This window comes from Bradyrhizobium sp. WSM471 (genome assembly GCF_000244915.1).
Classification (GTDB): Bacteria; Pseudomonadota; Alphaproteobacteria; order Rhizobiales; family Xanthobacteraceae; genus Bradyrhizobium.
Genome location: NZ_CM001442.1, coordinates 4741404 through 4797640, shown reverse-complemented (window position 1 = coordinate 4797640; position 56237 = coordinate 4741404). Strand labels below are relative to the sequence as shown.

At 64.3% G+C, this 56237-nt stretch carries 51 protein-coding genes and 3 tRNA genes (2 of these 54 cut by a window edge); 39 read left to right on the top strand and 15 right to left on the bottom strand.

Annotation, left to right across the window (positions count from 1 at the left end):
* A protein-coding gene (locus BRA471DRAFT_RS21385) for a gamma-glutamyl-gamma-aminobutyrate hydrolase family protein (protein WP_007611011.1) crosses the window boundary here: on the top strand, positions 1-563 show its 3' portion. It extends 211 nt beyond the left edge of the window; the window shows 563 of its 774 coding nt (coding positions 212-774); the start codon falls outside the window, past its left edge; it ends in the stop codon at positions 561-563.
* Positions 564-820: 257 nt separating this feature from the next.
* Here the strand turns inward: BRA471DRAFT_RS21385 and glnA are convergent, their stop codons facing one another.
* Both glnA and BRA471DRAFT_RS21375 read right to left on the bottom strand, forming a co-directional pair.
* Positions 821-2230: a type I glutamate--ammonia ligase gene (gene glnA / locus BRA471DRAFT_RS21380; RefSeq protein WP_007603494.1), complete on the bottom strand. Its 1410-nt coding sequence runs from the start codon at positions 2228-2230 to the stop codon at positions 821-823.
* 149 nt (positions 2231-2379) lie between these two features.
* The gene (locus BRA471DRAFT_RS21375; RefSeq protein ID WP_007603495.1) at positions 2380-2718 is read right to left on the bottom strand and encodes a P-II family nitrogen regulator; all 339 of its coding nucleotides are present in this window, start codon (positions 2716-2718) and stop codon (positions 2380-2382) included.
* Between the two features lie 383 nt (positions 2719-3101).
* On the opposite strand from BRA471DRAFT_RS21375, the gene BRA471DRAFT_RS21370 reads away from it, so the two are divergent.
* A complete protein-coding gene (locus tag BRA471DRAFT_RS21370; protein WP_007611010.1) occupies positions 3102-4601 on the top strand; it encodes a bifunctional ADP-dependent NAD(P)H-hydrate dehydratase/NAD(P)H-hydrate epimerase in 1500 nt (499 codons plus the stop codon).
* Entirely contained in the window at positions 4601-5077 is a 477-nt protein-coding gene (locus BRA471DRAFT_RS21365; protein WP_007611009.1) for a GNAT family N-acetyltransferase, read from the top strand. The genes BRA471DRAFT_RS21370 and BRA471DRAFT_RS21365 overlap by 1 nt, the downstream gene beginning before the upstream one ends.
* A gap of 10 nt (positions 5078-5087) precedes the next feature.
* Here BRA471DRAFT_RS21365 and BRA471DRAFT_RS21360 read toward each other — a convergent pair whose 3' ends face one another.
* Positions 5088-6416 carry a multicopper oxidase family protein gene (locus tag BRA471DRAFT_RS21360; RefSeq protein WP_007611007.1) on the bottom strand — a complete coding sequence of 443 codons (1329 nt, stop codon included), beginning with the start codon at positions 6414-6416 and terminating at the stop codon, positions 5088-5090.
* A 152-nt stretch (positions 6417-6568) separates the two neighbouring features.
* On the opposite strand from BRA471DRAFT_RS21360, the gene BRA471DRAFT_RS21355 reads away from it, so the two are divergent.
* The 8 genes from BRA471DRAFT_RS21355 (at position 6569) to BRA471DRAFT_RS21320 (ending at position 15205) form a co-directional block, all read left to right on the top strand.
* Positions 6569-6653 (top strand) — tRNA-Leu (locus BRA471DRAFT_RS21355).
* Between the two features lie 173 nt (positions 6654-6826).
* On the top strand, positions 6827-8188 hold the full coding sequence (gene tig, locus BRA471DRAFT_RS21350; RefSeq protein WP_007611006.1) for a trigger factor: 1362 nt from the start codon (positions 6827-6829) through the stop codon (positions 8186-8188).
* Positions 8189-8506: 318 nt separating this feature from the next.
* Positions 8507-9142, top strand: a complete 636-nt coding sequence (locus tag BRA471DRAFT_RS21345) for an ATP-dependent Clp protease proteolytic subunit (RefSeq protein ID WP_007611005.1) — start codon at positions 8507-8509, stop codon at positions 9140-9142.
* Between the two features lie 439 nt (positions 9143-9581).
* Positions 9582-10853 carry an ATP-dependent Clp protease ATP-binding subunit ClpX gene (gene clpX / locus BRA471DRAFT_RS21340; protein ID WP_007603503.1) on the top strand — a complete coding sequence of 424 codons (1272 nt, stop codon included), beginning with the start codon at positions 9582-9584 and terminating at the stop codon, positions 10851-10853.
* A 321-nt stretch (positions 10854-11174) separates the two neighbouring features.
* A complete protein-coding gene (lon, locus tag BRA471DRAFT_RS21335) occupies positions 11175-13598 on the top strand; it encodes an endopeptidase La (protein WP_007611004.1) in 2424 nt (807 codons plus the stop codon).
* Positions 13599-13671: 73 nt separating this feature from the next.
* Positions 13672-14076 (top strand): GFA family protein, encoded by a 405-nt coding sequence (locus tag BRA471DRAFT_RS21330; protein WP_007611003.1) that lies wholly within the window; start codon positions 13672-13674, stop codon positions 14074-14076.
* A 63-nt stretch (positions 14077-14139) separates the two neighbouring features.
* Positions 14140-14216, top strand: a tRNA-Val gene (locus tag BRA471DRAFT_RS21325).
* A 128-nt stretch (positions 14217-14344) separates the two neighbouring features.
* Positions 14345-15205, top strand: a complete 861-nt coding sequence (locus BRA471DRAFT_RS21320; protein ID WP_007611002.1) for a class I SAM-dependent methyltransferase — start codon at positions 14345-14347, stop codon at positions 15203-15205.
* A gap of 122 nt (positions 15206-15327) precedes the next feature.
* Here the strand turns inward: BRA471DRAFT_RS21320 and BRA471DRAFT_RS21315 are convergent, their stop codons facing one another.
* The 6 genes from BRA471DRAFT_RS21315 to BRA471DRAFT_RS21290 form a co-directional block, all read right to left on the bottom strand.
* Positions 15328-16287, bottom strand: coding sequence for a cation diffusion facilitator family transporter (locus BRA471DRAFT_RS21315; protein WP_007611001.1), 960 nt, complete (start codon positions 16285-16287; stop codon positions 15328-15330).
* Positions 16288-16289: 2 nt separating this feature from the next.
* Positions 16290-19508 (bottom strand): efflux RND transporter permease subunit, encoded by a 3219-nt coding sequence (locus BRA471DRAFT_RS21310; protein ID WP_007611000.1) that lies wholly within the window; start codon positions 19506-19508, stop codon positions 16290-16292.
* Positions 19501-20478: a divalent metal ion exporter adaptor subunit IhpB gene (ihpB, locus tag BRA471DRAFT_RS21305; RefSeq protein ID WP_007610999.1), complete on the bottom strand. Its 978-nt coding sequence runs from the start codon at positions 20476-20478 to the stop codon at positions 19501-19503. Before ihpB ends, BRA471DRAFT_RS21310 begins: the two co-directional genes overlap by 8 nt.
* Positions 20475-21749: a divalent metal ion exporter subunit IhpA gene (gene ihpA, locus BRA471DRAFT_RS21300; RefSeq protein ID WP_007610998.1), complete on the bottom strand. Its 1275-nt coding sequence runs from the start codon at positions 21747-21749 to the stop codon at positions 20475-20477. The genes ihpB and ihpA overlap by 4 nt, the downstream gene beginning before the upstream one ends.
* Positions 21750-21805: 56 nt before the next feature.
* Positions 21806-22168 (bottom strand): hypothetical protein, encoded by a 363-nt coding sequence (locus tag BRA471DRAFT_RS21295; protein ID WP_007610997.1) that lies wholly within the window; start codon positions 22166-22168, stop codon positions 21806-21808.
* A 120-nt stretch (positions 22169-22288) separates the two neighbouring features.
* On the bottom strand, positions 22289-22513 hold the full coding sequence (locus BRA471DRAFT_RS21290; protein ID WP_035974164.1) for a hypothetical protein: 225 nt from the start codon (positions 22511-22513) through the stop codon (positions 22289-22291).
* Positions 22514-22864: 351 nt separating this feature from the next.
* Here BRA471DRAFT_RS21290 and BRA471DRAFT_RS21285 point away from each other — a divergent pair, with 351 nt between their 5' ends.
* The gene (locus BRA471DRAFT_RS21285; protein WP_007610995.1) at positions 22865-23758 is read left to right on the top strand and encodes a hypothetical protein; all 894 of its coding nucleotides are present in this window, start codon (positions 22865-22867) and stop codon (positions 23756-23758) included.
* Positions 23759-23811: 53 nt separating this feature from the next.
* On the opposite strand, the gene pepT is transcribed toward BRA471DRAFT_RS21285, so the two are convergent.
* From pepT to BRA471DRAFT_RS21265, 4 genes are all read right to left on the bottom strand, one after another.
* Positions 23812-25062, bottom strand: a complete 1251-nt coding sequence (gene pepT / locus BRA471DRAFT_RS21280; protein WP_007610994.1) for a peptidase T — start codon at positions 25060-25062, stop codon at positions 23812-23814.
* Between the two features lie 102 nt (positions 25063-25164).
* A complete protein-coding gene (locus BRA471DRAFT_RS21275; RefSeq protein ID WP_007610993.1) occupies positions 25165-25479 on the bottom strand; it encodes an HU family DNA-binding protein in 315 nt (104 codons plus the stop codon).
* 194 nt (positions 25480-25673) lie between these two features.
* Positions 25674-25750: transfer RNA gene (locus BRA471DRAFT_RS21270), tRNA-Asp, on the bottom strand.
* A 161-nt stretch (positions 25751-25911) separates the two neighbouring features.
* Entirely contained in the window at positions 25912-26115 is a 204-nt protein-coding gene (locus tag BRA471DRAFT_RS21265) for a hypothetical protein (RefSeq protein ID WP_007603528.1), read from the bottom strand.
* Positions 26116-26372: 257 nt separating this feature from the next.
* Between BRA471DRAFT_RS21265 and BRA471DRAFT_RS21260 the strand changes: the two genes are divergently transcribed.
* The gene (locus tag BRA471DRAFT_RS21260) at positions 26373-27284 is read left to right on the top strand and encodes an alpha/beta fold hydrolase (RefSeq protein ID WP_083843253.1); all 912 of its coding nucleotides are present in this window, start codon (positions 26373-26375) and stop codon (positions 27282-27284) included.
* On the opposite strand, the gene BRA471DRAFT_RS21255 is transcribed toward BRA471DRAFT_RS21260, so the two are convergent.
* Both BRA471DRAFT_RS21255 and BRA471DRAFT_RS21250 read right to left on the bottom strand, forming a co-directional pair.
* On the bottom strand, positions 27281-28573 hold the full coding sequence (locus BRA471DRAFT_RS21255; RefSeq protein ID WP_007610991.1) for an MFS transporter: 1293 nt from the start codon (positions 28571-28573) through the stop codon (positions 27281-27283). The two genes, BRA471DRAFT_RS21260 and BRA471DRAFT_RS21255, sit on opposite strands and share 4 nt — an antisense overlap.
* Positions 28574-28634: 61 nt before the next feature.
* On the bottom strand, positions 28635-29825 hold the full coding sequence (locus BRA471DRAFT_RS21250) for an aromatic ring-hydroxylating dioxygenase subunit alpha (RefSeq protein WP_007610990.1): 1191 nt from the start codon (positions 29823-29825) through the stop codon (positions 28635-28637).
* 180 nt (positions 29826-30005) lie between these two features.
* Here BRA471DRAFT_RS21250 and BRA471DRAFT_RS21245 point away from each other — a divergent pair, with 180 nt between their 5' ends.
* The 26 genes from BRA471DRAFT_RS21245 to BRA471DRAFT_RS21120 form a co-directional block, all read left to right on the top strand.
* Positions 30006-30521 carry a MarR family winged helix-turn-helix transcriptional regulator gene (locus BRA471DRAFT_RS21245; RefSeq protein ID WP_007610989.1) on the top strand — a complete coding sequence of 172 codons (516 nt, stop codon included), beginning with the start codon at positions 30006-30008 and terminating at the stop codon, positions 30519-30521.
* Positions 30522-30711: 190 nt separating this feature from the next.
* On the top strand, positions 30712-32964 hold the full coding sequence (locus BRA471DRAFT_RS21240; RefSeq protein ID WP_035974159.1) for a TonB-dependent siderophore receptor: 2253 nt from the start codon (positions 30712-30714) through the stop codon (positions 32962-32964).
* A gap of 570 nt (positions 32965-33534) precedes the next feature.
* Entirely contained in the window at positions 33535-33900 is a 366-nt protein-coding gene (locus tag BRA471DRAFT_RS21235) for an NADH-quinone oxidoreductase subunit A (protein WP_007603535.1), read from the top strand.
* Positions 33891-34478, top strand: coding sequence for an NADH-quinone oxidoreductase subunit B family protein (locus tag BRA471DRAFT_RS21230; RefSeq protein ID WP_007610987.1), 588 nt, complete (start codon positions 33891-33893; stop codon positions 34476-34478). The genes BRA471DRAFT_RS21235 and BRA471DRAFT_RS21230 overlap by 10 nt, the downstream gene beginning before the upstream one ends.
* Before the next feature lie 11 nt (positions 34479-34489).
* Positions 34490-35104 carry an NADH-quinone oxidoreductase subunit C gene (locus tag BRA471DRAFT_RS21225; RefSeq protein ID WP_007610986.1) on the top strand — a complete coding sequence of 205 codons (615 nt, stop codon included), beginning with the start codon at positions 34490-34492 and terminating at the stop codon, positions 35102-35104.
* Positions 35105-35106: 2 nt separating this feature from the next.
* Positions 35107-36303: an NADH-quinone oxidoreductase subunit D gene (locus BRA471DRAFT_RS21220; RefSeq protein WP_007603549.1), complete on the top strand. Its 1197-nt coding sequence runs from the start codon at positions 35107-35109 to the stop codon at positions 36301-36303.
* Positions 36303-37265 carry an FkbM family methyltransferase gene (locus BRA471DRAFT_RS21215; protein ID WP_007610984.1) on the top strand — a complete coding sequence of 321 codons (963 nt, stop codon included), beginning with the start codon at positions 36303-36305 and terminating at the stop codon, positions 37263-37265. Before BRA471DRAFT_RS21220 ends, BRA471DRAFT_RS21215 begins: the two co-directional genes overlap by 1 nt.
* 12 nt (positions 37266-37277) lie before the next feature.
* Positions 37278-37889 carry an NADH-quinone oxidoreductase subunit NuoE gene (gene nuoE / locus BRA471DRAFT_RS21210; RefSeq protein ID WP_007610983.1) on the top strand — a complete coding sequence of 204 codons (612 nt, stop codon included), beginning with the start codon at positions 37278-37280 and terminating at the stop codon, positions 37887-37889.
* On the top strand, positions 37889-38095 hold the full coding sequence (locus BRA471DRAFT_RS21205; RefSeq protein ID WP_007610982.1) for a hypothetical protein: 207 nt from the start codon (positions 37889-37891) through the stop codon (positions 38093-38095). The genes nuoE and BRA471DRAFT_RS21205 overlap by 1 nt, the downstream gene beginning before the upstream one ends.
* 15 nt (positions 38096-38110) lie before the next feature.
* Positions 38111-39436 carry an NADH-quinone oxidoreductase subunit NuoF gene (gene nuoF / locus BRA471DRAFT_RS21200; protein WP_007610981.1) on the top strand — a complete coding sequence of 442 codons (1326 nt, stop codon included), beginning with the start codon at positions 38111-38113 and terminating at the stop codon, positions 39434-39436.
* 5 nt (positions 39437-39441) lie between these two features.
* Positions 39442-41517, top strand: coding sequence for an NADH-quinone oxidoreductase subunit NuoG (nuoG, locus tag BRA471DRAFT_RS21195; protein WP_007610980.1), 2076 nt, complete (start codon positions 39442-39444; stop codon positions 41515-41517).
* Between the two features lie 4 nt (positions 41518-41521).
* Positions 41522-42589: an NADH-quinone oxidoreductase subunit NuoH gene (nuoH, locus tag BRA471DRAFT_RS21190; protein WP_007610979.1), complete on the top strand. Its 1068-nt coding sequence runs from the start codon at positions 41522-41524 to the stop codon at positions 42587-42589.
* 14 nt (positions 42590-42603) lie between these two features.
* Positions 42604-43092 carry an NADH-quinone oxidoreductase subunit NuoI gene (gene nuoI, locus BRA471DRAFT_RS21185; protein ID WP_026232873.1) on the top strand — a complete coding sequence of 163 codons (489 nt, stop codon included), beginning with the start codon at positions 42604-42606 and terminating at the stop codon, positions 43090-43092.
* Between the two features lie 137 nt (positions 43093-43229).
* On the top strand, positions 43230-43868 hold the full coding sequence (locus BRA471DRAFT_RS21180; protein WP_007610978.1) for an NADH-quinone oxidoreductase subunit J: 639 nt from the start codon (positions 43230-43232) through the stop codon (positions 43866-43868).
* Positions 43865-44173 (top strand): NADH-quinone oxidoreductase subunit NuoK, encoded by a 309-nt coding sequence (nuoK, locus tag BRA471DRAFT_RS21175; protein ID WP_007603558.1) that lies wholly within the window; start codon positions 43865-43867, stop codon positions 44171-44173. The genes BRA471DRAFT_RS21180 and nuoK overlap by 4 nt, the downstream gene beginning before the upstream one ends.
* Positions 44174-44234: 61 nt before the next feature.
* Positions 44235-46334: an NADH-quinone oxidoreductase subunit L gene (gene nuoL / locus BRA471DRAFT_RS21170; RefSeq protein ID WP_007610977.1), complete on the top strand. Its 2100-nt coding sequence runs from the start codon at positions 44235-44237 to the stop codon at positions 46332-46334.
* Entirely contained in the window at positions 46335-47843 is a 1509-nt protein-coding gene (locus tag BRA471DRAFT_RS21165; RefSeq protein WP_007610976.1) for an NADH-quinone oxidoreductase subunit M, read from the top strand.
* 22 nt (positions 47844-47865) lie between these two features.
* Positions 47866-49302, top strand: coding sequence for an NADH-quinone oxidoreductase subunit NuoN (nuoN, locus tag BRA471DRAFT_RS21160; protein ID WP_007610975.1), 1437 nt, complete (start codon positions 47866-47868; stop codon positions 49300-49302).
* 1 nt (position 49303) lies between these two features.
* Complete coding sequence (locus tag BRA471DRAFT_RS21155) at positions 49304-50110, top strand: biotin--[acetyl-CoA-carboxylase] ligase (RefSeq protein WP_007610973.1); 807 nt, start codon at positions 49304-49306, stop codon at positions 50108-50110.
* Positions 50110-51780: a ribonuclease J gene (locus tag BRA471DRAFT_RS21150; RefSeq protein ID WP_007610967.1), complete on the top strand. Its 1671-nt coding sequence runs from the start codon at positions 50110-50112 to the stop codon at positions 51778-51780. The genes BRA471DRAFT_RS21155 and BRA471DRAFT_RS21150 overlap by 1 nt, the downstream gene beginning before the upstream one ends.
* A 13-nt stretch (positions 51781-51793) precedes the next feature.
* Complete coding sequence (gene mce, locus BRA471DRAFT_RS21145; protein WP_007610965.1) at positions 51794-52198, top strand: methylmalonyl-CoA epimerase; 405 nt, start codon at positions 51794-51796, stop codon at positions 52196-52198.
* 9 nt (positions 52199-52207) lie between these two features.
* Positions 52208-52483 (top strand): DUF1467 family protein, encoded by a 276-nt coding sequence (locus BRA471DRAFT_RS21140; RefSeq protein WP_007610964.1) that lies wholly within the window; start codon positions 52208-52210, stop codon positions 52481-52483.
* Positions 52484-52512: 29 nt separating this feature from the next.
* Positions 52513-52860 (top strand): hypothetical protein, encoded by a 348-nt coding sequence (locus BRA471DRAFT_RS21135; protein WP_007603574.1) that lies wholly within the window; start codon positions 52513-52515, stop codon positions 52858-52860.
* 90 nt (positions 52861-52950) lie between these two features.
* Entirely contained in the window at positions 52951-54231 is a 1281-nt protein-coding gene (gene mtnK / locus BRA471DRAFT_RS21130) for an S-methyl-5-thioribose kinase (RefSeq protein WP_007610962.1), read from the top strand.
* Positions 54232-54363: 132 nt separating this feature from the next.
* On the top strand, positions 54364-55953 hold the full coding sequence (locus BRA471DRAFT_RS21125; RefSeq protein WP_088931103.1) for an ABC transporter substrate-binding protein: 1590 nt from the start codon (positions 54364-54366) through the stop codon (positions 55951-55953).
* A gap of 60 nt (positions 55954-56013) precedes the next feature.
* Positions 56014-56237: the start of an ABC transporter permease gene (locus BRA471DRAFT_RS21120; protein WP_007610960.1), read on the top strand. It continues 700 nt past the right edge of the window; 224 of the gene's 924 nt are visible here — the first part of the coding sequence; its start codon is at positions 56014-56016; the stop codon falls past the right edge of the window.

Here is a 56237-nt window from a genome sequence, read left to right as displayed (position 1 = left end):
TGCACCCGACCCGCTTCAACGTCGATCCGTGTGAGGCGCACGAGCCCTACGACATCCACCGCGACGAGGTGGCGCTGGCGCTCTCGGTCGCCTGTGTTGCCCGCGGTGTCCCGCTGTTCGGCATCTGCCGGGGCCTCCAGGAGATGAACGTCGCCTTCGGTGGCTCGCTGCATCCCGAGATCCGCGAAATCCCGGGCCGCATGAACCATCGCATGCCGAGGCTCGAGAACGGCGAGATCCATCCCGATCCGACAGTGGTGTTCGCCGATCGTCACGACGTCGATCTGACGCCGGGCGGCGCGTTCGCAGAATTGCTCGGCTGTAACAAGATCAGGGTCAATTCGCTGCACGGCCAGGGCATCCTCGATCCCGGCAAGCGCGTGCTGATCGAGGGCATTGCCGAGGACGGCACCATCGAGGCGATCCGCATCGCGGACGCCAAGGCCTTTGCGCTCGGGGTGCAATGGCACGCCGAATACGACCCGCAGCACAATCCGATCAACCGAAAACTGTTCGAGGCGTTCGGTCAGGCCATGGTGGCGAAGCAGCGCGCGGCGGCGTAGCTGCAGGGCGCGCCGAGGCCTATAACCATCGTCATCGTGAGCGCAGCGAAGCAAATCCAGTCGCTGTCGCGTGACGGCGTGAAGGCGGCCGCGATCTCTCGGGCGCATAAACCAGATATCAAGAATTGGTGCGCGCCGGTTTTCTCGATTCCGTTTCGTTCCTTGAGAACGAAGTGGAGTCAGACGCAGAACGAAACGCGAGGACCACAAAAAAAGGCGCCCCGAGGGGCGCCTTTCGTGCGTCGTGGTCGGGCCGCTTAGCCCGAATAGTACATTTCGAACTCGACCGGATGCGGGGTCATTTCGAAGCGGGCGACTTCGGTCATCTTCAGCTCGATGTAGGCGTCGATGAAGTCGTCGTCGAACACGCCGCCGTTCTTCAGGAAGCCGCGGTCCTTGTCGAGATTTTCGAGCGCCTCGCGCAAGCTGCCGCACACGGTCGGGATCTGCTTCAGCTCTTCCTTCGGCAGATCGTAGAGGTCCTTGTCCATCGCCGGACCCGGATCGATCTTGTTCTTGATGCCGTCGAGGCCGGCCATCAGCATCGCGGCGAAGCCGAGATAGGGATTGGCGAGCGGATCGGGGAAGCGCACCTCGACACGCTTGGCCTTCGGCGAAGCAGTGTAGGGGATGCGGCAGGAGGCCGAGCGGTTGCGCGCGGAATAGGCGAGCAGCACAGGGGCCTCGTAGCCCGGGACCAGACGCTTGTAGGAGTTGGTCGACGGGTTGGTGAAGGCGTTGATCGCCTTGGCGTGCTTGATGATGCCGCCGATGTAATGGAGGCAGGTCTCCGACAGGTCGGCGTATTTGTTGCCGGCGAACACCGGCTTGCCGTCTTTCCAGATCGATTGGTGCACGTGCATGCCCGAGCCGTTGTCGCCGAAAACCGGCTTCGGCATGAAGGTGGCGGTCTTGCCGTAGATGTGCGCGACCTGGTGGATGCAGTATTTGTAGATCTGCATGTGGTCGGCCATCAAGGTCAGCGTGTCGAACTTCATGCCGAGCTCGTGCTGGGCGGAAGCGACTTCGTGATGGTGCTTCTCGACCTTCACGCCCATCTTGGCCATGGCGCCGAGCATCTCCGAGCGCATGTCCTGAACGGAATCCTGCGGCGGCACCGGAAAGTAGCCGCCCTTGGTGCGGACACGATGGCCGAGATTGCCGCCTTCGTATTCGGTGTCGGAGTTGGTCGGCAGCTCCGAGGAGTCGAGGCGGAAGCCGGTGCTGTAGGGGTTGGCAGAGAAGCGCACGTCGTCGAACACGAAGAACTCGGCTTCGGGGCCGACGAACACGGTGTCGCCGACGCCCATCGACTTCACCATCGCCTCGGCCTTCTTGGCGATGCCGCGGGGATCGCGGTTGTAGGGCTCGCCGGTGGTCGGCTCGAGCACGTCGCAGGTGATGACCATGGTGGTCTCGGCGAAGAACGGATCGATCGTCGCGGTCACCGGATCGGGCATCAGGCACATGTCGGACTCGTTGATCGCCTTCCAGCCGGCGATCGAGGAGCCGTCGAACATCGTGCCTTCGGCGAAAATGTCTTCATCGATCATGCTGATGTCGAAGGTGACGTGCTGCCACTTGCCGCGCGGATCGGTGAAGCGCAGGTCGACGTATTTGACGTCGTTGTCCTTGATCGATTTCAGGACGTCTTTGGCGGTCTTCATGCATACCCCTTTTGGCTCTGCGGGTCGGTTTCCAAGCTTCAAGCGACCGTGTTCACGCTTCTTGAGGCGCGCGAGGCACAAACAAAATGAGGCCGCCGAAGCAGCCTATTTCTTGTCAGAATGTCGCAAAATGCGGGATAGCACCCGGCTTAGATAGCGTCCAGCCCGGATTCGCCGGTTCGGATGCGGATCGCCTCTTCGATGTTGGAGACGAAAATCTTGCCGTCGCCGATGCGCCCGGTTTGCGCGGCGCGGCGGATTGCGTCGATGGCGCGCTCGACCAGATCGTCGCCGATCACGATCTCGATCTTCACTTTGGGCAGGAAGTCGACGATGTATTCTGCGCCGCGGTACAATTCGGCGTGACCCTTCTGCCGGCCGAAGCCCTTGGCTTCGGTGACGGTGATGCCCTGAAGGCCGACTTCCTGAAGCGCTTCCTTCACCTCGTCGAGCTTGAATGGCTTGATGATGGCTTCGATTTTCTTCACTGCGCGCCTCCCGGCCTTTCGAACAAATAGCAACGTCTTCGTCAGGATGCGCTTTTCTTAACGCACGATCTTGTCTCTTCGCTATGCCGGGATCCCTGACCAGTCCGGCAACAACGGCCGGCCACACCCTGATAAATGCCAGTGAGCACGACGAACCGAAGCGACTTCCGCGAAAGCAGGGTCTATGCCAAGTTGCAAATGCCCTGATTATTGGAGCGTTATCAGCCTTTTAACGTGCAGCTCTGATAGGTGGCGCCGACCCGCACAAAATACCGCAGACTACGAAATAGGCAAACGGTTCAATATCTGTGCAGATCGTCGTTCCGTCGGATGGCCCGGCGCAGAACGTGCCTCTTGAAAAGGCTTTTGGACAGGGAAGTGGCATGGAAGTTCTGACCAACGCCGAAATGCAGCGCGCCGATCAGCTCAGCATTGCGGCAGGCACCCCCGGCTTCAAGCTGATGCTCGGTGCCGGCCAGGCCATCGCCGAGGCCGCCCACGCGCTGGTGGAGGAGGGGCCGATCCTGATCGTGGCCGGCCCGGGCAACAACGGCGGGGACGGTTTTGTCGCAGCCGCCGAGCTCGCCGCGCAAGGCCGCGAGGTCTCGGTGATCCTGATGTGCGAGCGGGACCAGCTCCAGGGCGATGCGGCCTCGGCCGCGCGGGGCTGGAAGCACCCGGTGCTCCCGTTCAACCCGCAGGCGATCGGACGACCGGCGCTGATCATCGATGCGCTGTTCGGCGCGGGCCTCAGCCGTCCGGTCGAGGGCGAGGCGCGTGAGATGATCGAGGCGATCAACGCCAACGGTGCGCCGGTGCTCGCGGTCGACCTGCCGAGCGGCATCAACGGCACCAGCGCGGCCATGCTGGGCGTGGCGGTCAACGCCACCGAGACCGTCACCTTCTTCCGCAAGAAGCCGGCGCATCTGCTGCTTCCGGGGCGCATGCATTGCGGCCACGTGCGTGTTGCCGACATCGGTATCGAGGCACAGGTGCTGGACGAGATCGCGCCGCAGATATTCGAGAACGATCCGGACTTCTGGGGCGCCGCCTTTCCGGTGCCGCGCATCGACGGCCATAAATACGCGCGCGGTCATGTGCTGGCGGTCTCGGGCGATGCGGCGGCGACCGGTGCGGCGCGGCTCGCCGCGCGCGGGGCGCTGCGCGCCGGCGCGGGCCTGGTGACTCTGGCCACACCGCGTGATGCGCTGGCAATCAATGCGGCTGCGCTCACCGCGGTGATGGTTCGCCCCGTCGATACCGCCATCGAGTTCGGCGAGCTGCTCGGCGACAAGCGTTACAACACCTGCATCATCGGCCCCGGCGCGGGTGTCGGCGAGCGCACCTGCGATCTCGTCCACACGGCGCTTAACGCCCAGCGGCGCCTGGTGCTCGATGCGGATGCGCTGACGAGCTTTGCCGCCAATCCCGAACGCCTGTTCGAATCGATCAAGACGTCGCAGGACAAGGCGGTGGTGCTGACACCGCACGAGGGCGAGTTCCCGCGGCTGTTCTCCGACCTCAGCAATAAACATCCGGGGCGCTCGAAGATCGAGCGCGTGCGCGCCGCCGCCGAGCGCTGCGGCGCCGTCGTGCTGCTCAAGGGCCCGGACACCACGATTGCCGCGCCCGACGGCCGCGCCACCATCGCCGCCAACGCACCGCCCTGGCTCGCCACCGCGGGTGCCGGCGACGTGCTCGCCGGCATCATCGCAGGCCTCCTTGCGCAAGGCGTCCCGGCGTTCGAAGCCGCCAGCATCGCCGTGTGGATGCATGGCGAAGCGGCGAGCGAGGCGGGGCCGGGCCTGATCGCGGAGGATCTCACCGAGACGCTGCCCGCCGTGCACCGGCGGATCTATGGTGCGCTCGGGGTGGAATACTAGTGCTTAGGCAGCTCGCGCTCACCGAGATGGGCGCGGCGGCGCAGGTTCACCGGGCTGCATTCGACCATGCGATGCCCTGGCTCGCTGGGCTGCATACGCCGGACGAAGACCGCTGGTTCTACCGCGTGCATGTCTTCGCGACGTGCCGCGTGTGGGGCCGCTTCGATGCCGATGTACTGAGCGGGATCATCGCTTTCCGTGACGGCTGGATCGAGCAGTTTTACGTGCTTCCTGCGGTTCAAGGGCGCGGCGTCGGCACCGAACTGCTCGATGTCGCCAAAGGCGCCTGCGAACGTTTGGAGCTCTGGACCTTCCAGCGCAACGCGTTGGCGCGGCACTTCTATGAAGCGCGCGGGTTCACGCTGATCGAGCAGACCGGAGCGCGAAACAGCACCAACGGTAATCCGACTCTGAAAACGACGATCGCGGTGATGAAGGCGCTCGGAATCGAACTCACGGCCAAGCCGCACGTCTGATCGGCGCACCTCACTCCACCCCGTACCAGCGCACCAGCCGCGGCGCGGCCCAATCGGTGACGACGGATTCGATCAGCCATCTGCCAAGGCCCCTGGCCTCGAACGCGATGCGCTGGGTCTGGCCGGGTTCGATCGCGAGCGTGTCGAGCCAATAGGGCTTCCAGCCGTCGTCGAGCTTGTCGAGCAGGCGGAAATGGTGGCCGTGGAGATGGAAGACGGTGGCGACGGGGGCGAGGTTCTTGAGGGCCAACACGATGGTGCGGCCGGCCTTGGTGCGAAAGGCGGGGGCGGAGGACGTCGAGAAATTTGCGGGCCGTACCCAGCCGGCGTCGGCTGCCCCGAGCGCGACATCGAACCGCAGGGCGCCCCTCAGATCGAGCCGGTCGGGCAGGTCATTCGGAGGAAGCGGCTGCGGCGGCAACAGTGGCGCGCGCCGCTCAAGCTTGCCGGAGACCGTCAGGCGGCCGACCTGGCGCGCCTCCTTGCCGTCGTGCAGCAGGAATGGGGCCGATGTGGCCGCATCCACGAAGGCGTCGGCGCGTGCGCCGGGAGCCAGCACTAGCGCGCCGTTGCGAGCCGGGAACGGCTCGGCCGGCTGTCCGTCCAGGGCCATCACCTGGACCTCGTGACTTTCCAATTTGATCGCCAGAACAGAACGTTGCGAGCCGTTGATAAAGCGCAGCCGCAGCCGCTCATTCGCCGAAGCTGAGAGCTCGAATGAAGTCGTTCCGTTGATTGTGTAGAGCGGGGACGTGTCCTTCGGGTCCCGGCCCGGGGCAAGCGCGGTCCCATCCGGCCGCAGCCGCCATTCCTCGATCAAAAGGACCACGTCGCGATCGGCGGCGACCGAGTTGATCTCGGTGGCGATGATCGGAAGTGGGCGCGCGGGCTGCTTCAGGCCGTCCTCGAACAGCCGGAAGTCGGCCAGCAGGGTTCCCGCGTTTGGCACTGAAACGATTGATGTTTCCGTTGCGTCCGGGGCCGTCGGAGCGCGACCCCGAAGCGGGTCGGCCGCGGCCGGGCCATTGAGGCCGTACCAGACTGGTGCAAGCGGGACAGGCAGGCCGTTGCGGAAGACCACCTCGCAGCGATCGCCACGTTTGAGACGGACATCCCCGAGGTGGCTTACGGCGGCGAGCTCCCAGATGGGTGTAGCCGGCCGCCCGGGCCTCAGAGCCAGCGTTGCCGGCCTTGCCTGAAGGGCGAGCTGGGCGGTCATGGCCGGGACTGCGCCGCCCGCCATCAGCCCGGCCGCAGAGGCTCCAAGTCCGGCGCCAAGTCCGGCTCCAAGTCCGGCCAAAACCTCGCGCCTCGTCGGGTCGAATATCCGCGTTTTCATCGCCGATCCGGACCACGCCGTGCTGGATAAGTCCAGCCGTCGTGCCTAGTTGAAGCCTGCCTCTATCGGTCCATTTTTTTGCTGCGAACAGGCGGGCACATGCTATAAGCCCGCCGCCCGCGGCATCGCGGCCGGTCTTGATGCAAATTTACGCGGGCGTGGCGGAACTGGTAGACGCGCTGGATTTAGGTTCCAGTGACGAAAGTTGTGGGGGTTCGAGTCCCTCCGCCCGCACCAAGCGCTTTCAGCGTTTGCACGGATTACGCGATCTGCTCCCGCGCGGATGTTTGTCCGCCGGAAGCCGGTCCGATGAACCACCGGCGTTGAGGCGTTCGCCTCGCGCCGGATCGATTAATGACAGCGTCCCGACGCATGCGCGCCGGGACCGAACGAGAAGAAGATTGGACACCATGCAGGTCACAGAAACCCTCTCGGAAGGTTTGAAGCGCGAGTTCAAGATCAGCGTTCCCGCGTCCGATCTCGACGCCAAGGCCGGTGCCAAACTCGTCGACCTCAAGGACAAGGTTCGCATCAACGGCTTCCGTCCCGGCAAGGTGCCGGTCACGCACCTCAAGAAGGTCTATGGCCGCTCGGTGATGGCCGAGACCATCGACCAGACGATCCGCGACACCAACACGCAGCTGTTCTCCGAGCGCGGCTTCCGCCTTGCGACCGAACCGAAGATCACCATGCCGACCGAGCAGGCCGAGGTCGAGGAGCTGCTCAACGGCAAGACCGATCTGACCTACACGGTTGCGATCGAGGTGGTGCCGTCAATCGCGCTCGCCGACTTCAAGACCTTCGAGGTCGAGAAGCCCGTCGCCGAAGTCACCGACGCGGACGTCGACGAGGCGATCAAGCGCATCGCCGATTCGAACCGCGGCTATGCCGCGAAGGACGAGGGCGCCAAGGCCGAGTCGGGCGATCGCGTCACCGTCGCCTTCAAGGGCACCATCAACGGCGAACCCTTCGAGGGCGGCACCGGCGAGGGCATCCAGGTGGTGATCGGATCCAACACCTTCATCCCCGGCTTCGAAGAGCAACTCACCGGCATCGCCGCCAACGAGACCCGCACGCTGAAGGTGGCGTTCCCCAAGAACTACATGAACGACAAGCTCGCCGGCCAGCCGGCCGAGTTCGAGACCACCGCGACGCTGATCGAGGCGCCGCAGGATCTCGCGATCGACGACGAGTTCGCCAAGACGCTCGGCCTCGAATCGCTGGACAAGCTGAAGGAAGCGGCGCGCGAGCGGCTGGTCGCCGAGTTCGCGACCGCGACGCGCCAGCGCGTCAAGCGCGCGCTGCTAGACCGCCTCGACGAGGCCCATCGCTTCGAGGCTCCGCCCTCCCTGGTCGACGAGGAGTTCAATCTGATGTGGAACTCGGTGAAGGCCGAGATGGACTCCGCCGGCAAGACCTTCGCCGACGAGGACACCACTGAAGACGCCGCCAAGGAAGAGTACCGCAAGATCGCCGACCGCCGCGTGCGGCTCGGCCTCGTGCTCTCCGAGATCGGCGAGAAGAACAAGATCTCCGTGACCGACGACGAGGTCGGCCGCGCCGTGATCGAGCGGGCGCGCTCGATGCCGGGCCGCGAGAAGGAGGTCTGGGACTATTACCGCAGCAACGCCCAAGCGTTGGCCCAGCTTCGTGCACCGATCTATGAGGACAAGGTCGTCGACTTCATCCTCGAGCTCGCCAAGGTGACCGAGAAGAAGGTCTCGCGCGACGATCTCTACAAGGACGACGAGGCGGAAAAGACCGCCGCCTGAGGGCTCCAGAAGACCCTTTAGGAGAGCCTTTGGGATAGGCTTGCATTAAGGATGATCAGCGAAGAGGTCGAGCTAGCCAGTTGGCCGGCTGGGCCTCTTTGTACGAATCAGCTTCAACTCCCTCACGGATTAAGCCTTAATTCGCTCCGCACTTGTCAGGCGCGAATTGGGCTATATCTGTCGCTACGCCTTATGCTTCTACCAAGTTCTTCTACTAAGTTCCTGCATCACGGGACGTCCATCGGCCTTCCGGCAGATCCAGCCCCGACTGGCAGCCGGGCCTGGCGATGTCCGCCTCTTCAAAACCCTAGGTGACTCATGCGCGATCCGGTTGAAACCTACATGAACCTCGTGCCCATGGTGGTCGAGCAGACCAACCGTGGCGAGCGCGCCTACGACATTTTCTCGCGCCTTCTGAAAGAGCGCATCATCTTCCTGACCGGGCCGGTCGAGGACGGCATGTCGACGCTGATCGTCGCGCAGCTGTTGTTCCTCGAGGCGGAAAATCCGAAGAAGGAAATCTCGATGTACATCAACTCGCCGGGCGGCGTGGTGACGTCGGGTCTCGCGATCTACGACACCATGCAATTCATTCGCCCGCCGGTCTCGACGCTGTGCACGGGCCAGGCCGCCTCGATGGGCTCGCTGCTGCTCTGCGCCGGCGAGAAGGACATGCGCTTCTCGCTGCCGAACGCGCGCATCATGGTGCATCAGCCGTCCGGCGGCTTCCAGGGCCAGGCCACCGACATCATGCTGCACGCCCAGGAAATCCTGAACCTGAAGAAGCGGCTCAACGAGATCTACGTGAAGCACACCGGCCAGACCTACAAGGCGATCGAGGACGCGCTGGAACGCGACAAGTTCCTCACCGCGAGCGACGCCAAGGAGTTCGGCCTGGTCGATAGGGTCATCGACAAGCGCGCCGAGGAAACCGCGTCGCCGAAGACCCCGTAGCACTACTGCCGGCGATGCCTCTGGGATCGCCGGCACCATCAGGGAGCGTTCACGTTAAGGACACGTGCGCGCGTCGCAAAACGCAGTTTTGCGCCCTGCGACAGGCAGAAAGTTCCGCTTTCGTGCTTGTTTTTCGTGGTAATCCAGCAACGCCGGGGTGATTTCGATCACTTCGCCCGTGCCAAGACCGGAAATCACGGTATTGTCACGGGTAGCCGGCGCCCCCCGATTAGCGAATTCTTGATAGTCGGGTGACAGCATGGTTCGCTACGACTGATCGGCTATGATCGCGGAGAATCGAGTGACCGTGATTCGCACGGCATGCAACGCGTAGGGTCTTTTTTGGTACGGAATTTGCTCTATTTGAAAGACTGCGCCGGCTGTCGTGCCGGAATAGGGCGATCGAGCGGACGGGATCGAACCGCGGACGGAGACATGAATGAGTAAGGTCGGCACGAGCGACTCCAAGAACACGCTGTATTGCTCGTTCTGCGGCAAGAGCCAGCACGAAGTTCGCAAACTGATCGCGGGTCCCACGGTCTTCATTTGCGACGAGTGCGTCGAGCTCTGCATGGACATCATTCGCGAGGAGAACAAATCCTCGCTGGTGAAGTCGCGCGACGGGATTCCGACGCCGAAGGAAATCTGCAAGGTGCTGGACGATTACGTGATCGGCCAGAACCATGCGAAGAAGGTCCTCTCGGTCGCGGTGCACAATCACTACAAGCGCCTTAACCACCAGACCAAGCACAACGACGTCGAGCTTGCGAAGTCGAACATCCTGCTGATCGGTCCGACCGGCTCGGGCAAGACGCTGCTCGCGCAGACGCTCGCCCGCATCCTGGACGTGCCGTTCACGATGGCGGATGCGACGACGCTGACCGAAGCCGGCTATGTCGGCGAGGACGTCGAGAACATCATCCTGAAGCTGCTCCAGGCCGCCGACTACAATGTTGAACGTGCCCAGCGCGGCATCGTCTATATCGACGAAATCGACAAGATCAGCCGCAAGTCCGACAATCCCTCGATCACGCGCGACGTGTCGGGTGAGGGCGTGCAGCAGGCGCTGCTCAAGATCATGGAGGGCACGGTGGCTTCGGTCCCGCCGCAAGGCGGCCGCAAGCATCCGCAGCAGGAATTCCTGCAGGTGGACACCACCAACATCCTGTTCATCTGCGGTGGTGCGTTCTCGGGCCTCGAAAAGATCATCTCGGCACGCGGACGTTCGACCTCGATCGGTTTCGCCGCTCAGGTGCTCGCTCCGGAAGACCGCCGCACCGGCGAAATCTTCCGTCATGTCGAGCCGGAGGATCTCTTGAAGTACGGCCTGATTCCGGAATTCGTCGGCCGTCTGCCCGTCGTGGCGACGCTGGAGGATCTGGACGAGGCTTCGCTCAAGAAGATCCTGGTCGAGCCGAAGAACGCGCTGGTGAAGCAGTACCAGCGGCTGTTCGAGATGGAGAACATTGAGCTGACCTTCGCCGACGAGGCGCTTGGCGCGGTGGCCCGCAGGGCGATCGAGCGCAAGACCGGAGCGCGCGGACTGCGCTCGATCCTCGAGGCGATCCTGCTCGAGACCATGTTCGACCTGCCGGGCCTCGAAGGTGTGGAAGAAGTCGTGATTTCCCGCGAAGTCGTGGAAGGAACGGCGCGTCCGCTCTACATCTACGCCGATCGGTCCGATCGCGCCGTCGAGAACGCCAGCGCCTGATTTCGGCGCTGGAACGCTCCAATCGTCTCCTCAAGCAAGGGCTGCGGAAAGTATCTCCGCAGCCGGTGTTGCGTCGCTTATTTGCGTGCGTAAGCGCCTGATGGCGCGCGTCTTCAATGACTTGACACCCCCCGGGTCGATAGCCACCTAATGTCGGCGGCGAGCAAAAATTCTCTTCAAGATTCGCCTCAGTTCCGATCCGGCAAGCCGGTCCAACCTCAAAAGGACCGACCGGTTTTGTGGATCACCTCGGCACCTTGTGGCGGTTGCGCATGAGCATGGCGGGCTGCGTGCAAGGGGGCAAAGCAAAAGGAAAAGGCCATGACCAATCCAAAACCCAGGCCAACCATCGTCCATGGCGAAACGCACGCCTATCCCGTGCTGCCCCTGCGCGACATCGTCGTCTTCCCGCATATGATCGTTCCGCTCTTCGTCGGCCGCGAGAAGTCGATCCGCGCGCTCGAGGAGGTGATGAAGAACGACGCGCTGATCATGCTTGCGACCCAGAAGAACGCGTCCGACGATGATCCGGCACCCGATTCCATTTACGAGACCGGTACGCTTGCCAGCGTGCTCCAGCTCTTGAAGCTTCCCGACGGCACCGTGAAGGTGCTGGTCGAAGGGCTCGAGCGGGCCCGCGTGCAGAAGTACACCGATCGCGCCGACTATTACGAAGCGACCGCGGTTGCGCTCGCCGACACCGATGCGAAGTCGGTCGAGGCCGAGGCCATGGCGCGCTCGGTCGTGTCCGACTTCGAGAGCTACGTGAAGCTCAACAAGAAGATCTCGGCCGAAGTCGTCGGCGTCGTGCAGGCGATCACCGATTTCGCCAAGCTCGCCGACACCGTCGCCTCGCATCTCGCCGTCAAGATCGCGGATCGCCAGGGCATCCTGGAGACGCTGTCGGTCACGCAGCGCCTGGAGAAGGTGCTGGGCCTGATGGAGAGCGAGATCTCGGTGCTCCAGGTCGAGAAGCGCATCCGCTCGCGCGTCAAGCGCCAGATGGAGAAGACCCAGCGCGAGTACTATCTCAACGAGCAGATGAAGGCGATCCAGAAGGAGCTCGGCGACGACGACGGTCGCGACGAGCTCGCCGATCTCGAAGAGAAGATCTCCAAGACCAAGCTCTCCAAGGAAGCGCGCGAGAAGGCGCAGCATGAATTGAAGAAGCTGCGCCAGATGTCGCCGATGTCCGCGGAAGCGACCGTCGTGCGCAACTATCTGGATTGGCTGCTGTCGATTCCGTGGAACAAGAAGTCCAAGGTGAAGAAGGATCTGGAAGCCGCGCAGGCGGTTCTGGACGCCGATCACTACGGGCTGGAAAAGGTCAAGGACCGCATCGTCGAGTATCTGGCCGTGCAGTCGCGCGCCAACAAGCTCACGGGCCCGATCCTGTGCCTCGTCGGCCCCCCCGGTGTCGGCAAGACCTCGCTCGGCAAGTCGATCGCGAAGGCGACGGGGCGCGAATTCGTGCGCGTCTCGCTCGGTGGCGTGCGTGACGAGGCCGAGATCCGCGGTCATCGCCGCACCTATATCGGCTCGATGCCCGGCAAGATCATCCAGTCAATGCGGAAGGCGAAGTCGTCCAATCCGCTGTTCCTGCTGGACGAGATCGACAAGATGGGCGCCGATTTCCGCGGCGATCCGTCCTCGGCGCTGCTCGAGGTCCTCGACCCCGAGCAGAACGCGACCTTCAACGACCACTATCTCGAAGTCGACTACGATCTCTCCAACGTGATGTTCATCACGACCGCGAATACGCTCAATATTCCCGGGCCGCTGATGGACCGCATGGAGATCATCCGGATCGCGGGCTACACCGAGAACGAGAAGGTCGAGATCGCGCGCAAGCACCTGATCCCGAACGCGGTGTCCAAGCACGGCCTGGATTCCAAGGAGTTCTCGATCGACGACGACGCGCTGCTGCTTCTGATCCGCCGCTACACCCGCGAAGCGGGCGTGCGCAATTTGGAGCGTGAGCTCTCCACACTCGCCCGCAAGGCGGTGAAGGAGCTGATGATCTCCAAGAAGAAGTCGGTCAAGGTCACCGAGAAGACTCTGGAAGAGCTGCTCGGCGTGCCGAAGTACCGCTACGGCGAGATCGAGAGTGAGCCGCAGGTCGGTATCGTCACCGGCCTTGCCTGGACCGATGTCGGCGGCGAGCTGCTGACGATCGAAGGCGTCATGATGCCCGGCAAGGGCAAGATGACGGTCACGGGCAATCTGCGTGACGTGATGAAGGAATCGATCTCGGCGGCGGCGTCCTACGTCCGCTCGCGCGCGATCGTCTACGGCATCGAGCCGCCGCTGTTCGACCGCCGCGACATCCACGTGCACGTGCCGGAAGGCGCGACGCCGAAGGACGGTCCGTCGGCGGGCGTGGCGATGGCCACCGCGATCATCTCGGTCATGACCGGCATCCCGGTCCGCCACGATGTCGCGATGACCGGCGAGATCACTCTGCGCGGCCGTGTGCTGCCGATCGGCGGCCTGAAGGAGAAGCTGCTGGCTGCTGCCCGCGGCGGTATCAAGACGGTGCTGATCCCCGAGGACAACGCCAAGGATCTCACGGAGATTTCCGATGCGATCAAGGGCGGCATGGAGATCATCCCGGTCTCGCGCCTCGACGACGTCGTCGCCAAGGCGCTGGTCAAGAAGCCGGTGCCGATCGTCTGGGAAGAGGACACCAAGGTGACGGTGAAGCCGGACGGCGACGAAGCCGCCGGCGGCCTGACCGCTCACTGAGATCGCAGCTCGAAAAGATGATAAAACGGCGCCTTCGGGCGCCGTTTTTGTTGTGGGGCAGCGGATGACGACAATGCACATCGACGGGCAATGCCATTGCGGCGCGATCACCTTTGAAGCGGAGATCGATCCCGAGACGGTGTCGGTCTGCCATTGCCGGGACTGCCAGACCCTAACGGGATCGCCGTTCCGGGTGACGGCGATCTGCACCAAGACCGACGTCAAGCTGACCGCCGGCACGCCCAGGATCTACGGCAAGCGCGGCGACAACGGTCGGATGCGCTTCCAGCATTTTTGCGGCGACTGCGGTTCCCCGTTGTTCACGAGCGGCGAGGGCGACCAGGAGGACGATTGGGGCATTCGCTGGGGCAGCATCCGCCAGCGCGACAAATTGCGGCCCGTCAGACAGATATGGTGCCAGTCGGCGGCGGTGTGGATCGACGCGGTGCCACTGCTGCCGGGCCGGCCGGGGGATTGAGGCCCAGGAATTGGCGTTCCGCGCTTGCCCGTTCGGGGCAGGTGGGGATAAAGAAGCGGCGAGGGGCGGTTAGCTCAGCTGGTTAGAGCATCTCGTTTACACCGAGAGGGTCGGGAGTTCGAATCTCTCACCGCCCACCAGCCTTTGCTCGCTTCGCGAGCTTCGGCTCGGCGAGCCAGCCTCACACGTTATTAGGGCGAAGCGAACGAAGGCTGCCGCGCCGAAGCCGATAGGCGCAGGCGGGCGATACCGAGCCACAGAGGCCCTGATGCAACAGCCAAGCGGACACGAACAAAACGCCGATCAGATCGCTTACTGGAACGGCCCCAGCGGGCAGCGCTGGGCCGATCGCCATGCGGCGCAGGAAAGTCTGCTTGGACCCATTGCCGACGTGCTGATCGACCGCGCCAGGCTGACGCCGGGAGAGCGCGTCCTCGACGTCGGCTGCGGCTCCGGCGCGACGACGTTCGCGTTCGCGAAGGCTGTCGCGCCTGATGGTTTCGCGCTCGGGCTTGACGTCTCCGAGCCGATGCTGTCGCAGGCGCGTGCGTTTGCGCCAAAAGGCCTGCCGCTCGATTTCGTGCTGGCGGATGCGACGGTCCATCCGTTCGAGCCGACGAGCTTTGACCTGCTGGCCTCGCGGTTCGGCGTGATGTTCTTCGCCGATCCCATCGCGTCCTTCACCAATCTCCGCCGCGCGCTGAAGCCGACGGGCCGACTGGCGTTTGCCTGCTGGCGCGAGCCGAAGGAAAATCCCTGGATGATGGCGCCGTTGATGGCGGTCTACAAACATGTGCCCAAGATGCCGCCGGTCGGGCCGGAGGAGCCAGGCCCGTTCGCCTTCGCCTCCGAAGAGCGCGTGACACGCATCCTGAAAGGCGCGGGCTTTGTCGATGTCGCGATGGAGCCGCACAATCTCGCGATGGATGTTGCGATCGGCGGCGGGCTCGATGCCGCGGTCGAGGGCTCGCTCCAGATCGGCCCGGCCAGCCGCGCGCTGCAGGGCCATCCTCCGGAAACATATGCCGCGGCAAAAGCCTCGATCCGCGAGATGCTGGCGCCGTTCCTGAAGGGTCAGAGCGTGGCGCTTCAGGGCGCGATCTGGATCGTGACGGCGAAGGCGGCGTAGGCACGCCTCTCTCCACCGTCATTGCGAGGAGCTCTTGCGACGAAGCAATCCAGACCGTGTCCGCGGAGGCAGTCTGGATTGCTTCGCTGCGCTCGCAATGACGAGTGTTGGACTGGCGAATCCTACACCACATCATCCGGCGCCAGCGCGCAGCCGTTGTCCGGATGGGTCTCGACCTGAAGGGTGGTGTGGCCGATGCGGTGGGAGCGCTTCAGCATCTGCGCCGTCTCTATCAGGAATGCATCGCCGGCGCCGGTGGGCATGACGAGGTGGCAGGTCAGCGCCGTCTCGGTGGTCGAGATCGGCCAGACGTGGAGATCGTGGATCGCGGACACACCGGGACGTGCCAGCAGGAACACCCTGATCGCAGCAATGTCGGTGCCCCTGGGCGCAGCCGCCATCGACATGTCGATGGAGCCGCGCAGCAGGCTGGTGGTGCTCCAGAGAATGGTGGCGCAGATGACGAGGCTGGTGACGGGATCGAGCCAGAGCCAGCCGGTCCAGATGATCAGCGCCGCCGAAACCACGACGCCGAGCGAGACCGCGGCGTCGGCCGCCATGTGCAGATAGGCCCCTTCGATGTTGATGTCGTCCTTGCGTCCGCGCGCGAACAGCATGGCGGTAAAACCGTTGACGAGGATGCCGATGCCGGCGACCACCATCACGGTGATGCCGGCGACCGGCTCCGGCTCGCGCAGGCGCAAAAACGCTTCCCAGCCGATCGCGCCGGTTGCGACCAGCAGGAACACCGCGTTCGCCAGCGCTGCCAGAATCGTGGAGGCACGCAGGCCATAGGTGAAGCGGCCGCTGGGCGCGCGCCGCGCGGCGATCGATGCGCACCAGGCCACGACCAGGCCGAGCACGTCGCTAAGATTATGGCCCGCGTCCGCGAGCAGGGCGGTGGAGTTGCCGATATAGCCGTAGACGGCCTCGGCCACGACCAGCGCGGTGTTGAGCGAGATGCCGATCGCGAACGCCTTGCCGAAACTGGCGGGCGCATGGACATGCGCGTGGCCAGGACCATGATCATGGCCGTGGCTATGATCATCGTGGTGATGGCCGTGATGTTCGTGGCTGCCCACCTCTAGCGCTCCCCGGAAGCTGCCAAATCAGGCGCCATTGTAGGCGTTTCGGCGGCCCCGTCACGGCGGAACAGCACGTAGAGCGCCGGCAGCACCAGCAGCGTCAGCACGGTCGAGGAGATGATGCCGCCGATCACCACGGTCGCAAGTGGCCGCTGCACCTCGGCCCCGGCCCCGGTGGCAAGGGCCATCGGCACGAAGCCGAGGGACGCCACCAGCGCCGTCATCAGTACCGGACGCAGGCGTGTCAGCGCGCCCTCGCGCACCGCGTCGGCAACGGGATGGCCCTCGCTGCGCAGCCGCTCGATGAAGGCGATGATGACGAGCCCGTTGAGCACGGCCACGCCCGACAGCGCGATGAAGCCGACGCCGGCGCTGATGGACAAGGGAATGCCGCGCAGCAGCAGCGCCATGACTCCGCCGGTCAGCGCCAGCGGCACGCCGGAGAACACGAGCGCCGCATCCGCCGCCGATCCCATGCCCATGAACAGCAGCAGGAACACCAGCAGCAGCGCCACCGGCACCACAAGCGTCAGCCGCTTGGTGGCGGAGACCAATTGCTCGAACTGCCCGCCCCAGCCGATCCAGTAGCCCGGCGGCAGCTTGACCTTCTCCGCCACGGCCGCCTCCGCCTCGGTGACGAAGGAGCCGAGATCGCGCGCGCGGACATTGGCGGTGACGACGATGCGCCGCTTGCCGTTCTCGCGGCTGATCTGGTTCGGGCCGGGCGTCGCATCGACGGTGGCAACCGACGACAGCGGCACATAGCGCATCTGGGCGAGAGGGGAGCCGGACAGTGCCGTCCGGATCGGCACGCCGGATGTGGCTTCCTCACCCGGTGGCAGCGGGATCGGGATCGCCCTGATGGCTTCGAGATTGCCGCGCAGATGTTCCGGCAGGCGCACGACGATGTCGAAGCGGCGATCGCCCTCGAACAGCTTGCCGGCCGACTTGCCGCCCACCGCGATCTCGACGATGCCCTGCACCTCGCTGATGCTGAGCCCGTACCGGGCGAGTGCCTGGCGGTCGAGCCGAACGGTGAGGATCGGCAGGCCCGAGACCTGCTCGATCTTGACGTCGCTGGCGCCGCGGATGCCGCGGATCGCAGCCTCGACCTGTTTTGCCGCGCCTTCCAGGATATCGAGGTCGTCGCCGAAGATCTTGACGCCGACATCGCTGCGGACGCCGGAGATCAGCTCGTTGACACGGAACTGGATCGGCTGGGAGATTTCATAGGCGCTGCCGGGGATATCGTCGGCGGCACGGTCGATGGCCTCGATCACGTCCGACTTGGACCTGCCCGGGTCGGGCCATTCGGCGCGCGGCTTCAGCATGATGTAGCCGTCGGTCTGTGCCGGCGACATCGGGTCGGTTGCGATCTCCGCGGTGCCGATGCGGGTGAAGAACTCCTTCACCTCCGGAATCTGCTTGATGCGTTTTTCCAGCGCCTTTTGCAGGTCCAGCGACTGCGTCAGGCTGGTGCCGGGAATCCGGATCGAGGCCAGCGCGACGTCGCCTTCGTCCAGGCTCGGAATGAACTCGCCGCCCATGCGCGCGGCGGCAACGCAGCTTGCGACCACGATGATGGCGGCCATGATTGCGACGCCGAGGCGATGGTCGATCGCCAACCGCAGCAGGGGCAGGTAGGCGCCCTTCGCCAGCCGCATGAACAGGTTTTCGTGTTCGGACACCTTCCCGGTGACGAAGATGGCGATCGCCGCCGGCACGAAGGTGATGGAGAACAGCACCGCCGCGCCCAGCGCCATCAGCACCGTCAGCGCCATCGGCGTGAACATCTTGCCTTCGATCCCGGTCAGCGTCAGTACCGGCAGATAGACCACCGCGATGATCAGCGTTCCGAACAGGCTCGGCTTGATCACCTCACGCGACCCGCGCCGGATCGCGCGCAGCCGTTCGGAGATCGTGAGCAGGCCACCTTTCTCGCGCTGGGCCTCGGCCAGCATGCGCAGGCAGTTCTCGACGATGATCACGGCGCCGTCGACGATGATGCCGAAATCGATCGCGCCCAGGCTCATCAGGTTTGCGCTGACCTTGGTCTCGACCATTCCGGTGACCGTCATGGCCATGGATAGCGGAATGACGCAGGCCACCACGAGCGCGGCGCGAACGTTGCCGAGGATCAGGAACAGCACCGCCACGACCAGGGCCGCGCCTTCCAGCAGGTTATTCTCGACCGTGCGGATGGTGGCTTCGACCAGATCGGTGCGGTCGTAGACGGTCCGCGTCACGACGCCGTCGGGCAGCGATTTGGCGATCTCCTCGAGGCGGGCCGCGACACGGCGCGCCACGGTGCGGCTGTTCTCGCCGATCAGCAGCATGGCGGTGCCGAGCACGGTTTCCTCGCCATCGCGCGTCGCAGCTCCCGTGCGCAGGTCGCGGCCTTCGGTGACGGTCGCGATATCCCTGATCCTGACGGGATTGCCGCCGCGCGAGCCGATGACGATGTCCCTGATTTCGCCGACATTGCCGACCTGGCCCGGCGAGCGAACCAGATATTGCTCGCCATTGCGCTCGATATAGCCGGCGCCGACATTGGCATTGTTGGCGGCGAGCGCCGTCATGACGTCGCGAAAGCCGAGCCGGTAGGCCATCAGCTTGCCGGGATCGGGGAGCACGTGGAATTGCCGCTCGAAGCCGCCGATGGTGTTGACCTCGATCACCCCCGGCACGTTGCGAAGCTGCGGCTTGATGATCCAGTCCTGCACGGTGCGCAAATCGGTCAGCGAGTAGTCGTGGCCGCCTTGGGTCTTCGCGCCCGGCTTGGCCTCGACGGTGTACATGAAGATTTCGCCGAGCCCGGTCGAGACCGGTCCCATCGCGACCTCGACACCGGCCGGAAGCTGGTCCTTCACTTGGCTGATCCGTTCGCCGACGAGCTGGCGGGCAAAATAGATGTCGGTGCCGTCCTTGAAGACGACCGTCACCTGGCTCAGGCCGTAGCGCGACAGCGAGCGGGTGTAGTCGAGCTTGGGCAGCCCGCCCATGGCGGTCTCGACGGGAAAGGTGATGCGCTGCTCGGTTTCCAGCGGCGAATAACCGGGGGCGCGGGTGTTGATCTGGACCTGGACGTTGGTGATGTCAGGCACGGCGTCGATCGGAAGGCGCTGGAAATTCCAGGCTCCGAAAGCGACGGCGCCGAGCGCGAGCAGCAGGACCAGCCAGCGCTGCTGCAGCGAGACCGCGATGAGACGCTCAATCATGCTCGGCCTCGCCCTTGCCCATCTCCGCCTTCACGACGAAGCTGTTTTCCGCGACGTAATGCTCCCCGGCGGAAAGGCCGGCCCGGATCTCGACGTGGCGGGGATCGGAATCGCCAAGCTCCACGGGGCGCGCCTCGATCTTGTCGCCATCCTCGCGGACGAACACGATGGTCCTGTTCTCCAGCGTCTGGATCGCGCTTTTGCGCACGGCGACCGCGACGTCGCGCGCGGCGAGGATCAGCCGTGCCGTGACGAACAGGCCGGGACGCAAGCGCCCGTCGGGATTTGGCAGCACCACGCGCGCCAGCGCGGTCTGGGTCTCGCTCGAGCCGATCGGGGCCATGTAGGAGATGGTGCCCTTGATCTCGCCGCGGCCGTCGTCGGGATCGATCAGCACCTCGTCGTTGAGGCGGACGCGCCGCAGATCTTGGCGATAGATCGACAGATCGACCCAGATGGTGGTGAGGTCGGCGATGACGAAGGCCGGCTTCTGCTCGGAGGCGTATTCGCCGAGCGAGATCTGCCGTTCGATGACGGTGCCGGCAAGCGGCGCCTTGAGCTCGTAGACGGTGAGGCTCTGGTTGCTCTCGATCGCGGCGAGCAGATCGTCCTTGCCGACCTTGTCGCCGATGCGCTTCTGGATCGATTTGGCGACGCCGGGAAAGCGCGGCGTCACCTGCACCACGGCTTCCTGGTTGGCGCGCAGGATGCCGTTGAAGGCGAGCGTGTCGGTCAGCGTGACGCTCGCGGCTTCCGCCAACGTCACGCCGGCGGCTGCGAGCTTGACGTCGGAGATGCGGATCCGGTCGGCGCCGTGCTCGTCCTGCTCGACATGGTCGTTCGGCTTCTCCGGCTTCTTGTCCGCGGCGTGTTCGGCATGCTCGACTCTTGTTGGAGCCAGCAGGGAATAGCCATAAGCGCCGAGCGCGGCGGCAAACAATGCGACGAGGATGGTGGAGGACGTCTTCATCGTGCGCTCTCCCGCGCCAGCGTGAAGGGATTGCCGACGAGGCCTTCGATGGTCGCCACCCCCGCGTGGAAATTCTGCAGCGCCTCCTGCTCGCGCAGCCGCGCCTGGGCGACACTGGCCTGGGCATCGAGCACTTCGAGCAGGCTGAAGCGGCCCTGGCCGTAGCCCTGAGCGATAGCGTCCGAGGCTTCGGCGGCCTTGGGAATGGCGCTCTCGCGCAGCACCGCGAGCTCGCGTAGCGAGCCCTGGAGCGAGTCGTAGGCGCGGCCGGCCACCACGATCAGCGTGTTGCGGTTGGCCTCGCGTTCGGCCTTGGTCTTGGCGAGGCTTTCCTGCGCCGAAAGGATATTGCCCTGGTTCTGGTCGAACACGGGGATCGGCACCGAGATGGTGAGGCGCGCCGCGTCGTCATTGGTCTCGTTGAAATGGCGCCAGCCGGCGGCGATCCGCACGTCGGGATAGGGCCGCAGCCGCGCCAGCAACAGCTCGGCGTTTCGCTGGGCATAGATCGCGGTCCAGCGCACCAGCTGCGGATTGGCATCGATCGCGGCGACGACCGACTGGAACGTCGGGGGCCGTCCCATGGTGTCGAGCCGTCCGGAGACCTCGCCGAATTTCGGTGCCGCGTCGCCCATCAAGACCGCAAGCTCGCGCCGGGCGCTCGCCAGCGTCGCCTTGAAGCGCTCGCGGTCGGCCTTCACCAGGGCGGATGCCACTTCCGCACGGCCGGTCTCGGCCGGCGAGGAGGCACCGGCCTCGACGCGTCGGCGCAAAAGCGGCGTCAGCCGGTCGATGGCGGTGATCTGCTCGTCGAGGATCTGGATGCGCCGCTGTGCGCCGAGCACGCTGAGGAAGGCGATCGCGGTCTCCGACAGTACCTCCAGCCTGACGGCCTTGCGCTGGATCGCAGCGACCTCGATGCCGGCGACACCCGCTGCGATCCGCGCGTCGCGCTTGCCGAACAGCTCGAAGGCCTGGCTGATCTGGAGCGTGGTCTCGGCCGATCGCGTGCCGCGATAGATGCCGGACCCGAACGAATTGTCCTGTTCGTAGCTCAATTCCGGATTGAGAAGCGCACCTGCCTGGATGCGCTGGCCCGTGGCGATACCGACATCGCGCTCTGCCGCGGTTAGCCGCGGGCTCGTGGCCAGCGCGCGCGAGAGCGCGCTCCGCATCGTCAGAGTCTGGGCGTGAGACGGCGCAAGCGCCAATCCGGCAATCAGACACACTGCCGCGCACGCCAGGCGCGCGGCCATTCCCCTGCAAAACATGAAACCGACCTGTAAATGATGACCGAATGGGCGCGCGTGGCGCCCGACCAATCCGTTCAGGCCATATGTTTGGGAGGCGGGGAGTCGGTATCGGGAACAATGCCGGCGAGCCGGGGTGCGCGTTGCGGGCGCGATGCGGAGACGAGCCCGATCGATGCGGCCGGTGGCGACGGCTGCGCCACCGTCACGGAGAAGCAGCCATGGCAATGATGCCCGCCGACGGCCTTGTGGTCGTTGTGATCTGTGGAGCCGTCAAGGACCGCGCTGATCTCCGAGCCGCCACCCGGCGTGGTGACGTCGATGTCGTGCAGGCCATGCAGCGCTCCCGCGAGCAGGTAGACAACCGCGATCAGCACGGACAGCAGCCCGCGCCAGTTGCGCGGCCGGCATGATCCTGAGGGCTGGCGGTTCGCGAGCACGGTGTCACTCTGGTTGCGGTCTGCGCCCGGCCTAGCATGGGGGCCGGAACAGTGTCGACCCGCAACATTGTTAGGTCCCTGGAACAATTGCCGCAGTGGTAGCGGAGACGCCAGCGCTTCTCATTGGCGCGTGATCAAGCTCAGTCGAGCATCGGCTGCTGCTCCGCCTGCCAGGTTCGCCTCATCGCCGGCTTCGACGGTGACGACGGCGCGACAGCCGGCTTCCATGGCCCGTTCCAGCCATTTGATGGCTTCATCGATCCACTGGTCGTGGTGCTCGGGATCGGCGATCGCCTTTTCCCGGAATGCATCTGCCTGATGAAGGCACGCGGTTCTGCGATCCACGCGGCTCTCCCAATCCGGAGGTTCCGCCCCGATCGCATCCTTGATGATCGGAGAGCAGGCGTCGTTAACATAGGACAGGAACCATCGCCCAAAAAGAAAGCCCCAGCCGGGACTGACCGGCTGGGGCTTTCGTGCTCACAAATTTCGTCCTTGGGACTTGGACAGATAATCCGCAGCGCGCCGGTTCGTTCCCGCGCCTCGGTCCAGTTTGGAACGTTCTTTCTTCGTTGTGATTAGCGACGAGGAGAAATTGAGGAGGACGGACCATGGACGGATTGATTTATCTCATCGGCTTGATCGTGGTGGTCATGGCGATCTTGTCGTTCTTCGGCCTGCGCTGAGAGAGCGGCGATGACGATGGAAACTCTCATACGGGAAGAGATCATGGAAGGCGGCGACGTCGCTGCCGACGACCGGCGCACCATCCAGTGGAGCTCGGTCATCGCAGGCGCTTTGGCTGCCGGCGCAATGTCGTTCATCCTGGTCGGCTTTGGAGTCGCCGTCGGCCTGGGCGTCAGTTCAGCCTCGCCGACATGGCGCGATGCATCGGCGGCCCTGGCTTTGCTGTCGGGGTTGTATCTGATCATCCAGGCGATTATCAGCTTCGGCTTCGGCGGCTATGTCGCCGGTCGGACAACGCGACCAGCCCCGGCGATCACAACGATCGAAGACGACGGCGAACGGCGGGACGGGCTGCATGGCCTGATGTCCTGGGCGCTCGCCGTGCTGCTTGGTGCCGCTCTGCTCGCGATGCTCGGCGCAGCTGCGATTGATCGTTCGCCGATGCGCAGTTCGGCCAGCAATACCTCCGCCGCCGAGCCTTTGTTGAGCTACGAGTTGGACAAGCTGTTTCGCGCACCGCGGCGGCCCCCTAACACGGACCTCAGGGAATCCCGCGCCGAAGCAGGACGCATCCTGATGACGTCGTCGGGCCACAGCGGCGTCAGCACCGATGACCGGACCTACCTCGTGCAGCAGGTGGCCGCGCTGACGGGCCTCGCGGCACCCGACTCGGAACGACGGGTCGATGCGGCGATTGCGGATTCAAAGACGGCGATCAACCGGGCGCGTCGTAACTCCATCATCGTCGCCTTCTCCGTTGCGGCCGCAACCCTGATCGGCGCTGCGGTGGCCTGGGCTGCGGCTGTTGCCGGTGGCCGCCATCGGGACGGCGAGCCGTTGCCGAACTGGATGGCAAGCTCGAACCGCTTCCATCGCTCTCCGCGCGCGATGCCGGTGCCTTGACATGCAGGACGATGGCCGGGAGCGATCCCGGCCATGTTGCTTTGGCGAGAGGCCTAGGCCTTCTCCTCCCAGATCATGGCGAGGTGGACGATCGTCTGCACCGCTTTCTCCATGTCCTGCCGACTCGCCCATTCGAGCCGGGAGTGAAATGCGTGCTCGCCGGCGAAGATATTGGGGCAGGGCAGGCCCATGAAGGACAGGCGGGAGCCGTCGGTGCCGCCGCGGATCGCGGTGCGCATCGGGCGCAGGCCGGCGCGGCGGATCGCTTCGATGGCGTATTCGAGGATGTGCGGGTGACGATCGATCACCTGCTTCATGTTGCGGTACTGCTCCCGCACCTCGAATGTGTAGGTCGAGCGCGGATAATCCTTCATCACGTCCTTGACGATGGTCTCGAGCAGGATCTCCTTCTCCTTCAGCCCTTCCTCGGTGAAGTCGCGCACGATGAACGAAAGCGTCGCATGCTCCAGCGCACCCTCGATGCCGATCGGATGCAGAAAGCCCTGCTTGCCTGACGTCGTCTCGGGCGAGCAGCCTTCCCTCGGCAGGCGCTCGACGATCGCGGCGGCGATCTTGATCGCGTGCTCCATCTTGCCCTTGGCATAGCCGGGGTGCGCGCTGACGCCGTTGATGGTGATGGTGGCGCCGTCGGCCGAGAAGGTCTCGTCCTCGACGCAGCCCGCGCTCTCGCCGTCCATGGTGTAGCCGAAATCGGCGCCCAGCTTCTTGATGTCGACATTGTCGACGCCGCGGCCGATCTCCTCGTCGGGCGTGAACAGGATCTTGATGGTACCGTGCTTCACTTGCGGGTTGTTGATGAAGAAATGCGCGGCATCCATGATCTCGGCGACGCCGGCCTTGTTGTCGGCGCCGAGCAACGTGGTGCCGTCGGTGGTGATGATGTCGTTGCCGATCTGGTTCTTCAGCGCCGGATGCTCGGCGAAGCGGATCACCTGGCTGGTGTCGCCTGGGAGAGTGATGTCGCCGCCGCGATAGTTCTTCACCATCTGCGGCTTGACGTCCTTGCCGGTGACGTCGGGCGAAGTGTCCATGTGCGAGCAGAAGCAGATCACCGGGACCTTCTTGGTCGTGTTCGCCGGGATCGTTCCGTAGACGTACCCGCAATCGTCGAGATGCGCGTCCGCGACGCCCATCTCCCTGAGCTCGGCGGCGAGCACGCGGCCGAGGTCCTTCTGTTTCTCCGTCGAGGGCGAGCTCGGGGATTCCGGATCGGATTGGGTGTCGATGGTGACGTAGCGCAGGAAGCGCTCGGTCACGGTATGCGAAAAGGTGAGGGAGGACATTTCTGGTCAAACCGCCGGGTCAGGGGAGAGGGGCGGTATACCAGAAAAGCAGGACGCGGTGAGGCCGGAGGACGCCGATCAGGCTTAACGAAACGTGAGGGGTCAGATCGCCTCTTTCAGTTCCTTGACCGGGCGAAAGGCGACCTTCTTGCTGGCCTTGATGTGGATGGGCTCGCCGGTGGCGGGATTACGGCCGGTGCGGGCGGCGCGCTTGCGGACCTGGAGGATTCCAAGCCCGACGATCCGGACGCGGTCGCCCTTCTTCAGGTGCTTGGTGATCAGGTCGACCATGTCGGTCAGAACGGCCTCGGCGCGCTTCTTCGACAGGTCCTGGCTCTCCGCAATGTCGGCGGCGAGGTGCTTGAGCGTGATGGTGGCGGGAGCGGCAGCCTTTTTCGCGGAATCCTTCTTAGCCATATCTCGCCTCCTCAATCACAGGGGCCCCGGAAAAAACCGCTAAAGCGTGGGGATCCCTCCAAGTCCTGGAAGGCCTAGACGATTCGGGCTTGGGCTGACTATGGCGCGAATTCTCGACGGATGCCGGCAATCGCCGTCACAGCCGCGAAAGGCGTGTAGAAGTCTGTTCTAAGGCTATGAAGGAATTGCCAAAATGGCGCGAGAGACGGGGCTCGAACCCGCGACCTCCGGCGTGACAGGCCGGCGCTCTAACCAACTGAGCTACTCCCGCGTGGTTCGCTGAAAGCGCGCGGAACGAGGGGGGACTTAAAGGCGGGGCTGGGTGAAGTCAAGGATGTTGCGCTTCACCGGCAGGTCTCGGCTAAGCATTGCTCTGGAAAACGAAAAAAGGCCGCCAGGCGGCGGCCTTTGTCAGCCCGGAGCGGGGCGGTATCAGCGGATCTCCGACGTCCCGGCGCTGGTCACGACGACGGGCTTGCCGGCCTTGATGACGTGGGCGGACTGGGCGGTCTGGCTGTAATCGGCATTGGTGCGTGCTGCGATCCCGAAGGCGGCCACCGTAATTCCGGCGACCAGCGCCACCACCACGATCTTCAGGTGGGTCGCACGATCAGCAGAGTGGATGGAGTGGTTCATGTGAGCCTCCCGACGGGCTTTGCCGCCGTCTATGGCTCTTCTTGTAAGGACGGTCTGTTTCCGGATGGTTTCGCGGGTTCCGCAAAACGGTTTCATCCGGCCGTTTGTCTGGTTTCGCCTGCGGGCGGCGGGAGCGCCTCAAGCGATCTTACCTGGCGCGTAATCGCGGAGGTGATCCCGCCTTGTCATGATCGTCTTCATCGGCCGAGACCGATGGGCCGACAGATCCGCAAGGGTATCGGCAAGGGAGAAGCGCCATGAACCGTCGAACCGTCCTCGAAGCCACGTTGTTTGGGACCGCCTTCGCGGCAGCGTCTGGTGCGAGCGCGCCAGTGGCAGCAGCGGCCCAGCGGAATGAACGGCCGTCCTTTGTGACGGCCAGGGACGGCACAAAACTCTTCGTGCAGGATTGGGGCAGCGGCCGACCGGTGCTGCTGCTTTCGGCCTGGACGTTCAACGCCAGCACGTGGGGCAGCCAGATTGCCGCCCTCAACGCAAATGGCTTCCGCTGTGTTGCACCCGATCGGCGCGGGCATGGCCGGTCCGAGATGCCGTCCGCGGGTTATGACCTGGACACGCTGACCGACGACGTCGCCGCGTTGATCGAGGCGCGTGACCTGCGCGACGTGACACTGGTCGGCTTCTCGATGGGGACGGCCGAGGCGGTGAACTATCTCGGACGATACGGATCGGACCGGATCGCAAGGGTGGTGCTGGTTGCGCCGACGACGCCATTCCTGATCAAGACCGAAGACAATCCGGATGCGGTGCCGAAGGCGATGATCGAGGCCGACAACGCGGCCATCGCGCGCGACTTCCCCAAATGGATTGCGGCGAACGAAGCGCCGTTCTTCACTGCCGAGACACCCGAGATCACGCGGACCTGGATCCGCGAGATGATGCTGAGCGTGCCGTTGCCGGTGGCGCTGGCCTGCCGCAAGGCCATCGCCTTCGCGGATCTCCGCGCGGCAGCCGCCAAGATCGATCGCCCGACGCTGATCGTTCATGGCGACAAGGATGCCAGCGCGCCGCTGCCGTTGACCGGTGCAAAGACCGCAAAACTAATCAAGGGGAGCAAGCTGACCGTCTACGAAGGCGGCCCGCATCCGCTGCCGCTGACGCACAGCGAGCGCCTGATCGCGGACATGCTGGCGTTCATGGGCGCCTAGCTCGCTCGCTTGATGTCGGTGCGGATGGTTCGCGCCGCCCAGACGAACAGGAGCGCCCCCAGCGTGGTCGTGACCGCCGCCGAGAGCAGGGAATAGCGCACGGCGTCGGCGCCGTAAGCGCCCTTCAGGGCATCGTTGACCACGCCCACGGCGAGCGGACCAACGCCCTGGCCGAAGCAGGTCGCGGTGAGCGCGATCAGGGCGGAGGCCAGCGCCCGCATGCTCGGTTTGGCGACCGTCTGCGCGATCGCGAAGATCGGTCCGAGGTGGAAGCCGACCAGGAACGAGGTCAGCGCCAGCATGGCCACCATCATCGCAAAGTCCTGCGTCAGCATGCAGAGCGCGAACACCGGCCCGGCAAGGCCCGAGGTGATCGCGGGGGCCCACAGCTTCCAGCGGTCGTCGCGGCGGCTGATCTGCGCCACGACGAAGCCGCCGAGCAGGGTGCCGGCCATGCCGGCGAGACCCTTGAAGGTGCCAGCATAGGTGCCGATCTCGGCGCTCGACAGATGGTGCACGCGCGCCAGGAACGGCGGGATCCAGGCCGCGGTCGCGTAGTTCGTGTAAGTGGTGAGACAGAAGCCGATCAACACGATGATGAAGCTCTGCTGCGAGGCCAGGAAGCGCAGCGTCGGCCCGAGCGGCTCGGGCACGAAATTCTCCTGCATGGCGCCGCGCTTCGGCTCGGAGATCGTCAGCCACAGGACAATAGCGAGCAGGATGCCGGGCAGGCCCGCGACGTAGAACGCCATCCGCCAGCCATAGTGCTGGTTGACGTAGCCGCCGACGAAATAGCCGAGGAAGACGCCGAGATAGGTACCGACGGCGTAGATCCCGAGCGCGCGCGGACGCTCATTCTTGGCGAAGAGATCAGCGACGATCGATTGCGAGGCGGGCGAGCCCGCGGACTCGCCGATGCCGACGCCGATCCTCGCCAGCGCCAGCGAAGTGACGCTCGAAGCGGCGCCGCACAACGCCGTCATCGCGCTCCAGAACGCGAACGCAGCGGCGACGATGTTGCGCCGGTTGAGCCGGTCGGCGACGCGCGCGATGGGAATGCCGAGCAGGGAGTAGAACAGCGCGAAGCCGAAGCCCGCGAGCAGGCCCATCATGGTGTCGCTGAGCTGGAACTCCTTCTTGATCGGCTCGATCAGCACGTTGAAGATCGTGCGGTCGAGGAAGTTCAGCGCGTAGATGATCGTGAGCAGGCCCAGCACATAATAGCGCCGCGGCGAGGGTTTTGCCGTGGCGGCCGTTTGCACCGACATTTGTGACGTCACATCGACCATCGCTTTCCCCCAATTAGTCTTTGTTATCGTTGTCGGTCCAGCCCTGATTGGAGCTGGCAGGTCAGCCTTCGCGGATGTAATTCCCCGCTTCGAATTCGACCGGAGGCGCGCTTGCATCGAACGAGATGCCGATCGGATCGCGGCCTGCTTCCATCGCCTCGAGCTGCTCGCTCAGCATGCGCCGGATCAAGAGGATGCCGCGGTCGCTCTGGCCGAAATGCTCCTCGGAATGGATGGTCTGCGGTCCCTGGCCGACCTGAGCCTCGTAGTCGCCGGGGAATTGCTGGTGCTCTTCCTCGGTCATGTCCCACCAGAACTTGCCGTTGAATTTCGAGCGCATGCGGCCGATGTCGCCGGCGCTCTTGACGCGGCCGGCGACGTAGATGCGGAACGAGGTGTCGTCGATCGGCAGTGTCCAGCCGATCGACTCGACGCGGGCGAATTGCGCCACGCGCGGGTTTGGAACGACGCGCAAGGTGGGGAGCGCCGCCTCGGTGACGCGGTAAAACTCACGGCCGTCATCCTGCTTGCGGATCGAACGCACCGCGATCCCGCGCGGGGTCTTGTCGAACGTCACCTCCGGCATCGAGGCCATCATGTTGGTGAACTGCGGACCCGAGAACGAGCCGTGCAGCACCGGCACGTGGTAGGGGTCGACCACGTTCTCGAAATGCTGCAGCCAGTTGCAGGGGATGATCGCGGGACCACCGCCGCCGATCGAGGAATCGTCGGCCTCGACGAACTCGCCGTCGTCCATGGTCTCCAGGCATTCATAGGCCGGCAGCACCGGGCGTTTCTCGGCTGGGCCCATATAGGCGAAGATCAGCCCGTAGCGTTCCTCGACCGGATACCAGGGCTGGCGCACCTTGTCCTTGAACTGGCCGCCATCGGGCTCGCAGGGCTGCTCCAGGCAATGACCTTCGGTGTCGAACTTCCAGCCGTGATAGCAGCAGCGGATGCCGTCCTCCTCGACCTTGCCATAATAGAGCGTGGTGCCGCGGTGGCAGCAGCGGGCGTGCAGCAGGCCGGCGCGGCCGTGCTTGTCGCGGAACAGCACCAGGTCCTCGCCCAGCGCGCGAACGTTCTTCGGGGTGTCGGTTGCGTCGCTGATGAGCCCGACCGGATGCCAGTAACGTCGCAGCAGTTCGCCCATCGGCGTGCCGCGCACGACCGAGGTGAGCTCGGTGCGGGTGTGCGCGGGCTTCATCGCATAGGCCGTGCCGAGATCGCGATCCCGCTGGGTGATGGTCATGCTGATCCTCCCGCTGTCGGCCTTGCTGGCCCGGCTTGCGACGCCTTGAACATCAGTGAAAGGCCGATTGATGACAATGTCAACGAATTTGCAAATGCCTTTTGGTCGCATCCGGATCAGGCTGGGGAGGTTGCGCTACCAAGACTTGGCACGCCGCGGCTTTCTTGGCAGAGGTGGATCATGAGCCAGACATCAGGCAGGGACGGGCGCACATCGTCCGATGCGGACGAAAGTCAGTCACCGGCGCCGATCACCGTCATGCTGTCATCGCGGCTGATGGTGCTGGCCAATTTGCTCAAGCGCGGCGCCATCCTGCGCTACAAGCGTCTCGCCGGATTGTCATCGGTCGAGTTCGGCCTCGTCGCCTCGCTCGGCCGGCGGCCGCCGATGAGCGTGGCGCGGCTTGCGGAAGCCGTCGGCCAGGACAAGGGGCAAATCAGCCGCGCCCTTGCGGAACTCGTCTCGCGCAAGCTGATCGCGAAATCGGCCAACCCGAAGGACAGCCGCGAGGTGCTGGTCTCGCTGACCGCAACGGGCCTTGCGGCGCATGATGCGATCGTCGCCGGAGCGCAGGAGCGCAATCGGCGTTTGCGCGAACATCTGAGCGAAGCCGAGTTCGAGATGCTGCTGCAGCAGGTCGATCAGCTGACGGCGATCGCCGCCGAGATGCTCGAGAGCGAGAAGATTTCGCGCTGACGTTTCTGCGATCCCGGAACATGTTGGATCGCGTCCAAGACTCTTTCTAAGACTCCTTCTAAGAGGCTTTCAATTAGGAATTTCGCGCGCGCTCCCCTAAGCGTCACCGCAAGCGCATGCCCTCATGGGACTGACGGCATGTGCAAATCAAAACACGCAGTTTTGGGGTTGCGCGTTGAACAGTCTTGGAATGCTGCGGTCGGCCGTATTGGCGACCGCATCCGCTTGGGTTTTGCTGCCGCAGGCATCGTTTGCACAATCTCCTGCGCAGGGTGGCGCGCAGAACATTCCGTCGGTGACCGTCACTGCGCCGGAAGCGCGCCGCCGGACGGCGCCCTCCGTCCAGCGCCGCGCGCCGCGATCATCCGAGCAGACCGCCAACCGAAGCAGGCCGCAGCCGCCGCGCAATGTCGGTTTCGTCGAAACCCCGCTCGGCCCGGTGCACGGCTACGTCGCCGGCCGCAGCTCGTCCGGCACCAAGACCAACACCCCGATCATGGAGACGCCGCAGGCGGTGTCGGTGATTGGCGCGGAGCAGATCCGCGACCAGAAGGCGAACAAGCTCGATGAGGTCCTGCGCTATACCGCCGGTGTCCGCGCCGGGACCTTCGGCGCTGACACGCGCAACGACTGGTGGCTGATCCGCGGCTTCAAGTCCGACGACGTCGGGCTGTTTCTCGACGGCATGCAGCTGTTCTACACATCCTATGCGAGCTGGAAGCTCCAGACGCCCAACATGGAGCGCGTCGAGGTGCTGCGCGGCCCATCGGCCGTGCTCTATGGCGGATCGAGCCCGAGCGGCATCGTCAACGTCATCAGCAAGATGCCGCCGGCGGAGCCCGTCCGTTTCATCGAGACCGGCGTCAACAATTTCGGCAACGCCTATGTCGGCTTCGATGTCGGCGGTCCGGTCGCGACGAGCCCTGAGAACGGCAAGCTGTTCTACCGCGTCGTCGGCCAGGTCCAGAACGGCCCTACGCAGGTCAATTTCACGCCTGATAACAACTACTTCATCGCGCCGTCGGTGACTTGGAAGCCGGACGCCGACACGACGTTCACGGTGCTGGCTTCAGCGTCCCGGCAGGAAACCCGTGGCATCAACTTCCTGCCCTATGAGGGCACGGTGACCAACGCTCGGTTCGGTAAGATCCCGACCAGCTTTTTCGCCGGCGATCCCAGGGTCGACAAGTTCACGCGCGAGCAGGAGATGCTGGGCTATCAGTTCGAGCGCAATCTCACCGACGATTTGACGTTCCGGCAGAATGCGCGGTTTGCCCATGTCGACGTGAGCTATCGCGGCTACGTCGGCAACAATTGGGCGGACATCAACACAGCTAATCTCGGTCGCTATAATTGGTATGCGAAGAACACCGCCAACCAGGCCAATCTCGACAACCAGCTGGAGTACCGCTTCAACACCGGCGCGGTGCGGCACACGATGCTGTTCGGGGTCGATTTGAAGGGCTACCAGATCGACGACTATCAGGCTTTCAACTTCGGCACCGTCCCTTCGATCAACGTCTTCAATCCCGCCTATGGATTTGACATTCCGTTGACCGGCGCACCGTTCCGCAACTTCCAGATCACGCAGAAGCAGGCCGGCACCTATCTTCAGGACCAGATGAAGCTCGGCAATTTCACGCTGGTGCTGAGCGGCCGCAACGATTGGGTCGAGACGACGCAGGCTGCCCGCGATACCGGCGCCACGCTCGCCAGCCGCGACGACAGCCGATTCAGCGGACGCGCCGGGCTGATCTACAATTTCGACAACGGCATCGCGCCCTATGTGTCCTACGCCACGAGCTACAATCCGATCATCGGCCTCAACGCGCAAAACCAGCTGTTCCTGCCGGAGACCGGCCAGCAGGCCGAAATCGGCGTGAAGGTCGCGCCCCGGGGATTTGACGGCTACTTCACCGCCTCGGTGTTCGATCTGAAGCGCCAGAACGTGGCAACCACTGATCCTGTCGTCACGACCTTGCAGAACCAGACCGGCGAGGTGACCTCGCGCGGCATCGAGCTCGAAGCGGTGGCGAACGCCACGCGTGAGCTGAAGCTGATCGGCTCGTTCACGGCCTACCATTTGTTCAACAGCAGGGATCTGGACCCGTCGCTGGTCGGCAAGACCCCGACCAACACGCCCGAGCTCCTGGTGTCCGGCTGGGCGGACTACACCTTCAAGGACGGGCCGCTCGCAAGGTTCGGCTTCGGCGGCGGTGCCCGCTATATCGGGTCGTCGTGGGCGGATACCGCCAATACCCTCGAGGTTCCCGCAGTCGTGCTCGGCGATCTCGCGCTCCACTATGAGTGGCAGAACTGGCGCACCGCGCTGAACGTGATCAATTTGACCGACAAGGTCTACGTCGCGAGCTGCGCGGCGGCGTCCTCCTGCTTCTACGGCGACCGCCGGCGCGTGACCGCCAGCGTCTCCTACAAATGGTGAGGCAGATGACGAGCAGGCGAGGGAAGGCCATCGTGAGAGCCTGACCGGCTCGTCACCGGCTTCCACCACGAGATCGATGAGCTCGCGGGCCATGCCCCCGGCCTGAAGCTCATGCGAGCGCGGCGCGTGACGACCAAGCCACGTCGCCGCCGCGCTCGCCACTGATTTTCCGCGGCGGCAGAAGCGGGCGCCGCCCGCCCGACGTATTCGCCAGACGGGCCCGGGGCCGATCGTGATGCATGGCTCCCGGATCGGTCGCCCGATCGTGGGCGCGCCTGTCCTCGTTGTAATCTGGACTTTGCTGCGTCGCGGCCTAGATAAAGTGAGCCTTCCCAACAACGGACGTCACGGCCCAGCGCGTGTGGACTGATCGGGGCGCCCTTGCTGGGGCGCTCGATCTGCTCCATACCAGCCGCGGGGTGATTCCGGGATTTCCACCGTTTTGAGGGCGACAAAGGGCCTAAAAAGAGCGTGTCTTGCGCCCATTGGTGCACTGCGCTAAGGCTCAGAACAATTCCAAACTGGACGAATCCGTGGCTGTCCCGAGGCTGCGGGAAAAAGGGCTCGTCAATGAGCGGCATTCTGCAGAACTATCTTCCACTCGTCGTCTTCATCGGGGTAGCGGGCCTCATTGGCCTGGTGCTGCTGATCGCGCCCTTCATCGTGGCGTTCCAGCAGCCGGACCCGGAAAAGCTGTCGGCGTATGAGTGCGGTTTCAACGCCTTCGACGACGCCCGCATGAAGTTCGACGTCCGCTTCTATCTCGTCGCCATCCTCTTCATCATCTTCGACCTCGAGGTGGCGTTCCTGTTTCCCTGGGCGGTGGCGTTCGGCAAGCTCGGCGCGACCGGCTTCTGGTCCATGGTGGTGTTCCTTGGCGTGCTGACGGTCGGGTTCGCCTATGAATGGAAGAAAGGCGCACTCGAATGGGATTGAACCCTGTGTCGTCCGCCGGTCCGGTTCTCGCGCCGGCCCCCAAGGGCATCCTGGACCCGTCGACCGGCAGGCCGGTCGGGGCCAATGATCCGTTCTTCCTCGAGGTCAATTCGGAACTGTCCGACAAGGGCTTCTTCGTGGCCGCGACCGACGACCTCATCACCTGGGCGCGTACCGGCTCGCTGATGTGGATGACCTTCGGTCTCGCCTGCTGCGCGGTCGAGATGATGCAGGTGTCGATGCCGCGCTACGACGTCGAGCGCTTCGGCTTCGCGCCGCGCGCCTCACCGCGTCAGTCGGACGTGATGATCGTCGCGGGGACCCTGACCAACAAGATGGCGCCTGCGCTGCGCAAGGTCTACGACCAGATGCCCGAGCCGCGCTACGTCATCTCGATGGGCTCCTGCGCCAATGGCGGCGGCTATTATCACTATTCCTACTCGGTCGTGCGCGGTTGCGACCGGATCGTGCCGATCGACATCTACGTGCCGGGCTGCCCGCCCACGGCGGAAGCGCTGCTCTACGGCGTGCTGCTGCTGCAGAAGAAGATCCGCCGCACCGGCACCATCGAACGCTAAGGTTTTACGTCATGGACGACGCCAAGCTCGACGCCCTGGGGCAGACGATCGTTAGCGCGCTTGCGGGCGCCGCCATCGGTCATTCGGTGGCCTTCAACCAGCTCACGGTCGATGTCGAAGCCAGCAAGATCGTCGAGGTGGTCAAGTACCTCCGCGACGACCCGAACTGCCGCTTCGTCAACTTCACAGACATCACGGCGGCGGACTATCCCTCGCGCGAGAAGCGCTTCGACGTGATCTATCACTTCCTGTCACCCACCCTGAACGCGCGGATCCGGCTCAAGGCCCAGGCCGACGAGACCACGCAGGTGCCGTCGCTGATCGAGGTGTTTCCAGGCGCCGACTGGTTCGAGCGCGAGGCCTACGACCTCTATGGCGTGATCTTCGTCGGTCATCCCGACATGCGCCGCCTCCTGACCGATTACGGCTTCGAGGGGCATCCGCTGCGCAAGGATTTCCCGACCACCGGCTTCCTCGAGGTCCGCTACGACGACCAGGAGAAGCGGGTGGTGTACGAGCCGGTCAGGCTCAACCAGGAATTCCGCAAGTTCGACTTTTTGTCCCCGTGGGAGGGCGCCGACTATCCGGTCCTTCCGGGCGATGAAAAAGCGGGACCGAAGGTCTGAACATGAACGAGCAACCCGAACAGCTTCGCAACTTTACGATCAATTTTGGGCCGCAGCATCCGGCGGCGCACGGCGTGCTGCGCCTGGTGCTGGAGCTTGACGGCGAAGTCGTCGCCCGCGTCGACCCGCATATCGGCCTGCTTCACCGCGGCACCGAAAAGCTGATCGAGCAGAAGACCTATCTGCAGGCGATCCCTTATTTCGACCGTCTCGACTACGTCGCGCCGATGAACCAGGAGCACGCCTTCTGCATGGCTGCAGAAAAGCTGCTCGGCATCGAGGTGCCGCGCCGCGCGCAGCTGATCCGCGTGCTCTATTGCGAGATCGGCCGCATCCTGTCGCATTTGCTCAACGTCACCACGCAGGCGATGGACGTCGGCGCGCTGACCCCGCCGCTGTGGGGTTTTGAAGAGCGCGAAAAGCTGATGGTGTTCTACGAGCGCGCCTCGGGCAGCCGCATGCACGCAGCCTACTTCCGCGTCGGCGGCGTGCATCAGGACCTGCCGCAGAAGCTGGTCGACGACATCGACGCCTGGTGCGATCCGTTCCTGAAAGTGGTCGAAGATCTCGACCGGCTGCTGACCGCCAACCGCATCTTCAAGCAGCGCAACGTCGACATCGGCGTGGTGTCGCTGAAGGAAGCCTGGGAGTGGGGCTTCTCCGGCGTGATGGTGCGCGGTTCGGGCGCGGCCTGGGACCTGCGCAAGTCGCAGCCCTATGAATGCTACGCCGAGATGGATTTCGACATCCCGATCGGCAAGAACGGCGATTGCTACGACCGCTATCTGATCCGCATGGAAGAGATGCGCCAGTCCGTGCGCATCATGAAGCAGTGCATCCAGAAGCTGAACGCAGCCGACGGGAAGGGCCCCGTCGTCGTCGAGGACAACAAGGTCGCGCCGCCGCGCCGCGGCGAGATGAAGCGCTCGATGGAAGCGCTGATCCACCACTTCAAGCTCTACACCGAAGGCGTCCACGTGCCGGCCGGCGAGGTCTATGCCGCGGTCGAGGCGCCCAAGGGCGAGTTCGGCGTCTTTCTGATCTCTGATGGCACCAACAAGCCGTACAAGTGCAAGATCCGCGCGCCGGGCTTTGCGCATCTGCAGGCCATGGACCACATCTGCCGCGGTCATCTGCTCGCCGACGTGTCGGCGATCCTCGGCTCGCTCGACATCGTGTTCGGTGAGGTCGATCGGTGATGGCGCAGGCGCCGATCCAGTTTGACCGTGCCTCGGGGGCCCTTGAAGGGGCCAACCTGTGGGAGCGGACGGCTGCCTTGGCGCTGGTGACGGGATCGAAGATCTCCTCGCACTTCTCGCATATGGGCTACATCGCCTGCGCCAATCTGCTGCGCAAGACGCTGCCCGAGCGCAACATCGCGATCAAGCTCAACCCCGACGCCGTGTTCGAATTTCCCTACGGCGATGGCTATTGGAGCAAGCTGCTCAACCGCTCCTACAATTACGAGGACGAGCTGGAGCTGTTGTTCGCCGACTCCATCGAGGTCGACTATACGCTGCTCGATTGCGGCGCGAATTACGGCTACTGGTCGGTGCTGGTGTCCAGCAAGCCGTTCGGTTCGCACAAGGCGATCGCGATCGAGCCGTCGGGTCAGAACTATCCGAAGCTCGCCAACAACGCCCGCATCAACGGCAGCCGCTTCGAGACCATGAAATGCGCGATCGGCGCGGCCCGTGGCACCGCGCGTCTGTCAGGCACCAAGCACGAGGCCTTCAGCATCGCCGGCGATGCCTCGGCGGGCGGCGAGGACGTGCCGGTCATTGCGCTCGATAATCTCATCGACGACGGCAAGATCGCCGCGAGCGGCAAGTACCTGATCAAGCTCGACGTCGAGGGCGTCGAGATCGAGGCGATCAAGGGCGGCGCCCGGCTGCTCCAGGCCGACAGCGTCATCATGTGCGAGGAGCACGGCAGCGACCGCTCGCATGCGGTCTCGCGCTACATCCTCGAACACACCCCGCTGAAGCTGATCGTCTACGATCCCAGCACAAGGCGTATGGAGACGGTGACCGAGCTGTCGATCCTCGACCGCATCAAGGTCTCGACTCACGTCGGCTACAATGTTTTCGGCACCGCAAGCGCATTCTGGCAGGACAGGATCAATGCCCTGAATGCGAAAACCGCGCGCCGCGTGCAGTGAGAGATTGAAGAGATGTCCGTTCGCCGATTAGCACCGAAGGAAGTCCAGCCCGCGAGCTTTGCGTTCACGGAGGAGAACCTCGCGTTCGCCAAGCAGCAGATCGCGAAATATCCGGCCGGGCGCCAGGCTTCGGCCGTGATCGCCATCCTCTGGCGCGTTCAGGAACAGCACGACGGCTGGGTGTCAGAGGCCGCAATCCGCGCTGTCGCCGACATGCTCGACATGCCCTATATTCGCGTGCTCGAGGTCGCGACCTTCTACACGATGTTCCAGCTTGCCCCGGTCGGCAAGAAGGCCCACGTCCAGGTCTGCGGCACCACGCCGTGCCGCCTGCGCGGCGCCGAGGATCTGATCCACGTCTGCGAGCATCGCATCCATCACGAGCCCTTCCATCTCTCCAAGGACGGTAATTTCAGCTGGGAAGAGGTGGAGTGCCTCGGTGCCTGCGTGAACGCGCCGATGGTGCTGATCGGCAAGGACACCTATGAGGATCTGACCAAGGAAAGCTTCGGCAAGGTGCTCGATGGCTTTGCGTCTGGCAATCCGCCCAAGCCCGGTCCGCAGAACGGCCGCCAGTTCTCGGCGCCGACCGGTGGGCCGACCACGCTGAAGGAGATCACCTGATGCGTGATCTCGCCTCGCCGCCAGTTGAAGGGAGCAGTGTTGTGAAGAAGTGGGGCTTCGTCGCAATGCATTCCGCCGTGGCGGCCACGTTCATTTTCCTGCTTCAGCGCTTCGCCCTGAACGCGACGCTGGAATCCAGTCTGCTCTGGGCGCTGACCTTCGCCGTCTGCGCCGCCGGGCTTGCCTACAAGCAAGCCAACCGTTGATCGGAAAGCACTGACATGCTCGAGGACAAGGACCGCATCTTCAAGAACCTCTACGGCCTCCACGATTGGGGGCTCGAGGGCGCGCGGCGCCGCGGCGCCTGGGATGGTACGAAGAACATCATCGACAAGGGCCGTGACTGGATCATCAACGAGATGAAGGCGTCGGGCCTGCGCGGCCGCGGTGGCGCCGGCTTCCCGACCGGCCTGAAATGGTCGTTCATGCCGAAGGAATCGACCGACGGCCGGCCGAGCTATCTCGTGGTCAACGCCGACGAGTCCGAGCCCGGGACCTGCAAGGATCGCGAGATCATGCGGCACGATCCGCATCTCCTGATCGAGGGCTGCCTGATCGCGAGCTGCGCGATGAACGCGCATGCCTGCTACATCTATGTCCGCGGCGAGTTCATCCGCGAGCGCGAGCATCTCCAGGCGGCGATCGACCAGGCCTATGAGGCCAAGCTGGTCGGCAAGGACAACGTCAACGGCTGGCCGTTCGACATCTACGTCGCCCACGGCGCCGGCGCCTATATCTGCGGCGAGGAAACCGCGCTGCTCGAGAGCCTCGAAGGCAAGAAGGGCCAGCCGCGTCTGAAGCCGCCGTTCCCCGCCAACGTCGGCCTGTACGGCTGCCCAACCACCGTCAACAATGTCGAGTCGATCGCGGTTGCACCGGACATTCTTCGCCGTGGCGCGGCATGGTTTGCCGGCATCGGCCGTCCCAACAATGTCGGCACCAAGCTGTTCTGCATCTCCGGCCATGTCGAGCGGCCCTGCAACGTCGAAGAGGCCATGGGCATTCCGTTCCGCGAGCTGATCGAGAAGCATTGCGGCGGCGTCCGCGGCGGCTGGGACAACCTCAAGGCCGTGATCCCCGGCGGCTCCTCGGTGCGCATGGTGCCGGCCGAGCAGATCATCGACACGCCGATGGATTTCGACAGCTTGAGCAAGCTGCGCTCCGGCCTCGGCACCGCGGCCGTGATCGTGATGGACAAGTCGACCGATTTGATCCGCGCCATCGCCCGCATCTCCTATTTCTACAAGCACGAGAGCTGCGGCCAGTGCACGCCGTGCCGCGAGGGTACCGGCTGGATGTGGCGCGTCCTGACCCGCATGGCCGACGGCCGCGCCCACAAGCGCGAGATCGACATGCTGCTGGAAGTCACCAAGCAGGTCGAAGGCCACACCATCTGCGCGCTGGGCGACGCCGCAGCGTGGCCGATCCAGGGCCTGATCGCGCATTTCCGTCATGAGATCGAAGCGCGCATCGACCAGTATTCGCATAAGGCCGACATCGACGATGCCGGCGTCCGCGATCCCGTGAACATGGTCGCGGCGGAGTAGAGACAATGACCAAGCTCATCATCGACGGCAAAGAGATCGATGTCCCCGCCGAATACACGCTGCTTCAGGCGTGCGAAGCGGCCGGCGCCGAGATTCCGCGCTTCTGCTATCACGAGCGGCTGTCGATCGCCGGCAACTGCCGGATGTGCCTCGTCGAGGTGAAGGGCGGCCCGAAGCCGGTCGCGAGCTGCGCCTGGGGCGTGCGCGATTGCCGTCCGGGTCCCAAGGGCGAGCCGCCGGAAATCTCCACCCGTTCGCCGATGGTGAAGAAGGCGCGCGAAGGCGTGATGGAATTCCTTCTCATCAACCATCCGCTGGATTGCCCGATCTGCGATCAGGGCGGCGAGTGCGACCTGCAGGACCAGGCGATGGGCTATGGTGTCGACACCAGCCGCTTCGCCGAGAACAAGCGCGCGGTCGAGGACAAATATCTCGGCGCGCTGGTCAAGACCTCGATGAACCGCTGCATCCAGTGCACCCGCTGCGTCCGCTTTTCGGCGGAAGTCGCCGGCGCCCCCGAAATGGGCGCGACCGGCCGCGGCGAGGACATGGAGATCACGACCTATCTCGAGCACGCGCTGACCTCGGAATTGCAGGGCAATCTCGTCGACATCTGCCCGGTCGGCGCGCTGACCTCGAAGCCCTATGCTTTCGCCGCACGCCCGTGGGAGCTCGGCAAAACCCAGTCGATCGACGTGATGGACGGATTGGGCTCTGCGATCCGCGTCGACACGCGCGGCCGTGAAGTGATGCGTATCCTGCCGCGCATCAACGAGACCGTGAACGAGGAGTGGATCTCGGACAAGACCCGTCACGTCGTCGACGGCCTGCGCACCCAGCGCCTCGACCGGCCCTATATCCGCGAAGCCGGCAAGCTGCGCGCGGCGAGCTGGCCCGAGGCCTTTGCTGCGATCGCCTCCAAGGCGGCGCGCACCGACGGCAAGCGGATCGGCGCGATCGCGGGTGACCTCGCCGGCGTCGAGGAGATGTTTGCGCTGAAGGATCTGCTGGCCAAATACGGCTCGGCCAATCTGGCAGTGCAGGGCGGCGACGCCTTCGATCCCGCACTTGGCCGCGGCTCCTACATCTTCAATCCGACGCTCGCCGGCGTCGAGCAGGCCGATGCGCTGCTCATCATCGGCGCCAATCCGCGGAAAGAGGCGGCGGTGTTCAACGCCCGCATTCGCAAACGCTGGCGCGCCGGCGGCTTCAAGGTCGGCGTGATCGGCGCCAAGGCCGATCTCACCTACGATTATGACCATCTGGGCGCAGGCACTGACACGCTAGGTGAACTCGCGGCCGGCAAGCACTCCTTCATGGACGTGCTGAAGAACGCCAAGAATCCGATCATCATGGTCGGCGCCGGCGCCGCCTCGCGCCACGACGGCGCCGCCATTCTCGCAGCCGCCGCCAAGCTCGCGCTCGATGTCGGCGCGCTCAAGGACGGCTGGAACGGCTTTGGCGTCCTGCACGAGAGCGCCTCGCGCGTCGGCGCGCTCGATATCGGCTTTGTTGCCGGTCAGGGCGGGCTGAATGCGGCGCAGATGACGACGTTCGGAACGCTCGATCTGCTGTTCCTGCTCGGCGCGGACGAGATCAAGCCGTCGGACGGCACCTTCGTCGTCTATATCGGCACCCATGGCGACCGCGGCGCCCATCGCGCCGACGTCATCCTGCCGGCAGCCGCCTATACCGAGAAGTCGGCGATCTACGTCAACACTGAGGGCCGCGTGCAGATGACCGGACGCGCCGCATTTCCGCCGGGCGAGGCCCGCGAGGACTGGGCGATTGTCCGCGCGCTCTCGGAGGCGCTCGGCAAGAAGCTCGGCTATGACTCGTTGTCGGCCCTGCGCCAGGCGATCTTCAAGGCGGTGCCGCACCTGATCCGTCTCGACCAGATCGAGGCCGGCTCGGCCGACCAGATCAAGAAGCTCGCGGGGAAGGGCGGCACGACGGAGAAGGCTCCGTTCAAGCCGCTCGTCGAGGACTTCTATTTGACCAACCCAATCGCGCGTGCGTCCGCCGTGATGGCGGAGTGTTCGCGGCTTGCCTCCGGGCAGATGCTGACCGCAGCGGAGTGACCTGATGGAATTCTTCGAAAGCGCCTTCTGGACCGGGTTCCTCTGGCCGCTGATCATCATGATCGCGGAGAGCGTCCTGGTGCTGGTCGTCCTGCTGGTGGCGATCGCCTACATCCTGCTTGCCGACCGCAAGATCTGGGCGGCGGTGCAGATCCGCCGCGGCCCGAACGTGGTCGGTCCGTGGGGCCTGCTGCAATCCTTCGCCGACCTCCTGAAGTTCGTGCTGAAGGAGCCGATCATCCCGTCCGGCGCCAACAAGGGCGTGTTCTTGCTGGCACCGCTGGTGTCATGCGTGCTCGCGCTCGCCGCCTGGGCGGTGATCCCGACCAATCTCGGCTGGGTGATCTCCGACATCAATGTCGGCATTCTCTTCATCTTTGCGATCTCGTCGCTGTCGATCTACGGCATCATCATGGCCGGCTGGTCGTCGAACTCGAAATATCCGTTCCTGGCGGCGCTGCGCTCGGCGGCGCAGATGGTGTCCTACGAGGTCTCGATCGGCTTCGTCATCATCACGGTGCTGCTCTGCGCCGGCACGTTGAACCTCTCGGCCGTGGTCGAGGCACAGCATGTCCGTGGCCTCGCCAGCCTGATCGGGTTGCCGCAGCTGACCATCCTGAACTGGTACGTCTGGCCGCTGTTCCCGATGTTCGTGATCTTCTACGTCTCGGCGCTGGCTGAAACCAACCGCCCGCCGTTCGACCTCGTCGAAGCGGAATCCGAGCTCGTCGCCGGCTTCATGGTCGAGTACGGCTCGACGCCGTATCTGCTGTTCATGCTCGGCGAGTATGTCGCGATTGCCACGATGTGCGCGATGGCGACGATCCTGTTCCTCGGAGGCTGGCTGCCGCCGGTGGACCTGCCGCCCTTCAACTGGGTGCCGGGGATCATTTGGTTCTCGCTGAAGCTGTTCTTCATGTTCTTCCTGTTCGCGATGGCCAAGGCGATCGTGCCGCGCTACCGCTACGATCAACTGATGCGCCTCGGCTGGAAAGTCTTCCTGCCGTTGTCGCTGGCGATGGTGATCGTAGTGGCCGGTGTGCTGCACTTTGCCGGCATCGCGCCGAAGTGAGGGCCGTCATGGGTATCAACATCAACGCCACTGCACGCTCGCTTCTGCTGTCGGAATTCGTCTCGGCGTTCTTCCTCGCCATGCGCTATTTCTTCCAGCCGAAGCCGACGCTGAACTATCCCTTCGAGAAGGGCCCGATCTCGCCGCGCTTCCGCGGCGAGCATGCGCTGCGCCGCTATCCGAACGGCGAAGAGCGCTGCATCGCCTGCAAGCTGTGCGAAGCGGTCTGCCCGGCGCAGGCCATCACGATCGAGGCCGGTCCGCGCCGCAACGACGGCACTCGCCGCACCGTGCGCTACGACATCGACATGGTGAAGTGCATCTATTGCGGCCTCTGCCAGGAAGCCTGTCCGGTCGACGCCATCGTCGAAGGTCCGAACTTCGAGTTCGCGACCGAGACCCGCGAGGAACTGTTCTATGACAAGGCCAAGCTGCTCGCCAATGGCGACCGCTGGGAACGCGAGATCGCGAAAGCGATCGAACTCGACGCGCCGTACCGGTGAGATGAGAGCATGATCCTTCCCGCTATCCCATCGTCATTCCGGGGCGCGCAAAGCGCGAACCCGGAATCTCGCGCCATAACCTCTGGATTCCGGGTTCGCGGGCTTTGCCCGCGCCCCGGAATGACGGGGACTGCCCAATGATCCTTCCCGCGCTGTTCTTCTATCTGTTCGCCGGCGTCTGTGTCGCCTCGGCGGTGATGGTGATTGTCTCGCGCAATCCCGTGCACTCCGTGCTGTACCTGATCCTGGCCTTCGTCAACGCCTCCGGCCTGTTCGTGCTGATGGGCGCCGAGTTCCTGGCGATGATCCTGATCGTCGTCTATGTCGGCGCCGTTGCGGTGCTGTTCCTGTTCGTGATCATGATGCTCGACGTCGATTTCCTCGAGCTGCGCGAGGGCTTCATCGAGTACCTCCCGGTCGGCCTCGTGATCGGTGGCATCTTCCTGTTCGAGCTGCTGCTCACGGTCGGCTTCTGGGTCATCAACCCCGGCGTCGCCAAGACGATCACGGCGGCGATCCCGACCAACGTCTCCAATACCGAGGCGCTGGGCCTGGTGCTCTATACCAAGTACATCCACTACTTCCAGCTCTCGGGCATGGTGCTGCTGGTCGCGATGATCGGCGCCATCGTGCTGACGCTGCGGCACAAGGCGAGCGTCAAGCGGCAGGACATCAACGTTCAGAACGCGCGCACGCCCGAAATAGCGATGGCGATCCGAAAGGTGGCGCCGGGGCAGGGGCTCCAGGATTCTGACGCGGCGGAGTGGGTGAAATGACCATCGGGCTCGGACACTATCTGGCGGTCGGCGCGATCCTGTTCACGCTCGGGATCCTCGGCATCTTCCTGAACCGCAAGAACATCATCGTCATCCTGATGTCGATCGAGCTGATCCTGCTCGCGGTCAACGTCAACCTCGTGGCGTTCTCGACCTTCCTCGGCGACATCGTCGGGCAGGTCTTTGCGCTCCTGGTGCTCACCGTCGCGGCCGCTGAAGCCGCGATCGGTCTCGCCATCCTGGTGGTCTATTTCCGCAACCGCGGCTCGATCGCGGTTGAGGACGTCAATCTGATGAAGGGCTGATCGCATGATCCGGAAAAGTGGATACCGGTTTTCCGACCAGATCATGCGGAAAGAGTAAATCATGGTCCAGGCAATCGTCTTTCTGCCTCTGCTGGGCGCCATTCTGGCTGGCTTGATCGCGCTGTTCGGCGCGCATGCCCGCAACCCCTCGGGCGACACGGTCGAGCATCACGATGATCACGGTCATGGCGCGCACGCCCATGCGTCCGACACGATCAATGAGGATGCGTCGGTCATTCACGAGACCCATCACGAGCCCGGCGACGGCCACGACGACCACCACGTCTCCGAGCCACCGGCGGCGGGCTCGCGCGGTGCCGAGCTGATCACAACGGCGTTGCTGTTCGTGTCGGCGGCGTTGTCCTGGATGACGCTGGTCGATGTCGGCTTCATGCACCACGACATGCGCATTCCGTTGCTGCCGTGGATTCTCTCCGGCGATCTCCAGGTCTACTGGACGCTGCGGGTCGACACGCTCACCGCAGTGATGCTGGTGGTCGTGACCACCGTGTCCTCGCTCGTGCACCTCTATTCCATCGGCTACATGGACGAGGACCCGAACCGGCCCCGCTTCTTCGGCTATCTCTCGCTGTTCACCTTCGCCATGCTGATGCTGGTGACCGCGGACAACCTCGTGCAGCTGTTCTTCGGCTGGGAAGGCGTGGGTCTGGCGAGCTACCTCCTGATCGGCTTCTGGTACCAGAAGCCCTCAGCCAACGCCGCCGCCATCAAGGCCTTCGTGGTCAACCGCGTCGGCGATTTCGGCTTCGCGCTCGGCATCTTCGCGATCTTCCTGCTGGCCGGCTCGACCGATTTCGAGACCATCTTCCACGCTGCGCCGGGTCTCACCGGCAAGACCATCGACTTCCTCGGCTGGCATGCCGACGCGCTGACCCTGACCTGTCTGTTGCTGTTCATGGGCGCGATGGGCAAATCGGCGCAGTTCCTGCTGCACACCTGGTTGCCGGACGCGATGGAAGGCCCGACCCCGGTCTCCGCGCTGATCCACGCCGCGACCATGGTCACCGCCGGCGTCTTCATGGTGGCGCGCCTGTCGCCGCTATTCGAGCTCGCGCCGAACGCGCAGGCCGTCGTGATGTTCTTCGGCGCCACCACGGCGTTCTTCGCGGCGACCATCGGCCTCGTCCAGAACGACATCAAGCGCATCGTCGCCTACTCGACCTGTTCGCAGCTCGGCTACATGTTCGTGGCGATGGGAGCAGGGGCCTATTCGGTCGGCATGTTCCATTTGTTCACGCACGCGTTCTTCAAGGCGTTGTTGTTCCTGGGCTCCGGCTCGGTGATCTACGCGATGCATCACGAGCAGGACATCCGCAACATGGGCGGCCTCTGGCGCAAGATCCCCTACACCTACGCGGTGATGGTGGTCGGCACGCTCGCCCTCACGGGATTCCCGCTGACCGCCGGCTATTTCTCCAAGGACGCGATCATCGAGTCCGCCTACGCCTCGCACAATCCGTTCGCGATGTACGGCTTCCTGATGACGGTCATCGCGGCCGGCCTGACCTCGTTCTACTCGTGGCGCCTGATCTTCAAGACCTTCCACGGCGAGCCGCATGACGATCACCACTACGAGGCTGCGCATGAAGCGCCGATCTGGATGCTGATCCCGATCGGTGTGCTCGCGGTCGGCTCCATCCTGGCCGGCTTCCCGTTCAAGGAGCTGTTCGCCGGTCACGGCATCGAGGAGTTCTTCCGCGAATCCGTGAAGATGAACCCGCACATCATCGAGGAGATGCACCACATCCCCGAGACCATCGCCTTCCTGCCGACGGTGATGATGGTGCTGGGCTTCCTGGTGTCGTACCTGTTCTACATCCGCCGGCCCTATCTGCCGGTCGAGCTCGCGAACACGCAGCCGATGCTGTACAAGTTCCTGCTCAACAAATGGTACTTCGACGAGCTCTACGACATCATCTTCGTCCGTCCGGCGAAGTGGATCGGCTACCAGCTCTGGAAGAAGGGCGACGGCTTCATCATCGACGGCCTCGGCCCCGACGGCGTCTCGGCCCGGGTGCTGGACGTCACCCGCAACGTCGTGAAGATCCAGACCGGCTATCTCTACCACTACGCGTTCGCCATGCTGATCGGTGCCGCCGGCCTGATCACCTGGTTCATGTTCGGCTTTGGAGGCCAGTAAATGACGACCTGGCCAATTCTATCCGTCACGACCTTCCTGCCGCTGGTGGGCGCGCTGATCGTCTATCTCAGCCGCGGCGATGACGAGGCGGCGCGGCGCAATTCGCGCTGGATCGCGCTATGGACCACGCTGATCACCTTCGCGGTGTCGGTGATCCTGGTCATGCGGTTCGATGCGTCGAGCGCCGACTTCCAGTTCGTCGAGAAGGCGAACTGGCTCGCCACCGGCATCACCTACCACATGGGCGTGGACGGCATTTCGCTGCCGCTGGTGATCCTGACCACCGCCATCATGCCGTTCTGCATCATCGCGAGCTGGAAGGCGATCACCAACCGCGTCCGCGAATACATGATGGCGTTCCTGATCCTGGAAACGCTGATGATCGGCACCTTCTCGGCGCTCGATCTCGTGCTGTTCTATCTGTTCTTCGAGGGCGGCCTGATCCCGATGTTCCTGATCATCGGCGTCTGGGGCGGTCCGCGCCGGGTCTATGCGTCCTTCAAGTTCTTCCTCTACACGCTGCTTGGCTCGGTCCTGATGCTGCTCGCCATCATGGCGCTGTACTGGAACGGCGGCACCACCGACATCCCAACCCTGATGCACACCGCCGTGCCGCGCTCGCTGCAGACCTGGGCGTGGCTTGCCTTCTTCGCCTCGTTCGCGGTGAAGATGCCGATGTGGCCGGTGCACACCTGGCTCCCCGACGCCCACGTCGAGGCGCCGACCGCAGGCTCGGTGGTCCTGGCTGCGATCATGCTGAAGATGGGCGGCTACGGCTTCCTGCGTTTCTCGCTGCCGATGTTCCCGCTGGCCTCGCATGACTTCGCGCCGCTGATGTTCACGCTCTCGGCCATCGCCATCATCTACACCTCGCTGGTGGCGCTGATGCAGGAGGACATGAAGAAGCTGATTGCGTACTCCTCGGTGGCGCATATGGGCTTCGTCACCATGGGCATCTTTGCCGGTACCATGCAGGGCGTCGCCGGCGGCGTATTCCAGATGATCTCGCACGGCATCGTCTCCGGCGCGCTGTTCCTCTGCGTCGGCATCGTCTACGACCGCATGCACACCCGCGACATCGCGGCCTATGGCGGCCTCGTCAACCGGATGCCGCTCTACGCGCTGACCTTCATGGTCTTCACCATGGCCAACGTCGGTCTGCCCGGCACCTCCGGCTTCGTCGGCGAGTTCATGACGCTGCTCGGCACCTTCAAGGTCTCGATCCCGACCGCGTTCTTCGCCACCTTCGGCGTGATCCTGTCGGCCTGCTATGCGCTGTGGCTCTACCGCAAGGTCGTGTTCGGGGCGCTGGTCAAGCCGTCGCTGGCGAGCATGAAGGATCTCACCTTCCGGGAGGGCCTGACGCTGTTCCCGCTGATCGCGCTGACGATCCTGTTCGGCATCTATCCGAAGCCGGTGCTCGACATGTCGGCGGCCTCGGTCCAGCAACTCGTCAACAATTACAACACCGCTGTGACGGCCGTGAAGGCCGCCGCACTGCTCCAGTGAGCGGGCAGGTCAGGATATCGCCATGAGCTTTGAGACTGCAGGTTATCAACTGGCGCCGGTGCTGCCCGAGCTCGTGCTCGCGGTCGGGGCGATGGCACTCCTGATGCTCGGCGCCTATCGCGGGCAGGAGACCACCAAGACGGTCACGACGCTTGCGGTGCTGCTCCTGATCGTGGTCGGTGTGCTCGAATACATGCTGCCCGCGGGCAAGCACGTGACCTTCGGTGGCAGCTTCATCGTCGATGATTTTGCCCGCTTCATGAAGATCCTGGCCCTGATCGGCTCGGCGGTGACGCTGGTGCTGTCGACCGAGTTCCTGTCGGATCCGTCGCGCCGCATCTTTGAATACGCGATCCTGGTGCTGCTCTCGACGCTCGGCATGATGGTGCTGATTTCGGCCGGCGATCTGATCTCGCTCTATCTCGGCCTCGAATTGATGTCGCTGGCGCTCTACGTCGTGGCGGCCTCCAACCGCGACAACGCCAAGTCGACCGAAGCCGGGCTGAAGTACTTCGTGCTCGGCGCGCTGTCCTCTGGCATGCTGCTCTACGGCTCCTCGCTGATCTATGGCTTCACCGGCACGGTGGCCTTCACCGGCATCGCGGCGGCCGCGACGATCTCGAATGTCGGCCTGGTGTTCGGCCTCGTGTTCCTGCTCGCCGGCCTCTGCTTCAAGGTCTCGGCCGTGCCGTTCCACATGTGGACGCCCGACGTCTACGAGGGCGCACCGACGCCCGTGACGGCCTTCTTCGCCTCGGCGCCGAAGGTGGCCGCGCTCGCGGTCTTCACTCGCGTCACGCTGACCGCATTCCCGGGCATCGTCTCGCAGTGGCAGCAGATCCTGGTGTTCGTGGCGATCGCCTCGATGGCGCTGGGCTCGTTCGCCGCGATCGGCCAGAGCAACATCAAGCGCCTGATGGCCTATTCCTCGATCGGCCATATGGGCTTTGCCCTGGTCGGTCTTGCCGCGGGCACGGTCGAGGGCGCGCAGGGCGTCCTGATGTACATCGTGATCTATGTCGCGATGACGCTGGGCTCCTTCGCCATCATCCTGGCGATGAAGCGCAATGGCCAGCCGGTCGAGCAGATCAGCGATTTCGCCGGTCTCTCGCGCACCAATCCGCTGCTCGCCTTCATGTTCGCGATGCTGCTGTTCTCGCTCGCCGGCATTCCGCCGCTCGCCGGCTTCTTCGCCAAATGGTACGTCTTCGTCGCCGCCATCAAGGCGAATTTGTTCACGCTCGCCGTGATCGGCGTGCTGACCAGCGTGGTCGGCGCCTACTACTATCTCAGCATCGTCAAGACGATGTATTTCGACGAGCCGGCCGGGCAGGTCGATCCGGTGCGCGTCGAAGTCAAGACGGTGCTGGCGGTCGCGGGGCTGTTCAATATCCTGTTCGCCCTGTTTGCGGGCCCGGTGGTGAGCGTCGCCTCCGCCGCCGCCAAGTCGCTGTTTTAGGATGGCATTCGCGCTCGGTCCTCGTGCGGCGTCGGCGGGCTACAAGCTCGCAGCTTTCGAACGGACCGGCTCGACCAACACCGAGGCGATCGAGCACGCGAGGCGCGGCGAACGCGGCCCGATGTGGTTCGTGACGTCGGAGCAGACCGCCGGCCGTGGTCGCCGCCAGCGCGCCTGGATCGCGCCAAGGGGTAATCTTGCCGCCAGCGTGCTCGAAGTCCTCGACGTCGCCCCTTCCGTCGCCGCGACGATCGGCTTTGCGGCCGGGCTGGCCGAGGAGGCCGCGCTGGAGAAGGTCAGCCTGGAGGCGGCGCTGCGCCTCGGCGAGGGCCGTCCCCGCTACGCCCTGAAATGGCCGAACGACGTCCTGGCCGACGGCAAGAAGCTGGTCGGCATCGGCCTGGAGGCCGAAGCCATGGGCGATCGTCTTGCCATCGTTGTCGGCATCGGCACCAACGTCGTCGCCGCGCCCGAGGGCACGCCGACGCCGGCGGTGTCGCTGGCCGCGCTCGGCGTCCAGATCAGCGCGGAGGAGCTGTTCTCGGCGCTCTCGGACGCCTGGGTGGAGTTCCGCGGTATCTGGGACAATGGCCGCGGCTTTTCCGAAATTCGCAGATTGTGGCTGGAGCGCGCCGCCGGCCTCGGCGAGCGGGTCGCGATCCACACGGGAGTGATGACGCTGGAAGGCATTTTTGACACGATCGACGACACCGGCTGCCTGATCGTCCGCACCGCGGAGGGCCGGCGCGTGCCGGTCGCCGCGGGCGAGGTGTTCTTCGGCACGGCCGCCTCCGTGGGAGCTGCGTGATGGCGAAGCCTGAAGAACTGGTATTTGCACCGCTCGGCGGGGTCGGCGAAATCGGCATGAATTTGTCGATCTACGGCCTCGGCAACCGCCAGCAGCGCGCCTGGCTCGCGATCGATCTCGGCGTCTCCTTCGGCGACGAAGAGCATCTGCCGGGCATCGACCTGATCATGCCCGACATCAGCTTCCTGGAGAAGGAACGCAAGAACCTGATGGGGCTGGTGCTGACCCACGCCCATGAGGACCATTTCGGCGCCATCATCGACCTGTGGCCGAAGCTGAAATGCCCGATCTACGCGACCCAGTTCAGCGCCGCGCTGTTCGAGGCCAAATGCGCCGCCGAGCGCAATGCGCCCAAGATCCCGGTGACGGTGGTGCCGTCGGGCGGGCGCGTCGATATCGGCCCGTTCAACGTCGAGTTCATTCCGGTCGCGCATTCGATTCCGGAGTCGCACGCGCTGGCGATACACACCGAGATCGGCACGGTGCTGCACACCGGCGACTGGAAGATCGATCCGACCCCGATCATCGGCCGCCCGACCGACGAAAAGCGGCTGCGGGAGCTCGGCGATGCGGGCCTGCTCGCCTTGATCGGCGATTCCACCAACGCCGTGCGCGACGGCCGCTCACCCTCGGAAGCCGAGGTTGCCAAATCCATCACCGAGCTCGTCAAGGCCGCCAAGGGCCGCGTCGCGGTCACGACCTTTGCCTCCAATGTCGCGCGCCTCAAGGCCGTCGCCATCGCCGCGAAGGCTGCCGACCGTGAGGTCGTCGTCGTCGGCCGCGCCATGGAGCGCGTGGTGCAGGTCGCGCGCGAGACCGGCTATCTCGACGGCGTGCAGAGTTTCCGCTCCGCCGAGGTCTACGGTCACCTGCCGCAGGACAAGGTGCTGGCGCTCTGCACCGGGAGCCAGGGCGAGCCGCGGGCCGCGCTGGCGCGCATCGCCAATGACGACCATCCCGAGATCACGCTCAACCGCGGCGACAGCGTGATCTTCTCCTCGCGCACCATTCCCGGCAACGAGAAGGCGGTCGGCGCCATTATCAACGGTCTGGTTCTGCAGGGCGTGGAGGTCATCACCGACCGCGACCAGCTGGTCCATGTCTCCGGCCACCCCCGACGCGACGAATTGCGCGACATGATCGCCTGGACCAGGCCGCAGCTCCTGATCCCCGTCCATGGCGAGGCCCTGCACCTCAACGAGCACGCCAAGCTCGCGCGTGCCGCCGGCGTGCCGCGCGTGCTGGTCTGCCGCAACGGCGATCTCGTCAAGCTCGGCCCGGGCGATCCCGGCATCATTGGGCAGGTGCCTGCGGGCCGTCTCTACAAGGACGGCACGATTCTGGAGGACTCCAAGTCCCGCGCGGTGGTCGAGCGGCGCCGGATGGCCTTCTCCGGCTGCGCCTTTGTCGCCATCGCCATGACGGAGCAGGGCGAGCTTGCCGACGATCCCGCAGTCGAACTCGTCGGTATCCCCGAGAAGAACAAAGCGGGCGAGCCCTTCGACGACATCGTCTTCGACGCCGTGGTTTCCACCGTCGAAGGCCTGCCGAAGGCGCGCCGTCGCGACCCGGATGCGCTGGCTGAGTCGGTGCGACGCGCTGTCCGTTCCGTGATCAACGAACATTGGGGCAAGAAGCCCCCCTGTCTGGTACACGTGCTGACAGTATAACGGGAGAAGAACGATGCTGGGCCGGCTCAACCATGTCGCGATCGCGACCAAGGACGCCGTCAAGGCCGCAAAAATCTATGGCGCCGCATTCGGGGCCCGGATCTCGGAGGCCGTCGCGCTGCCCGAGCATGGCGTCACCACCGTGTTCGCGACGCTGCCCAACACCAAGATCGAGTTCATCGAGCCGCTCGGCGAAGCCTCGCCGATCGCAAAGTTCCTCGACCGCAACGCCGACGGCGGCATCCACCACGTCTGCTACGAGGTGGTCGACATCATCGCCTCGCGCGACACGCTGGTGAAGGAGGGCGCACGAGTGCTCGGCGATGGCGTGCCGAAGATCGGCGCCCACGGCAAGCCGGTGCTGTTCCTGCACCCGAAGGACTTTTCCGGCGCGCTGGTCGAAATCGAGCAGGCATAGGCCGAAGCCATGGCCATCCAGATCTCAACCGCAATCGCGATCTACTTCGTCATCTGGTGGGTCGCGCTGTTCCTGACGCTGCCGTTCGGCGTGCGCAGCCAGCACGAGGACGGCGTCGGAGTGCCGGGCAGCGACCCCGGCGCGCCAATCCTGACGCGGATGAGGAGCAAGCTGATCTGGACCACGATCATCTCTGCGATCATCTACGCCATCGCCATGGTCGCCTATCGCGCCGGCTATTTGTCGATCGAGCGCCTGTCGAAATTGATGGGCATGCCGTTCTAGAATTCCTGGTTGGCTTTGTTGGGGGACCAATGACTTTTCAGAGGATCGTCGTCGCGCTTCTGGTGCTGATCGTCGCCGGCCTCGGTGCCATCGGCTATTTCGAGTGGAAGATGGCCGTGCAGGTGCGCACCCTGAAGGCGTTCGTCGAGGGCTACGTCTTCAACGAGGCCGTGATCGCCTGCGAGCAGGCCAAGAGCTCGACGCCGTTCAAGTGGAACGGGGGCAAGAGCACCGCGGTGATCGGCCTGAACTCGGTCAAAACCGACAAATACACCGTCAGCGCCAGCTACACGCTGGTGGCGGACAGCGTCTATTGTGATTACGATCCGATCAAAAGAAAGGCCGAGATCGGCTCGAGCTTCCTGGAGCGGGAGTAACGATCCGGCCCATACAGGAGCATGATCCGGAAAAGTGTGAAGCGGTTTTCCGACAAGATCATGCTCAAATAACAATGGGATCGGATCGTCATGGCGCAGGGGCAGGGGGACTATCGGATTCTGCATGAGGCGGCCTTGCGGGATTATCTCGCAGGCGTTGCGGATCTCACAGCAGCCCTCGGTGGCGAGCCGGCCTCCTGGTCGATCACGGAAGTCGGCGACGGCAATCTCAATCTCGTCTTCATCGTCAAGGGCGGCCGCGGCGGCGTCGCCGTGAAGCAGGCGCTGCCCTATGTCCGCCTCGTCGGCGAGAGCTGGCCGCTGCCGCTGTCCCGGGCTCATTACGAATATCTCGCTTTGTCGCGGCAGGCCGAGCTCGCGCCCGGCCTCGTGCCGGCGCTGCTGCATCACAACGAGGCCCTGGCGCTGACGGTGATGGAGCTGCTCGAGCCCCACATCATCATGCGCAAGGGGATGGTCGCGGGGACTCGATATCCGCGCTTTGTCGATGACATCACCACCTTCATGGCGCGGACATTGTTCTTCACCTCCGACCTCGCGTTGTCGGCGGCCGAGAAGAAGCAGGGCATCGCAGCCTTCGCCGGCAACCATGCGCTGTGCAAGATCACCGAGGATCTGATCTTCACCGATCCCTATCGCATCGCCGAGCAGAACCGCTGGACCGCGCCGTATCTCGATGCGCTCGCCGCAGCGCTGCGCGAGGATATGGACCTGCATGTCGCGATCTCCCGGCTGAAGCTGAAGTTCATGGCGAGCCCCGAGGCGCTGCTTCACGGCGACCTTCACACCGGCTCGATCATGGTGACGGAGAGCCAGACGCGGGTGATCGACCCCGAATTCGCATTCTACGGCCCGATGGGTTTCGATGTCGGTGCCGTGCTGGCCAACCTGCTGATGGCCTATTTTGCCTCCGCCGGCCACGAGCGCTCGCCGGGCGAACGGCGTGCGTTCGAGCATTGGATGCTGGAGACGGTCGAGCAGGTCTGGAACGCGTTCGCCCGCAAATTCCTCGACCTGTGGCGCGCTGGCGCCGCAGGGGATGCCTATCCCGCCTCGCTCTTCGCCGGCGAGACAGGCGCGGCACGCCTGGAGGCCGAGCGACAGGCCTACATGCAGCGGCTGTTCGCGGATACGGTCGGCTTCGCCGCGGCAAAAACCATCCGCCGCATCTTCGGTCTCGCCCACAATATCGACTTCGAGCTGATCGAGGATCCGCGCCGGCGCGCGATCAGCGAAGCACGGGCCGTGAGGCTGGCAAGGACGATGATGCTGGAGGCGGGCGCGTTTCCGACCATTGCGGATGTCACCGCTGCAGCGCGAAAATTGCGCGATTGGCAGCCGGAGTTCTAGCGGGCTTCCTCGCAAATCGGCGGGGCCCGCGCGCGACGCTCGCATACGTCAACCCCTTCAAGGCGCTTGCGCTCGACCTGCCGTGGATGGTCAACTCTCGGACAGGAGCACGGCTTGCGTTGTCGGAGGACCATGATGTTCAGGATAGTGGCGATCGTCGCGGGTCTGGGGCTGGCACTGGCCGCCACGGCGGAGGCCCAGACCCCGCGCAAGGGCGGAACCATCCGCATGACCGCGCCTTATGGGTCGAGCTTCACCAGCCTGGACATTCATACGACGCAGCGCGCCCAGGACGAGATCTACGCCAAGGCCCTGCACCGGTCGCTCTACATCTGGAATTCCAAGGAAGGCAAACCGGTTCTGGAGCTCGCCAAGGAGGACGTCGTCTCGGGCGGCGGTCTCGTTCACACCTTCAAGCTGCGCGACGACGCCTATTTCCACAACGGCCGCAAGATGACGGCCGACGACGTCATCTGGACCTACAACCGCATCATGGATGGCACCAAGGCTTATCCTGGCGCGCGCTATGTCCGCGTGATCGAGGGCGCGGCGGCGGTCGAGAAGGGCCAGGCCAAGGAGATCTCCGGCCTGAAGAAAATCGACGACTTTACCATCGAGATGAAGCTGACCGAGAAAGTCGATCCGGGTTTCTACTTCTGGAACGCGATCACGTCGATCTATCCCGCCGACGAGGCCGCCAAGGAGAGCTTCCTCCAGAAGCCGATCGGTCTTGGACCCTTCAAATTCGTCGAGCACGTGCCGGGATCGCGCATCGTTCTGGAACGGTGGGACCGGTTCTACAAGCCGGGCAAGCCCTACGCCGACAAAATCATCGTGTCGGTCATGGGCGAGGCCGCGGCACGCGATGTCGCCTTCCGCAACAAGGAGATCGACACCTCGGTGTTGGGACCTGCGCAATATGTCGCCTATCAGAACGACGCCGACCTCAAGGGCACCGTCGTCGAAGTCGCCGAGGTCTTCACCCGCTACATGGGGATGAATCCCGCGTTCAAGCCGTTCGCCGACAAGCGGGTCCGGCAGGCGATCAACTACGCGATCGACACCGACCTGATCATCAACAAGCTGGTCAAGGGCAAGGCCTACCGCGCCACCAGCTGGCTGCCGCTGACCTCTCCCGCCTACGACAAGGCCATGAAGCCCTATCCCTTCGATCCCGCCAAGGCCAAGCAGCTGCTCGCCGAGGCCGGTTATCCCTCAGGCTTCGAATTCGAATGGACCACCAGCCAGAACGAGAGCTGGGGCCTGCCGATCGTCTCGGCCGTGATCCCGATGCTGGACAGGGTGGGCATCAAGGCGAAGGTCAAGCAGGTCGAGACCGCGGTGCTGGCGGAGGTGGTTCGCAGCGGCGACTACCAGGCCTTCATCTACTCGCAGGCGAGCGGCCCGGATCCGCAGGCCGCTCTCAAATGCTTCCACTCGGCGACGCCGCAACCCGCCTGCAACTACATGAACTTTAAGAACGCCGAGTTCGACAAGCCGGTCGACGAGGCCGGGCAGTCCGATGACGCTGCGAAGCGCATCCAGCTGCTGCAAAAGGCCAATGCGCTCCTTTACGAAGAGGCGCCGGTCTGGTTCTTCAACTACAACAAGGCGGTCATGGCGGTGCAGCCGTGGCTCAAGGGGGTTCAGCTGAACGCGACGGAACTCACCCATCAGAACGTTGAAGACCTCTGGGTCGACGAGACCTCGCCCGCGAAGTGACACGCGCTCTCGCGCTCCCTCCGTCGCCATGAACGACGGAGGGAGAGAGGAAAAGTGCCGATGCTCTCCTTCCTGTTCCGCCGCCTCCTGCAGACCATTCCGACCGTGCTCGCCGTGGTGGCTCTGGTGTTCGTGCTGTTCAGCGTCGTTCCCGGCAGCATCGTCTCGTCCATGAGCGACGATGCCGATCCGCAGGTCGAGCTGCGCATGAAGAAGCAGCTCGGCCTCGACGATCCCGTCTATGTCCGCTTCGGCGTCTACATCGCCAAGCTTGCGACCGGTGA

What these genes read in the sequence shown, in the direction of transcription:
- BRA471DRAFT_RS21345 (WP_007611005.1), top strand. Translation starts at nt 8,507, where the DNA reads ATGCGCGATCCGGTTGAAACCTACATGAACCTCGTGCCCATGGTGGTC.
- BRA471DRAFT_RS21275 (WP_007610993.1), bottom strand. Translation starts at nt 25,479, where the DNA reads ATGGCTAAGAAGGATTCCGCGAAAAAGGCTGCCGCTCCCGCCACCATC.
- BRA471DRAFT_RS21360 (WP_007611007.1), bottom strand. Translation starts at nt 6,416, where the DNA reads ATGAAAACGCGGATATTCGACCCGACGAGGCGCGAGGTTTTGGCCGGA.
- pepT (WP_007610994.1), bottom strand. Translation starts at nt 25,062, where the DNA reads ATGTCCTCCCTCACCTTTTCGCATACCGTGACCGAGCGCTTCCTGCGC.
- glnA (WP_007603494.1), bottom strand. Translation starts at nt 2,230, where the DNA reads ATGAAGACCGCCAAAGACGTCCTGAAATCGATCAAGGACAACGACGTC.
- BRA471DRAFT_RS21150 (WP_007610967.1), top strand. Translation starts at nt 50,110, where the DNA reads ATGGCGAAGCCTGAAGAACTGGTATTTGCACCGCTCGGCGGGGTCGGC.
- mtnK (WP_007610962.1), top strand. Translation starts at nt 52,951, where the DNA reads ATGGCGCAGGGGCAGGGGGACTATCGGATTCTGCATGAGGCGGCCTTG.
- BRA471DRAFT_RS21310 (WP_007611000.1), bottom strand. Translation starts at nt 19,508, where the DNA reads ATGATTGAGCGTCTCATCGCGGTCTCGCTGCAGCAGCGCTGGCTGGTC.
- BRA471DRAFT_RS21125 (WP_088931103.1), top strand. Translation starts at nt 54,364, where the DNA reads ATGATGTTCAGGATAGTGGCGATCGTCGCGGGTCTGGGGCTGGCACTG.
- BRA471DRAFT_RS21285 (WP_007610995.1), top strand. Translation starts at nt 22,865, where the DNA reads ATGACGATGGAAACTCTCATACGGGAAGAGATCATGGAAGGCGGCGAC.
- BRA471DRAFT_RS21230 (WP_007610987.1), top strand. Translation starts at nt 33,891, where the DNA reads ATGGGATTGAACCCTGTGTCGTCCGCCGGTCCGGTTCTCGCGCCGGCC.
- lon (WP_007611004.1), top strand. Translation starts at nt 11,175, where the DNA reads ATGACCAATCCAAAACCCAGGCCAACCATCGTCCATGGCGAAACGCAC.
- BRA471DRAFT_RS21260 (WP_083843253.1), top strand. Translation starts at nt 26,373, where the DNA reads ATGAACCGTCGAACCGTCCTCGAAGCCACGTTGTTTGGGACCGCCTTC.
- BRA471DRAFT_RS21330 (WP_007611003.1), top strand. Translation starts at nt 13,672, where the DNA reads ATGCACATCGACGGGCAATGCCATTGCGGCGCGATCACCTTTGAAGCG.
- tig (WP_007611006.1), top strand. Translation starts at nt 6,827, where the DNA reads ATGCAGGTCACAGAAACCCTCTCGGAAGGTTTGAAGCGCGAGTTCAAG.
- BRA471DRAFT_RS21245 (WP_007610989.1), top strand. Translation starts at nt 30,006, where the DNA reads ATGAGCCAGACATCAGGCAGGGACGGGCGCACATCGTCCGATGCGGAC.
- clpX (WP_007603503.1), top strand. Translation starts at nt 9,582, where the DNA reads ATGAGTAAGGTCGGCACGAGCGACTCCAAGAACACGCTGTATTGCTCG.
- BRA471DRAFT_RS21265 (WP_007603528.1), bottom strand. Translation starts at nt 26,115, where the DNA reads ATGAACCACTCCATCCACTCTGCTGATCGTGCGACCCACCTGAAGATC.
- nuoF (WP_007610981.1), top strand. Translation starts at nt 38,111, where the DNA reads ATGCTCGAGGACAAGGACCGCATCTTCAAGAACCTCTACGGCCTCCAC.
- nuoL (WP_007610977.1), top strand. Translation starts at nt 44,235, where the DNA reads ATGGTCCAGGCAATCGTCTTTCTGCCTCTGCTGGGCGCCATTCTGGCT.
- nuoK (WP_007603558.1), top strand. Translation starts at nt 43,865, where the DNA reads ATGACCATCGGGCTCGGACACTATCTGGCGGTCGGCGCGATCCTGTTC.
- BRA471DRAFT_RS21155 (WP_007610973.1), top strand. Translation starts at nt 49,304, where the DNA reads ATGGCATTCGCGCTCGGTCCTCGTGCGGCGTCGGCGGGCTACAAGCTC.
- BRA471DRAFT_RS21165 (WP_007610976.1), top strand. Translation starts at nt 46,335, where the DNA reads ATGACGACCTGGCCAATTCTATCCGTCACGACCTTCCTGCCGCTGGTG.
- nuoE (WP_007610983.1), top strand. Translation starts at nt 37,278, where the DNA reads ATGTCCGTTCGCCGATTAGCACCGAAGGAAGTCCAGCCCGCGAGCTTT.
- nuoG (WP_007610980.1), top strand. Translation starts at nt 39,442, where the DNA reads ATGACCAAGCTCATCATCGACGGCAAAGAGATCGATGTCCCCGCCGAA.
- BRA471DRAFT_RS21215 (WP_007610984.1), top strand. Translation starts at nt 36,303, where the DNA reads ATGGCGCAGGCGCCGATCCAGTTTGACCGTGCCTCGGGGGCCCTTGAA.
- mce (WP_007610965.1), top strand. Translation starts at nt 51,794, where the DNA reads ATGCTGGGCCGGCTCAACCATGTCGCGATCGCGACCAAGGACGCCGTC.
- BRA471DRAFT_RS21235 (WP_007603535.1), top strand. Translation starts at nt 33,535, where the DNA reads ATGAGCGGCATTCTGCAGAACTATCTTCCACTCGTCGTCTTCATCGGG.
- BRA471DRAFT_RS21250 (WP_007610990.1), bottom strand. Translation starts at nt 29,825, where the DNA reads ATGACCATCACCCAGCGGGATCGCGATCTCGGCACGGCCTATGCGATG.
- BRA471DRAFT_RS21370 (WP_007611010.1), top strand. Translation starts at nt 3,102, where the DNA reads ATGGAAGTTCTGACCAACGCCGAAATGCAGCGCGCCGATCAGCTCAGC.
- BRA471DRAFT_RS21240 (WP_035974159.1), top strand. Translation starts at nt 30,712, where the DNA reads ATGCTGCGGTCGGCCGTATTGGCGACCGCATCCGCTTGGGTTTTGCTG.
- BRA471DRAFT_RS21255 (WP_007610991.1), bottom strand. Translation starts at nt 28,573, where the DNA reads ATGGTCGATGTGACGTCACAAATGTCGGTGCAAACGGCCGCCACGGCA.
- nuoN (WP_007610975.1), top strand. Translation starts at nt 47,866, where the DNA reads ATGAGCTTTGAGACTGCAGGTTATCAACTGGCGCCGGTGCTGCCCGAG.
- BRA471DRAFT_RS21225 (WP_007610986.1), top strand. Translation starts at nt 34,490, where the DNA reads ATGGACGACGCCAAGCTCGACGCCCTGGGGCAGACGATCGTTAGCGCG.
- BRA471DRAFT_RS21220 (WP_007603549.1), top strand. Translation starts at nt 35,107, where the DNA reads ATGAACGAGCAACCCGAACAGCTTCGCAACTTTACGATCAATTTTGGG.
- BRA471DRAFT_RS21135 (WP_007603574.1), top strand. Translation starts at nt 52,513, where the DNA reads ATGACTTTTCAGAGGATCGTCGTCGCGCTTCTGGTGCTGATCGTCGCC.
- BRA471DRAFT_RS21180 (WP_007610978.1), top strand. Translation starts at nt 43,230, where the DNA reads ATGATCCTTCCCGCGCTGTTCTTCTATCTGTTCGCCGGCGTCTGTGTC.
- nuoH (WP_007610979.1), top strand. Translation starts at nt 41,522, where the DNA reads ATGGAATTCTTCGAAAGCGCCTTCTGGACCGGGTTCCTCTGGCCGCTG.
- BRA471DRAFT_RS21205 (WP_007610982.1), top strand. Translation starts at nt 37,889, where the DNA reads ATGCGTGATCTCGCCTCGCCGCCAGTTGAAGGGAGCAGTGTTGTGAAG.
- ihpB (WP_007610999.1), bottom strand. Translation starts at nt 20,478, where the DNA reads ATGAAGACGTCCTCCACCATCCTCGTCGCATTGTTTGCCGCCGCGCTC.
- ihpA (WP_007610998.1), bottom strand. Translation starts at nt 21,749, where the DNA reads ATGTTTTGCAGGGGAATGGCCGCGCGCCTGGCGTGCGCGGCAGTGTGT.
- BRA471DRAFT_RS21140 (WP_007610964.1), top strand. Translation starts at nt 52,208, where the DNA reads ATGGCCATCCAGATCTCAACCGCAATCGCGATCTACTTCGTCATCTGG.
- BRA471DRAFT_RS21320 (WP_007611002.1), top strand. Translation starts at nt 14,345, where the DNA reads ATGCAACAGCCAAGCGGACACGAACAAAACGCCGATCAGATCGCTTAC.